This window comes from Marinobacter shengliensis, from assembly GCF_030297115.1.
Classification (GTDB): Bacteria; Pseudomonadota; Gammaproteobacteria; order Pseudomonadales; family Oleiphilaceae; genus Marinobacter; species Marinobacter shengliensis.
This window is the reverse complement of sequence record NZ_AP028062.1, coordinates 1095758-1153428: the sequence shown is the minus strand read 5'-3', so window position 1 is coordinate 1153428 and position 57671 is coordinate 1095758. Positions and strand designations below refer to the sequence as shown.

The 57671-nt window shown below is 58.5% G+C and carries 52 protein-coding genes (2 of these 52 running past the window's edge); 23 read left to right on the top strand and 29 right to left on the bottom strand.

The genetic code is table 11. From position 1 onward, the window contains the following. From lysS to ffh, 12 genes are all read right to left on the bottom strand, one after another. Nucleotides 1–547 carry the beginning of a lysine--tRNA ligase gene (lysS, locus tag QUE75_RS05330; protein ID WP_286254154.1) on the bottom strand. Its footprint begins 989 nt before the window's first position, so only the first 547 of its 1536 coding nucleotides appear in the window; its start codon is at nucleotides 545–547; its stop codon lies beyond the left edge, outside the window. Between the two features lie 51 nt (nucleotides 548–598). Next, nucleotides 599–1694, bottom strand: a protein-coding gene (gene prfB / locus QUE75_RS05325) for a peptide chain release factor 2 (RefSeq protein ID WP_106693510.1) whose coding sequence is annotated in 2 segments (ribosomal slippage) — nucleotides 599–1621 and nucleotides 1623–1694 — 1095 coding nt in all. Because the reading frame shifts where the segments join, the coding sequence is not laid out codon by codon here. Nucleotides 1695–1929: 235 nt separating this feature from the next. Beyond that, nucleotides 1930–3663, bottom strand: coding sequence for a single-stranded-DNA-specific exonuclease RecJ (gene recJ / locus QUE75_RS05320; protein ID WP_286254152.1), 1734 nt, complete (start codon nucleotides 3661–3663; stop codon nucleotides 1930–1932). A gap of 6 nt (nucleotides 3664–3669) precedes the next feature. Further along, the gene (gene thrC, locus QUE75_RS05315) at nucleotides 3670–5070 is read right to left on the bottom strand and encodes a threonine synthase (protein WP_138437774.1); all 1401 of its coding nucleotides are present in this window, start codon (nucleotides 5068–5070) and stop codon (nucleotides 3670–3672) included. Nucleotides 5071–5081: 11 nt separating this feature from the next. Continuing rightward, complete coding sequence (locus QUE75_RS05310; protein WP_106693506.1) at nucleotides 5082–6383, bottom strand: homoserine dehydrogenase; 1302 nt, start codon at nucleotides 6381–6383, stop codon at nucleotides 5082–5084. Nucleotides 6384–6526: 143 nt separating this feature from the next. Next, the gene (locus tag QUE75_RS05305) at nucleotides 6527–7261 is read right to left on the bottom strand and encodes a thioredoxin fold domain-containing protein (RefSeq protein ID WP_106693504.1); all 735 of its coding nucleotides are present in this window, start codon (nucleotides 7259–7261) and stop codon (nucleotides 6527–6529) included. A 90-nt stretch (nucleotides 7262–7351) separates the two neighbouring features. Continuing rightward, a complete protein-coding gene (gene xerD / locus QUE75_RS05300) occupies nucleotides 7352–8257 on the bottom strand; it encodes a site-specific tyrosine recombinase XerD (RefSeq protein WP_286254151.1) in 906 nt (301 codons plus the stop codon). A 98-nt stretch (nucleotides 8258–8355) separates the two neighbouring features. Continuing rightward, nucleotides 8356–8712 carry a 50S ribosomal protein L19 gene (gene rplS, locus QUE75_RS05295; protein WP_022988899.1) on the bottom strand — a complete coding sequence of 119 codons (357 nt, stop codon included), beginning with the start codon at nucleotides 8710–8712 and terminating at the stop codon, nucleotides 8356–8358. Nucleotides 8713–8737: 25 nt separating this feature from the next. Further along, nucleotides 8738–9496 carry a tRNA (guanosine(37)-N1)-methyltransferase TrmD gene (gene trmD / locus QUE75_RS05290; RefSeq protein ID WP_286254150.1) on the bottom strand — a complete coding sequence of 253 codons (759 nt, stop codon included), beginning with the start codon at nucleotides 9494–9496 and terminating at the stop codon, nucleotides 8738–8740. Nucleotides 9497–9499: 3 nt separating this feature from the next. Further along, entirely contained in the window at nucleotides 9500–10027 is a 528-nt protein-coding gene (gene rimM / locus QUE75_RS05285) for a ribosome maturation factor RimM (protein ID WP_106693500.1), read from the bottom strand. Nucleotides 10028–10056: 29 nt separating this feature from the next. Beyond that, complete coding sequence (gene rpsP, locus QUE75_RS05280) at nucleotides 10057–10296, bottom strand: 30S ribosomal protein S16 (RefSeq protein ID WP_058091782.1); 240 nt, start codon at nucleotides 10294–10296, stop codon at nucleotides 10057–10059. 165 nt (nucleotides 10297–10461) lie between these two features. Then, on the bottom strand, nucleotides 10462–11850 hold the full coding sequence (gene ffh, locus QUE75_RS05275) for a signal recognition particle protein (protein WP_072677908.1): 1389 nt from the start codon (nucleotides 11848–11850) through the stop codon (nucleotides 10462–10464). A gap of 159 nt (nucleotides 11851–12009) precedes the next feature. Between ffh and QUE75_RS05270 the strand changes: the two genes are divergently transcribed. The 4 genes from QUE75_RS05270 (at nucleotide 12010) to QUE75_RS05255 (ending at nucleotide 17332) form a co-directional block, all read left to right on the top strand. Beyond that, nucleotides 12010–12816, top strand: a complete 807-nt coding sequence (locus QUE75_RS05270) for a cytochrome C assembly family protein (protein ID WP_072677909.1) — start codon at nucleotides 12010–12012, stop codon at nucleotides 12814–12816. Nucleotides 12817–12891: 75 nt separating this feature from the next. Continuing rightward, the gene (locus QUE75_RS05265; protein ID WP_106693496.1) at nucleotides 12892–14193 is read left to right on the top strand and encodes an HlyC/CorC family transporter; all 1302 of its coding nucleotides are present in this window, start codon (nucleotides 12892–12894) and stop codon (nucleotides 14191–14193) included. A 161-nt stretch (nucleotides 14194–14354) separates the two neighbouring features. Further along, on the top strand, nucleotides 14355–16568 hold the full coding sequence (locus tag QUE75_RS05260) for a DUF1631 domain-containing protein (RefSeq protein ID WP_106693494.1): 2214 nt from the start codon (nucleotides 14355–14357) through the stop codon (nucleotides 16566–16568). Between the two features lie 5 nt (nucleotides 16569–16573). Continuing rightward, nucleotides 16574–17332, top strand: a complete 759-nt coding sequence (locus QUE75_RS05255; protein ID WP_286254148.1) for a TonB family protein — start codon at nucleotides 16574–16576, stop codon at nucleotides 17330–17332. A gap of 6 nt (nucleotides 17333–17338) precedes the next feature. Here QUE75_RS05255 and grxD read toward each other — a convergent pair whose 3' ends face one another. Next, complete coding sequence (gene grxD / locus QUE75_RS05250) at nucleotides 17339–17665, bottom strand: Grx4 family monothiol glutaredoxin (RefSeq protein ID WP_061332302.1); 327 nt, start codon at nucleotides 17663–17665, stop codon at nucleotides 17339–17341. 210 nt (nucleotides 17666–17875) lie between these two features. Here grxD and argF point away from each other — a divergent pair, with 210 nt between their 5' ends. Beyond that, the gene (argF, locus tag QUE75_RS05245) at nucleotides 17876–18790 is read left to right on the top strand and encodes an ornithine carbamoyltransferase (RefSeq protein ID WP_286254146.1); all 915 of its coding nucleotides are present in this window, start codon (nucleotides 17876–17878) and stop codon (nucleotides 18788–18790) included. Between the two features lie 3 nt (nucleotides 18791–18793). Continuing rightward, the gene (locus QUE75_RS05240; RefSeq protein WP_061332304.1) at nucleotides 18794–19867 is read left to right on the top strand and encodes an ABC transporter ATP-binding protein; all 1074 of its coding nucleotides are present in this window, start codon (nucleotides 18794–18796) and stop codon (nucleotides 19865–19867) included. Nucleotides 19868–19876: 9 nt separating this feature from the next. Here QUE75_RS05240 and glpK read toward each other — a convergent pair whose 3' ends face one another. From glpK to QUE75_RS05225, 3 genes are all read right to left on the bottom strand, one after another. Beyond that, nucleotides 19877–21358 (bottom strand): glycerol kinase GlpK, encoded by a 1482-nt coding sequence (glpK, locus tag QUE75_RS05235; protein ID WP_286254143.1) that lies wholly within the window; start codon nucleotides 21356–21358, stop codon nucleotides 19877–19879. Between the two features lie 258 nt (nucleotides 21359–21616). Beyond that, nucleotides 21617–23191, bottom strand: a complete 1575-nt coding sequence (locus QUE75_RS05230; protein ID WP_286254140.1) for an ATP-binding protein — start codon at nucleotides 23189–23191, stop codon at nucleotides 21617–21619. A gap of 58 nt (nucleotides 23192–23249) precedes the next feature. Next, the gene (locus QUE75_RS05225) at nucleotides 23250–23984 is read right to left on the bottom strand and encodes a response regulator (RefSeq protein ID WP_058091771.1); all 735 of its coding nucleotides are present in this window, start codon (nucleotides 23982–23984) and stop codon (nucleotides 23250–23252) included. 241 nt (nucleotides 23985–24225) lie between these two features. Between QUE75_RS05225 and QUE75_RS05220 the strand changes: the two genes are divergently transcribed. Then, nucleotides 24226–24987 (top strand): GNAT family N-acetyltransferase, encoded by a 762-nt coding sequence (locus QUE75_RS05220; RefSeq protein ID WP_061332336.1) that lies wholly within the window; start codon nucleotides 24226–24228, stop codon nucleotides 24985–24987. Nucleotides 24988–25004: 17 nt separating this feature from the next. Next, nucleotides 25005–25820: a lysophospholipid acyltransferase family protein gene (locus tag QUE75_RS05215; protein ID WP_061332307.1), complete on the top strand. Its 816-nt coding sequence runs from the start codon at nucleotides 25005–25007 to the stop codon at nucleotides 25818–25820. Here the strand turns inward: QUE75_RS05215 and QUE75_RS05210 are convergent. The 4 genes from QUE75_RS05210 to QUE75_RS05195 all read right to left on the bottom strand — a co-directional run bounded on the left by QUE75_RS05210 (nucleotide 25780) and on the right by QUE75_RS05195 (nucleotide 30210). Continuing rightward, entirely contained in the window at nucleotides 25780–26256 is a 477-nt protein-coding gene (locus tag QUE75_RS05210; protein WP_058091769.1) for an FKBP-type peptidyl-prolyl cis-trans isomerase, read from the bottom strand. The genes QUE75_RS05215 and QUE75_RS05210 overlap by 41 nt on opposite strands. Further along, nucleotides 26243–28468 carry an acetyl-CoA hydrolase/transferase C-terminal domain-containing protein gene (locus QUE75_RS05205; RefSeq protein WP_286254134.1) on the bottom strand — a complete coding sequence of 742 codons (2226 nt, stop codon included), beginning with the start codon at nucleotides 28466–28468 and terminating at the stop codon, nucleotides 26243–26245. Before QUE75_RS05205 ends, QUE75_RS05210 begins: the two co-directional genes overlap by 14 nt. A gap of 145 nt (nucleotides 28469–28613) precedes the next feature. Next, the gene (locus QUE75_RS05200) at nucleotides 28614–28949 is read right to left on the bottom strand and encodes a hypothetical protein (RefSeq protein WP_106693480.1); all 336 of its coding nucleotides are present in this window, start codon (nucleotides 28947–28949) and stop codon (nucleotides 28614–28616) included. A gap of 223 nt (nucleotides 28950–29172) precedes the next feature. After that, on the bottom strand, nucleotides 29173–30210 hold the full coding sequence (locus QUE75_RS05195; RefSeq protein ID WP_106693479.1) for an NADP(H)-dependent aldo-keto reductase: 1038 nt from the start codon (nucleotides 30208–30210) through the stop codon (nucleotides 29173–29175). Nucleotides 30211–30296: 86 nt separating this feature from the next. On the opposite strand from QUE75_RS05195, the gene QUE75_RS05190 reads away from it, so the two are divergent. The 3 genes from QUE75_RS05190 to QUE75_RS05180 are packed head-to-tail and all read left to right on the top strand — an operon-like array spanning nucleotide 30297 to nucleotide 32806. Continuing rightward, a complete protein-coding gene (locus QUE75_RS05190; protein ID WP_061332311.1) occupies nucleotides 30297–31544 on the top strand; it encodes a glycosyltransferase family 4 protein in 1248 nt (415 codons plus the stop codon). Next, the gene (locus QUE75_RS05185; protein ID WP_061332312.1) at nucleotides 31510–32073 is read left to right on the top strand and encodes a phosphatase PAP2 family protein; all 564 of its coding nucleotides are present in this window, start codon (nucleotides 31510–31512) and stop codon (nucleotides 32071–32073) included. The genes QUE75_RS05190 and QUE75_RS05185 overlap by 35 nt, the downstream gene beginning before the upstream one ends. A 55-nt stretch (nucleotides 32074–32128) precedes the next feature. After that, nucleotides 32129–32806, top strand: a complete 678-nt coding sequence (locus tag QUE75_RS05180) for a hypothetical protein (protein ID WP_286254130.1) — start codon at nucleotides 32129–32131, stop codon at nucleotides 32804–32806. Here QUE75_RS05180 and QUE75_RS05175 read toward each other — a convergent pair. Both QUE75_RS05175 and dinB read right to left on the bottom strand, forming a co-directional pair. After that, on the bottom strand, nucleotides 32779–34191 hold the full coding sequence (locus tag QUE75_RS05175) for a pectin acetylesterase-family hydrolase (RefSeq protein WP_286254128.1): 1413 nt from the start codon (nucleotides 34189–34191) through the stop codon (nucleotides 32779–32781). The two genes, QUE75_RS05180 and QUE75_RS05175, sit on opposite strands and share 28 nt — an antisense overlap. Nucleotides 34192–34355: 164 nt before the next feature. Next, nucleotides 34356–35420 carry a DNA polymerase IV gene (dinB, locus tag QUE75_RS05170; protein WP_058091763.1) on the bottom strand — a complete coding sequence of 355 codons (1065 nt, stop codon included), beginning with the start codon at nucleotides 35418–35420 and terminating at the stop codon, nucleotides 34356–34358. Nucleotides 35421–35535: 115 nt separating this feature from the next. Here dinB and QUE75_RS05165 point away from each other — a divergent pair, with 115 nt between their 5' ends. The 5 genes from QUE75_RS05165 to minE all read left to right on the top strand — a co-directional run bounded on the left by QUE75_RS05165 (nucleotide 35536) and on the right by minE (nucleotide 38096). Continuing rightward, entirely contained in the window at nucleotides 35536–35814 is a 279-nt protein-coding gene (locus QUE75_RS05165) for a DUF1244 domain-containing protein (protein WP_058091762.1), read from the top strand. Next, nucleotides 35814–36176 (top strand): HopJ type III effector protein, encoded by a 363-nt coding sequence (locus QUE75_RS05160; protein ID WP_072677923.1) that lies wholly within the window; start codon nucleotides 35814–35816, stop codon nucleotides 36174–36176. Before QUE75_RS05165 ends, QUE75_RS05160 begins: the two co-directional genes overlap by 1 nt. A gap of 23 nt (nucleotides 36177–36199) precedes the next feature. Next, on the top strand, nucleotides 36200–36964 hold the full coding sequence (gene minC, locus QUE75_RS05155; protein ID WP_106693471.1) for a septum site-determining protein MinC: 765 nt from the start codon (nucleotides 36200–36202) through the stop codon (nucleotides 36962–36964). 64 nt (nucleotides 36965–37028) lie between these two features. Beyond that, nucleotides 37029–37841, top strand: a complete 813-nt coding sequence (gene minD / locus QUE75_RS05150) for a septum site-determining protein MinD (protein ID WP_061332318.1) — start codon at nucleotides 37029–37031, stop codon at nucleotides 37839–37841. A 3-nt stretch (nucleotides 37842–37844) separates the two neighbouring features. Continuing rightward, nucleotides 37845–38096: a cell division topological specificity factor MinE gene (gene minE, locus QUE75_RS05145; RefSeq protein WP_061332319.1), complete on the top strand. Its 252-nt coding sequence runs from the start codon at nucleotides 37845–37847 to the stop codon at nucleotides 38094–38096. 14 nt (nucleotides 38097–38110) lie between these two features. On the opposite strand, the gene QUE75_RS05140 is transcribed toward minE, so the two are convergent. Then, complete coding sequence (locus QUE75_RS05140; protein ID WP_286254120.1) at nucleotides 38111–39118, bottom strand: DUF2804 domain-containing protein; 1008 nt, start codon at nucleotides 39116–39118, stop codon at nucleotides 38111–38113. Between the two features lie 137 nt (nucleotides 39119–39255). On the opposite strand from QUE75_RS05140, the gene QUE75_RS05135 reads away from it, so the two are divergent. The 4 genes from QUE75_RS05135 to QUE75_RS05120 all read left to right on the top strand — a co-directional run bounded on the left by QUE75_RS05135 (nucleotide 39256) and on the right by QUE75_RS05120 (nucleotide 44111). Then, nucleotides 39256–39987, top strand: coding sequence for an START domain-containing protein (locus QUE75_RS05135; RefSeq protein ID WP_286254118.1), 732 nt, complete (start codon nucleotides 39256–39258; stop codon nucleotides 39985–39987). A gap of 104 nt (nucleotides 39988–40091) precedes the next feature. Beyond that, entirely contained in the window at nucleotides 40092–40583 is a 492-nt protein-coding gene (locus QUE75_RS05130; protein ID WP_072677927.1) for a CBS domain-containing protein, read from the top strand. A 24-nt stretch (nucleotides 40584–40607) separates the two neighbouring features. After that, the gene (locus QUE75_RS05125; RefSeq protein ID WP_396631690.1) at nucleotides 40608–41993 is read left to right on the top strand and encodes a PhoH family protein; all 1386 of its coding nucleotides are present in this window, start codon (nucleotides 40608–40610) and stop codon (nucleotides 41991–41993) included. A gap of 177 nt (nucleotides 41994–42170) precedes the next feature. Further along, nucleotides 42171–44111, top strand: a complete 1941-nt coding sequence (locus QUE75_RS05120) for an alpha/beta hydrolase (RefSeq protein ID WP_286254115.1) — start codon at nucleotides 42171–42173, stop codon at nucleotides 44109–44111. 2 nt (nucleotides 44112–44113) lie between these two features. On the opposite strand, the gene QUE75_RS05115 is transcribed toward QUE75_RS05120, so the two are convergent. Beyond that, nucleotides 44114–45118, bottom strand: a complete 1005-nt coding sequence (locus QUE75_RS05115) for an AraC family transcriptional regulator (RefSeq protein ID WP_106693464.1) — start codon at nucleotides 45116–45118, stop codon at nucleotides 44114–44116. A gap of 90 nt (nucleotides 45119–45208) precedes the next feature. Between QUE75_RS05115 and QUE75_RS05110 the strand changes: the two genes are divergently transcribed. The 3 genes from QUE75_RS05110 to QUE75_RS05100 are packed head-to-tail and all read left to right on the top strand — an operon-like array spanning nucleotide 45209 to nucleotide 49669. Continuing rightward, nucleotides 45209–46822 (top strand): FAD-binding dehydrogenase, encoded by a 1614-nt coding sequence (locus QUE75_RS05110; RefSeq protein ID WP_286254112.1) that lies wholly within the window; start codon nucleotides 45209–45211, stop codon nucleotides 46820–46822. A gap of 4 nt (nucleotides 46823–46826) precedes the next feature. Further along, nucleotides 46827–48014 (top strand): L-lactate dehydrogenase, encoded by a 1188-nt coding sequence (locus QUE75_RS05105; protein WP_286254111.1) that lies wholly within the window; start codon nucleotides 46827–46829, stop codon nucleotides 48012–48014. Beyond that, nucleotides 48011–49669: an acetolactate synthase large subunit gene (locus tag QUE75_RS05100; RefSeq protein WP_286254108.1), complete on the top strand. Its 1659-nt coding sequence runs from the start codon at nucleotides 48011–48013 to the stop codon at nucleotides 49667–49669. Before QUE75_RS05105 ends, QUE75_RS05100 begins: the two co-directional genes overlap by 4 nt. Before the next feature lie 75 nt (nucleotides 49670–49744). Here QUE75_RS05100 and QUE75_RS05095 read toward each other — a convergent pair whose 3' ends face one another. From QUE75_RS05095 to QUE75_RS05075, 5 genes are all read right to left on the bottom strand, one after another. Beyond that, nucleotides 49745–51439 (bottom strand): methyl-accepting chemotaxis protein, encoded by a 1695-nt coding sequence (locus QUE75_RS05095; protein ID WP_286254106.1) that lies wholly within the window; start codon nucleotides 51437–51439, stop codon nucleotides 49745–49747. Between the two features lie 147 nt (nucleotides 51440–51586). Next, on the bottom strand, nucleotides 51587–52939 hold the full coding sequence (locus tag QUE75_RS05090; RefSeq protein WP_286254104.1) for a sigma-54-dependent transcriptional regulator: 1353 nt from the start codon (nucleotides 52937–52939) through the stop codon (nucleotides 51587–51589). Then, nucleotides 52936–54750: a sensor histidine kinase gene (locus tag QUE75_RS05085; protein ID WP_286254102.1), complete on the bottom strand. Its 1815-nt coding sequence runs from the start codon at nucleotides 54748–54750 to the stop codon at nucleotides 52936–52938. The genes QUE75_RS05090 and QUE75_RS05085 overlap by 4 nt, the downstream gene beginning before the upstream one ends. A gap of 107 nt (nucleotides 54751–54857) precedes the next feature. Then, nucleotides 54858–57053: a TRAP transporter permease gene (locus QUE75_RS05080; RefSeq protein ID WP_286254100.1), complete on the bottom strand. Its 2196-nt coding sequence runs from the start codon at nucleotides 57051–57053 to the stop codon at nucleotides 54858–54860. A gap of 84 nt (nucleotides 57054–57137) precedes the next feature. Further along, nucleotides 57138–57671 carry the 3' portion of a TAXI family TRAP transporter solute-binding subunit gene (locus QUE75_RS05075; protein ID WP_106693452.1) on the bottom strand. It continues 444 nt past the right edge of the window, so the window shows 534 of its 978 coding nt (coding positions 445–978); its start codon lies off the right edge, out of view; the stop codon is at nucleotides 57138–57140.

Sequence of the window (57671 nt, the reverse complement as noted above, 5' to 3'; positions counted from 1 at the left end):
GCATGGCGTTGATGATCTTCGACCGGGCATGGAACACGCGGCGGCTGTCTTCGTTCACCATCAGGTCCACGTACCGGTGACGGTAGCGGGCTTCGGTGTCGGTCAGGCCCTTGTGCTTCTCCGGCAACGGGCGAAGGGACTTGGTCAGCAGCACGTATTCGTCCATGGTGACGTACAGGTCGCCCTTGCCGGACTTCGACAGGGTACCGCGCACACCCACGATGTCGCCCATATCCCAGTGCTTGGTGTCTTTCTGGACATCCTTGGACGCGTAGATCTGGATGCGGCCAGTCATGTCCTGAACCACCTTGAACGCCTTGCGGTCGAGCATCATGCGGCCGGCAATGGCCACTTTGATACCCAGGGACTCCAGCTCTTCCTTGGATTTGTCACCGTATTTTTCCTGCAGCTCGGCAGCGGTGGCATCGCGACGGAAGTCGTTCGGGAACGGGTTGCCCTGCTCGCGCATGTTTGCCAGTTTGGCGCGGCGCTCGGCAATCAGCTTGTTGTCCTCGGGCTGTGCAGCGTTCTGGGTGTGTTCAGTCATGTTGGCTCACTAAGAAGTCGGGATTGTCCGGGTGTGGGTGAATGACGCTGATTACAGCGCCATCTTCAGACTGGCTTCAATAAACTTGTCGATGTCGCCATCCAACACCGACTGGGTGTTGCTGGTTTCCACCTTGGTGCGCAGGTCCTTGATACGGCTGTCGTCCAGCACGTAGGAACGGATCTGGCTACCCCAGCCGATGTCAGACTTGGAGTCTTCGGCTTTCTGTTTCTCTTCGTTGCGCTTCTGCATTTCCAGCTCAAAGAGCTTGGCCTTGAGCTGCTTCATGGCCTGGTCTTTGTTCTGGTGCTGGCTTCGGCCGGCCTGGCAGGCAACAACGATGCCTGTGGGGTTGTGGGTCAGTCGCACCGCGGATTCGGTCCGGTTAACGTGCTGACCACCGGCACCGGAGGCGCGGTACACGTCGACCCGCAGATCCGCCGGGTTGATTTCGATTTCGAAGCTGTCGTCCACTTCCGGTGACACAAACACGGAAGAGAAGGAGGTGTGGCGACGGTTGCCGGAATCGAACGGGGATTTGCGCACCAGGCGGTGTACGCCGGTTTCGGTACGCAGCCAGCCGTAGGCGTAGTCGCCCTGGATGTGAATGGTGGCACTCTTGATGCCGGCCACTTCACCTTCCTGCAGTTCGACGATTTCGGCTTTGAAACCTCGGCGCTCGGCCCAGCGCAGGTACATGCGCAGTAGCATGTTGGCCCAGTCCTGGGCTTCGGTGCCGCCGGAGCCGGCCTGGATGTCCAGGTAGGCGTTGTTGGCGTCCATTTCACCGGAGAACATGCGGCGGAATTCGAGTTTTTCCAGCTCTCCATCCAGGCTTTCCAGGTCAGCCTGAATTTCCTCAACGGTGCCTTCGTCGTCCTCTTCCACGGCCATATCGAGCAGGCTTTCTGCGTCTGCCAGGCCGTTGGTGAGGTTGTCGATGGTTTTGACGATCAGCTCAAGATCGGAGCGTTCTTTACCCAGGTTCTGGGCCCGCTCGGGATCGTCCCATACGGTGGGGAGTTCGAGTTCCCGTTCTACTTCGACCAGTCGTTCACTGCGCTGATCGTAGTCAAAGATACCCCCTCAGCGCTTCGGTGCGCTCGCGAAGCTCTTTGATCTTCGTCACTATGGGATTAATTTCCATGAAACCTTGTCTCGCTTTGGAAAATGGTGCGATAAAAACAGAGGGCGGATTCTACCGGAATTTGTGGGTTAAATCAGCTATTCATGGCTTGGAGTAAGCACTGTGCGAGGTAGGGCTTTCCGAGAGACGCGGTGAATACATCCCTGTACGCTTGACGAAAACATCCCTGTTTTCGACACTCTCGGAAAGCCCTACCCCGCACAGCGCCCCGGATTGATTCGGGGAGTCAACAGATTCAGCTTAACGGCTCCAGATAATCCACCAACAGCTGAAGATTGGTTCTCCCCCGAAACGTATTCGCATCCGGCTTATAAACCACCCGCGCGCCACTCCGGGTAAAGTCCGGCACTTCCGGGCCGGTATTGAAGGCAATCCCATCAATGATGCCACCGCCATCCACCGGCTGCAGCACCAGCTTCAGATGGTTCTCGCCCACAATGCGCTGGCTCACTACCCGGAATTCGCCGTCAAACACCGGCTCGGGGAAGTGCTGCCCCCAGGGGCCGGCGCGTTTGAGCAGGTAGGCGGTGTCCAGGTTCAACTCTTCCGGGGCCAGGGGTCCGTCGGTGGTGATGGCGGCTTCCAGGTCTTCCGCCTTTAAGGTATCGCGCACGGCCTGGTCGAAGGCGTTGCTGAATCGTTCCAGGTCGTCCCGGACGATGGTCATGCCGGCGGCCATGGCGTGGCCGCCGTATTTTTTCATCAGGCCTGGATTTTTCGCGTCTACCACGGCCAGAGCGTCGCGGATGTGCAGGCCGGGGATAGAGCGGGCGGAGCCTTTCAGGTGTTCGCCGTCGTCATCGGGGGCGAAGGCGATGGTGGGGCGGTGGGTCTGCTCGCGGATTCTGGCGGCCAGGATGCCGATCACGCCCTGGTGCCAGTCCTGGTCGAACAGGGCCAGGCCCCAGGGCAGGCCTTCGATGTCGAGGGACATGGAGGCAAGCAGGTCCTGGGCCTGGGTTTTCATGTCTTTTTCGATGCTGCGGCGTTCGCGGTTGAAGTTGTCCAGTTCCCGGGCCAAGCGCAGGGCTTCGTCGCGGCTGTCGGCGAGCAGGCAGGCGATGCCGATGCTCATGTCGTCCAGCCGGCCGGCGGCGTTCAGGCGCGGGCCAACCACGAAGCCGAGGTCCGTAGCGCTGATTTCGGTGTAGTCGCGGCCAGCCACTTCCAGCAGGGCCAGGATGCCCGGTCGGGCTTCGCCTTTGCGGATGCGGCGGATGCCCTGCTCTACAAAAATCCGGTTGTTGTGGTCCAGCGGTACTACGTCTGCCACGGTACCCAGGGCCACCAGGTCCAGCAGGTTACCCAGGTTGGGCTCCGGGTCTGGCAGCAGGTTGTTGTCCCGCAGGTGTTTGCGCAGGGCGGTGAGCACGTAGAACATCACGCCAACACCGGCAGCGTTCTTGCTCAGGAACGGGCAGCCAGGCTGGTTGGGGTTAACGATGGCATCGGCGTCTGGCAGTTCGTCACCGGCCAGGTGGTGATCGGTGATGACCACCTTGATGCCCAACTCCCGGGCGGCGCGCACGCCTTCGATGGCGGAAATACCGTTATCGACCGTAACGAGCAAGTCGGGTAAATCGCCTTCGTCCTGCAACCGGTGAATGATGCCCGGCGTCAGGCCGTAGCCGTCGGAGAAGCGGCTGGGTACCCGGAAGTCGATCGCAGCCACGCCCAACATGGATAAGCCGAGCATGGCGACGGCAGTACTGGTAGCGCCATCGGCATCGAAATCCCCCAGCACCATCACCCGTTGCTTCTGGGCAACGGCCTCGGCCAGCAGTTCAACCGCGCGATCAATACCGCGAAGCTGCATCGGCGACGCCAGGTGTTTCAGGGTGTATTGGAGCTGATCGTCGGACTGTACACCGCGAGCGGCGTACAGGCGGCGAAGGATGGGCGGCAGGTTTTGTCCCCAGCCCGTCACATCGGACGGCTGGGGGCGACGCAGGATCTTTTTAGGAGTCATGCCGGATCAGGCGTTCTTCCAATGCTTGGCGATAAAGCCCTGCACCTCGGACACGCTGTTATCCAGCACGGTGTAGCGCTCTTCCCGCTCAAACAGATCCGCCATGTGGGCAGGCAGTTGCGGCTTCACAACCAGGCCAGACTCGGAGATGGCGTCCGGGAACTTGGCCGGGTGGGCGGTACCCAGGGTAATCATGGGCACGGCGCTGTCACGGCGGCAGTTGCGGGCGGCGCGCACACCGATGGCGGTATGCGGGTCCAGCAGGTATTCGTTCTGCTCGTAGATGTCCCGGATGGTATCGCAGGTGGCTTTGTCGTCCACCGCATCGCTGTCGAACAGCTTACGGGCATGCTTCCAGCGGTAGTCTTCGATGCTGACCGGACCCTTGGCTGCCCGCTCCAGCAGATCTTTCACCGCCGCACCGTCACGACCGTGCAGGTCAAACAGAAGGCGCTCGAAGTTGCTGGACACCATGATATCCATGCTCGGCGACAGGGTATGCTCCAACTGATGCTGCTCATACTTGTTGCCGCTCATGAAGCGATGCAGTATGTCGTTGCGGTTGGTGGCAATCACCAGTTGGGAAATCGGCAGGCCCATTTTCTTGGCCAGGTAACCGGCAAAAATGTCACCGAAGTTGCCGGTGGGTACCGAGAACGCCATGCTACGATCCGGGCCACCCAGGGCCAGGGACGCCTGGAAGTAGTAAACGATCTGGGCCATGATCCGCGCCCAGTTAATCGAGTTCACCGCCGCCAACTGGGTTTTGCCGCCCAGGAATGACTGGTTGCCGAAGCTTTCTTTCACCATGCGCTGGCAGTCGTCGAAATTGCCCTTGACCGCGATGTTATGGATGTTGTCACCCTGCACCGTAGTCATCTGCCGGCGCTGTACTTCCGATACTCGCTGGTACGGATGCAGGATAAAAATATCCACATGCTCGCAACGGCGGCACCCTTCGATGGCGGCAGAGCCGGTATCACCGGAGGTGGCACCCATGATCACCACGTGCTGCTTGCGTTTCTCGAGGACGTAATCCAGCAGCCGACCCAGCAGCTGCAGGGCAAAGTCCTTGAACGCCAGCGTGGGGCCGCGGAACAGCTCCATCACCCATTCATTGGTGTCCAGCTGAACCAGGGGCGCGACCGCCTGATGACTGAATACGCTGTAGGTTTCGCCCAGCATCTTGCGGAAATCATCCGCTGGAATGGCGTCTTCCACAAACGGGTACATCACTTTGTAAGCCAGCTCTGCATAAGGGAGCCCACGCCAGCTGCGGATTTCTTCCACACTGAAGTGCGGCAGTGATTCCGGCACATACAGGCCGCCGTCTGTGGCCAGACCTGTCAGAAGAACGTCTTCAAAGCCCAGAGCGGGCGCTTCACCCCGTGTACTGATGTATCTCACGTGCGTACCTGTCAGTTAAAGTTTTCAGCGCGGATGCGGACAACCTTGCCATCGATGTCGGCCAGGGCTTCCATTTCCTCGATGGCCAGGTTCATCTGGCGTTCCTGAACGGTGTGGGTCAGGATGATGACCGGGATGCGGCCATCCTTGAATTCGGATTCTTTCTGCATGATCGATTCGATGTTGATGCCATGCTCACTCAGGATCGCGGCAATCTTGGCCAGCACACCCGGATGGTCGAAGGCCTGAATACGCAGGTAGTAAGCCGACTGCACATCTTCCATAGGCAGAACCGACAGGTCTTCCAGAGCCTCCGGGCTGAAGCCCAGATAGGGAACACGCTGCTGACTGCTGCTGGCAACCGCGCGGGCTACGTCAACGATGTCTGCGATCACCGCAGATGCTGTGGCCTCGTCACCGGCACCAGGGCCGTAGTACATGGTCTGCCCTACCGCATCGCCATCTACCAGCACCGCATTGAGCACGCCATCCACCTGGGCAATCAGGTGACTTTGCGGCACCAGCGTTGGGTGGACACGCAATTCAATACCGTCATCACGGCGACGAGCAATCCCCAGGTGCTTTACCCGGTAGCCGAGGAGCTCGGCATGGGAAATGTCGTAAGGCGTAATGCCGGAAATGCCTTCGGTGTAGGCTTTCTCGAACTGCAGCGGAACGCCAAAACCTGACGCTGCGAGGATGGTCAGCTTGTGGGCTGCATCAATGCCTTCCACATCGAAGGTCGGGTCTGCCTCTGCGTAACCCAGGGCCTGGGCCTCTTTCAACACTTCACCAAATTCACGACCTGCGCGCATCTCGGTCAGGATGTAGTTACCTGTGCCGTTGATGATGCCGGCAATGGTGTCGATGCGGTTGGCCGCCAGGCCTTCACGTACCGCCTTGATCACCGGAATGCCACCGGCAACGCCGGCTTCGTAAGCGACAACAACGCCGGCCTTCTCCGCCGCCTCAAAAATCTCGTTGCCGTGCACAGCAATCAGCGCCTTGTTGGCGGTCACCACATGCTTGCCCTGGGCAATAGCAGCCAGCACCAGCTCTTTGGCGGCATCATAACCACCAATCAGTTCAACCACGATATCAATATCAGGATCATTCACCACATCGAAGATGTCGGTACTGAAAGGAACGCTGCCAAGCTCCAGGTCATCCCGGCTATGGCGACTGGCCACCCGGGTAATCCGGATATTGCAGCCCGCACGCCCCGCAATAATCGCGGCATTGCGAGTCAGGACATTGAATGTACCGCCGCCAACGGTTCCCAGTCCGCAAATTCCGACATTAACGTCTTTCAAGCTCTCACCTCTGATCCCGATGGGGTGCTGATGGATTGCAACAAAGGGCAATAGTATACCGATTCGGGGCCCTCTGAATAAGCCCTGAATCCGTTGCAGTTAACACGATAAACGTCGGAGCTGTGCGACAGCTCCGGGGTAAATCACAGAATCCCTAGACCCTCGGCCAGGTTTCGCGCAGGTACGTAGCCCCGGACCATGTTACCGTCTTCGAGAAGAATGGCCGGTGTACCGGTGACCCCTACCTGGCCACCCAGGCGGTACTGTTCCTCGACCGGGTTATCACAGCTTTTCTGGGGCACGGACTTCCCACCCTTGGCTGCGTCCATCGCCTCCTGCTGATCCTCAGCGCACCAGACCGACACGTACTTTGTGAACGAGGGAGTTCCAGGGCCGGAACGAGGGAAACCATAGTAGTTCACGGTGATGCCATAGTCGTTTAACTGCGGCACTTCGTCATGCATTTTCCGGCAGTAGGGGCAATCAATGTCGGTAAACACATCAATGACCGCCTTCTGTTCCCCCTTCGCCGGGTAGGTAATCACACCCTTGCCGGCAAACGCGGCCATCTGCTCTTTCCGTTGCCCGGCCCGCGACGCCTCTGACACGTTAGCTATACCGTTGTCGGTAATCTTCAACAGATCTCCGGTCAGCAGGTATACACCGTCGGCCGTGGTGTAAATGGTGTCGCCATTGTTGCTTTGCACTTCGTAAAGACCAGCCGCCTCCGATTCCCGCACCGAGGTCACTTTCAGACCAGGCACCGCATCCATCAGGCGCTTGGCAATTCGATCCTCGGCGTCGGCAGCACTCGCCCCGGAAACCCAGGTCAGCGACATCACCAGACCCGCCACAACGGCCACAATATTCAGATTCATAGGGTTAACTTACCTTCTGTGTTTGTAATTTCGAAACCTTGTGATGCGACACCGCCACTCAGCAAAAGTTCATCCGGCTAACATACCAGATTAGCCCCGGGGATGGTGTGCCTGGTGCAAATCCTGAAGCCGCTGGCGCGCCACATGAGTGTAGATCTGAGTCGTCGAAAGATCGGAATGCCCCAGCAGCATCTGCACCACCCGCAAATCAGCACCGTGATTAAGCAGATGCGTGGCAAAGGCATGGCGCAGGGTATGCGGAGAAATAGGCTTATGGATGCCTGCGCGAATTGAATAATGCTTGATTCGATGCCAGAAGGTCTGGCGAGTCATGGCCGTGGCCCGATTACCGGGAAACAGGGCGTTACTGCTTTTGCCCTTCAACAACTTGTTGCGGGCCTCTTTCATGTAGCGAACCAACCAGTCCACCGCTTCCTCGCCCAAGGGCACTAGCCGTTCTTTGCCGCCTTTACCACTGATGCGGACAACCCCTTGACGCAGATTAACCTGATCAACCGTCAACCCGGTCAGCTCAGATACCCGCAGTCCGCAACCGTACAGAATTTCCAACATGGCCCGGTCGCGCAGCTCTATTGGCTCCTGCGGGTCCGGCTCTGTGAGCAAGGCATCCACATCATCTTCAGTCAGGGTATCCGGCAGCCGCCGGGGCAACCGCGGGCTGTCGATTCTGAGGGTGGGATCTTCGGCAATCAGGCCCTCACGCAGCAGGAAGCGATAAAAACGACGAATGCCAGACAACCGCCGGGCTGCGGTACTGGTTTTGAGGCCATCCGCAAGCCCTCTCGACATCCAGGCCAGAAGATCGGTGCGCCGGGCATCACGGAGTACTGGGCTACCTGGCTGGGTCTGCAACCAATCGGCCAGCCTGAACAAATCACTGGCATAGGCTTGACGGGTTTTCTCACCCAAGCCATCTTCCAGCCAGATGGCATCAGAAAACCGGGTTATCAACTGCTCATCGTCTGGCCGGGGCAAGATGACACCTCTTCACTGGCTGCCTGTCGGCATTACAGCATAAAAAAAGCAGCCCCTCGAGGCTGCTTTTTTTGTTACTGATCAGCCAGAAGCTTGAATCAGTTAAGCTTTTCCTTGATACGAGCCGCCTTACCAGACAAATCGCGCAGGTAGTAAAGCTTGGCCTGACGCACGTCACCGCGACGCTTCACGCTCACGCTGTCAATCAGCTTGGAGAAGGTCTGGAAAGTACGCTCAACGCCCACGCCGTAAGAGATCTTACGAACAGTGAAGGAAGAGTTCATGCCACGGTTGCGCTTGCCGATAACCACGCCTTCAAACGCCTGCAGACGCTCACGGTTACCTTCAGTTACGCGAACCTGAACAACCACGGTGTCACCCGGCGCGAACGCAGGGATTTCCTTGGTCATCTGTTCTGCTTCAAGTTGACTGATGATGTTGTTCTTGCCGCTCATCGTAATGCTCCTGATACCCAATCTTTCAATGCCCTGATGACTCAGAGACACCCGGTTCGTTAAAAATTTCTTCCAGAAGCTGACGCTCTTCTTCCGTAAGCACCCGCCTTTTCAGCAGGTCGGGGCGTCGCTCCCGGGTTCGCCTCAACGATTCTTTCAATCGCCAACGCCGGATCTGTTCATGGTGACCGCCCAAAAGAACTTCCGGCACCGCCTGACCTTCGTAAACCTCGGGCCGGGTATAGTGCGGACAATCCAGCAAACCGTCAGCGAAGGAATCCTGCTCCGCTGACTGCGCATGACCCAGCGCTCCGGGGATGAGGCGTGTTACCGCATCAATCACAGCCATCGCCGCCAGTTCGCCACCTGAGAGGACAAAATCCCCCAGAGACACTTCCCGGTCGACTTCCGCCGATATCAGGCGCTCATCTACGCCTTCATAACGACCGGCAACGAGAATCAGCTGCTGTTCGGCGGCCAGAGACTCCACCACCGACTGATCCAGCCTTTCACCTTGCGGCGAAAGGTAGACCACACAGGCCTTGCCGGGTGCCGATGCCCTGGCCTCATGGATGGCATCCCTGAGAGGCTGAATTTTCATCAGCATTCCGGGGCCGCCGCCATAGGGCCGGTCATCCACCGTGCGATGTCGGTCGTGGGTATAATCCCGGGGATTCCAGCAGTTGAAGGTCAGTAACCCTTCACGAACTGCCCTGCCGGTAATACCGTAATCCGTCACCGCAGAAAACATTTCCGGGAACAGACTGACCGCGCCAATCCACACCCGTCAGAACTCCGGATCCCAGTCGACCACCATGCGCGAGTTGTCCAGATCTACCCCGTGAACCACCTGATCAGGCAGATAGGGGATAAGCCGTTCGCGCTGGTCAATGGAGCTCGCCGTTGCGCGCACCACCAGGACATCGTTGGAGCCTGTTTCCAGCAGGTGATGCACCTTACCCAGGCACTCACCCTCAACCGTGAACACTTCAAGCCCCTCCAGCTGGTGCCAATAGAATTCCCCTTCAGGCAATTCCGGCAACTGCTCGGTTGGAACCCGGATCTCGGCACCGCCATAGGTACGGGCCAGCTCACGATCATCAACACCTTTAAGCCTGACGACGATCCCCTGCCCTTGGCGGCGACCCTCCTCAAGCTTTACCGGGATACGCTTACCGTCCAGGACCAGGGTCCAGTCACGATAAGCCAGTATCCCTTCCCGGGGATCAGTATAAGAGAAGACTTTAAGCCAACCCTTGACCCCGAACACCGAGGTGATCTGGCCGATCACAGTTTCCTGTGGATGCTGTGTCATGCCTGTCAAACCCCGGTCTTTACGTGCAATTAACCAGCAGTTTTAAGCAGCTGGGCAACGCGATCGCTTGCCTGGGCGCCCTGGCCCAGCCAGAAATCAACGCGCTCACGATTTACACGCAGACGCTCTTCCTGGCCGCGGGCAACCGGGTTAAAGAAACCAACACGCTCAATGAAACGGCCGTCACGGGAGTTACGGCTGTCAGTGACTGTCAGATGGTAGAACGGGCGCTTCTTGGAGCCGCCACGAGCCAAACGGATTGTTACCATTTCGACCAATATCCTGTTCTGTTGTACGAACTTTGTACGATTCTCACCATGCCGACTGGCGGCTGACGAGAAGACCCATACTCGAAAGGGGCGCTATTCTATGCCAAAAAAGCGCCAATGAAAACAGGGAAACGCTCGGTTTCCCCATTTTATATGTAAGGCTTTTTACATACGGCCGAACGGGGGCATGCCACCACCACCGCCGCCGGGCGGCATCATACCACCAAGACCACGCATCATGTTGGCCATTCCGCCTTTCTTGCCAAATTTCTTCATCATCTTCTGCATCTGCTTGTGCTGCTTCAGCAGTCGATTCACATCCTGTATCTGGGTGCCGGAGCCGGCGGCAATGCGGCGTTTGCGGGAGTTGTTGATCACATCCGGGTAACGGCGCTCCTTGGGCGTCATGGAGCAGATGATGGCTTCCATCTGGCCAACCGACTTGTCATTGACCTGCTGCTGCGCCATCTGGGCCATCTGCCCCATGCCAGGCAACTTGTCCAGCAGGCCGCCAATGCCACCCATGTTCTTCATCTGCTGGAGCTGGTCGCGAAAATCCTCCAGATCAAACCCCTTACCCTTCTTGATCTTTTTGGTAAGTTTCTCGGCCTTCTGTTTATCCAGCTTGCGCTCGGCCTCCTCAATAAGGGAAAGCACATCCCCCATACCCAGAATGCGGGAAGCAACACGGTCCGGATAAAACGGCTCCAGAGCATCAGATTTCTCGCCAACACCCAGGAACTTGATCGGCTTGCCAGTAATATGGCGCACGGACAGCGCCGCACCACCCCGGGCATCGCCATCGGTCTTGGTCAGTACCACACCGGTCAGCGGCAGGGCATCGTTGAACGCCTTGGCGGTATTCGCGGCATCCTGACCGGTCATGGCATCAACCACGAACAGGGTTTCTACCGGGCTCACGGCCTTATGCAGCCGCCCGATCTCGCCCATCATCTGCTCGTCTACGTGCAGGCGACCGGCGGTATCGAGAATGACCACATCGATATGCTTGCGCCGCGCCGCCTCTATGGCACCGTTCGCAATATCCACTGGGTCCTGCTCGGTGGTGCTGGGAAAAAACTCGACACCCACCTCACCGGCCAGGGTCTCCAGCTGCCGGATGGCCGCCGGCCGATAAATATCGGCACTGACCACCATCACGGACTTTTTCTGACGCTCTTTAAGGAAACGGGAGAGCTTGGCGACCGTCGTGGTTTTACCGGCACCCTGCAAACCAGCCATCATGATCACCGCCGGCGGCCGGGTAGACAGGTTGAGGGATTCATTCCCCTCGCCCATCACACGCTCCAGCTCCTGCTGGACAACCTTTACAAACACCTGACCCGGCGTGAGGCTGCGCTGGACTTCCTGACCAATAGCCCGCTGCCGGACACCTTCGATGAAATCCTTGACCACCGGCAGCGCGACGTCTGCTTCCAGCAGCGCCATACGAACTTCGCGAAGCGTGTCTTTGATGTTGTCGTCGGTCAGGCGTGCCTGGCCGGAGATCTTGCGCAAGCTACCGGATAGCCGGTCCTGGAGGTTCTCAAACATGTTGCTCTTCCGTACCCCGGAGAAATTGTTCACACAAATCAAGAAGCCAGCCCGGGCTGCTTGATTCCTGTTGCATAATCGCGACATTATACCCAGACTACGGAGCCTCTGAACAACTCCGTGCCCGCTTTCATTACAAGGCAACACATTAAGGATGTCATGGGAACGCTGATTCTCGCGGTTACCGCACTCTTTCTTTACAGCGTTGGAACCGCCCTGCAAGCTCTGCATTTCAGGGGGCGGGTACAGAGTAATCTGGCCATCACCACCCTGATTGGCATCCTGGCACTGATTGGCCATGGCCTGCTGATTGCCCAGACCGTGCACATGGATGGCGGCTTCGATTTGAGCTTCTTCAAAAGTTCCGTGCTCATTTCCTGGCTGATCGTGTTTCTGTTATTGGGGCTGAACCTGACCAAGCCCGTCGCAAGCCTGTTCCTCGGGGCCTACCCAATCGCGGCACTGACGATTGTGATGACACTGATCACCCACACCCCCTCCCGCCTTGTGCCAGACCAGAGCTATGGCATGCTGTCGCACATTGCGCTGTCAGTGACAGCCTACAGCCTGTTCACCCTGGCGGCCATTCAGGCGGTACTGCTGTACTTCCAGAACCGGCAGCTCAAACACAACTACAACAGCTTGCTGGTCCGCAACCTCCCGCCACTGCAAACCATGGAGTCTCTGCTATTTGAAATGGTCTGGGCGGGCGTTGTCCTACTGGTACTGGCCATTGTCACTGGCGCAGTCTTCATCGAAGACCTGTTTGCCCAGGACCTGGCCCACAAAACGCTGTTCTCCATGCTCTCGCTGATGGTGTTTATTGGCCTGCTGGTAGGCCGCTACACCAAAGGATGGCGGGGAATGACCGCCAGCCGCTGGACTCTGGCCGGGTGCGCCTTGCTCATGCTGGCATTCTACGGCAGCAAATTCGTGCTGGAACTGCTGTTCCAGAGAGGCGGCTGATCGCCCGAATCGCTTGACACCACAAACCAACACACCCTATTTTCCACTCTTGTCGTCAATATAAGGGCTTTTCTTTTGAACGAAACATCGCTGACGGCGCTGTTCATTCTTCTTGTCGGCCTGATTATCCTGTCGGGCTTCTTCTCAAGCTCAGAGACGGGAATGATGTCCCTCAACCGGTACCGCCTGAAACACATGGCGAAAACCGGCCATAAAGGCGCACGCCGCGCCCAGAAACTCCTGAACCGGACCGACCAGTTGATTGGCGTTATCCTGATCGGCAACAACTTCGTCAATATCTTTGCCTCGGCCATCGCCACCGTGATCGCCATCCGGATCTGGGGCGATGCCGGCATCGCTATCGCCACCATACTGCTCACCATCGTTATCCTGATCTTTGCCGAAGTTACCCCGAAAACACTGGCGGCCCTGTTCCCGGAGAAAATTGCTTTTCCTGCCAGCTATGTGCTCAGGCCGCTACTGAAGACCCTCTACCCGCTGGTGTGGGCGGTTAACCTGTTCACCACCGGCATTTTGCGTCTGCTCGGCGTATCTTCAGCCCAGGCCACAGAGGACCACCTGAGCCGGGAAGAACTCAGAACAGTTGTTAATGAGGCCGGCGCACTGATACCCGCCAAGCATAAAGACATGCTGGTAGGCATACTGGACCTGGAAAAAGTGACCGTAAACGACATTATGGTGCCCCGCAACGAAGTGGCGGGCATCGACCTGGAAGACGACACCGACACCATCCTGCGCCAGCTCAGAAGCAGCCAGCACACCCGCCTGCCGGTGTACAAGGGAGACATCAACAACATTCAGGGCATTCTGCACCTGCGCAGCGCTGCCAAACTGCTCCAGGAGCCGGAAATCAACAAGGCCATGCTGATGCAACTAAGCCAGGAACCCTATTTCATTCCGGAGAGCACCCCCCTGAACACCCAGCTTCTCAATTTCCAGAAGGGCCGGCGCCGCTTTGGCATCGTGGTGGATGAATACGGAGAGGTTCTGGGCCTGGCCACACTGGAAGACATCCTTGAAGAGATTGTGGGCGAGTTCACCACCGATTACTCCGCCACCTCACAAGACATCATTCCACAGGATAACGGCACCTACATCATCGACGGCGGTACAGCGGTCAGATCCATCAACAAGACCCTGGGTTGGAAACTGCCCACCGACGGTCCGAAAACCCTGAACGGCCTGATCACCGAAACCCTGGAAAACATTCCGGAAACCAACGTCTGCCTCAAAGTGGGTGGCCATCGGGTGGAGGTGCTACAGATCAAGGACAACGTGGTGAAAGCGGCGATTGTGCACCCCAAACGCCTCGGCAAACGGTCTCGGCCGGCCCTGGAACCCCGCCCGGCTCGGTGAACCGGACACGGCCGATGAGGCCGGCTTTTTGAATGACGTCCCAGGTTAGCGTTTATTCATGTTAATCCAACCAAAAATGCGCTAAATTTAACCAATAATTCAGAATAGAAGAAGAGCAAGCTCGGTCATGTATCCGGTTGAGGCGTAAACAGGAGTCGGCCATGAACAAGCAGTCCGGCATACATTACCTCCGCGAACACCGGGAAGCAGCCAGCTCCCGGCCGGTTCCTGCGGAGGTAACCCGTATCCGTGACACGGTTGTCGCGGGACTGGGAGATTTGCTGCAAGGGGCTTTTGACGCTGTCGATGATTCACTCTTCGAACTGGCGAATAATGCCCGTAGTAACAACGAGCAGAACCGGTACTTTGAAGCGATGCGGGAAATCCGCATAAAGCGCAAAGGGGTTGAGCGGCATTTCCAGAACGCCGTTGCCCAGTTCTTTGCCAACCCACCCCACGCCGGACAACTGCAAACGCCGGACGCCACCCAGCAGGCAAGTGCAGACACCCTGTCGCTGGTCGGCAATGATGACCTGGAAGAACAGGTTGCCCTGAATGCCATGATCACCAAGGCCAAGGCGCACTTCCAGGGGCCCCTGATTCAGCTGCAGGCAAGATTCACCGAAGTGTACCCGGACGCCACTGAAGAGGTGCCGGTTAACCCAATGGCACCGGAACACCTGTGCAGCGCGTTCACCGAGGCCATCCAGGCGCTGGAGATCCAGATTCGGGAGCGGCTGATCGTTCTCAAGCAGTTTGATCGCTACGTGGTGTCCAACCTGGGCATGCTGCTGGATGAAGCCAACCGAATACTGATTCAGGCCGGCGTCATCCCCAACTTCCGATTCCACGGCAAGGCTGGCCAACAGCAAAAAGCCTCAGGCAAGCCAGCCCAGGGCGAAGCGCCCAAGACCGTAGGCGGTGAAGCCGCCGCTTACGAGCAGAGACCTGAAGACACCGCCCTGTTTGATCAGATTCGCCAGATGCTGGCGCTGCAGAGGGCCAATTCAGGCCTGCCTCCACGTAGCGCGGACCCGGCCCTGCGGGTAGTCGGAGGACCTGAACTGGCAGATATGCTCAATTCCCTGCCTAGCTACGACAACCTTCAGGACAGCGAAGATCTAAGCACCGGCAAACCGGTGGAACTGGATCTCCGGCAGATCGTGCAGCAATTGCTGGCAAGAGCCGAAGGCCAGGATGGACGCAAGCCAGCACTGAATGAAGTAGACGAAGACCTGATCAACCTGGTCTCCATGCTGTTCGAGTTCATACTGGATGACTACAACCTGTCTGCTCCGGTACAGGTACTGATCAGCCGGCTTCAGATTCCGATATTGAAAGTGGTCATCAAGGACAAAAGCTTTTTCAGCAAGGCTACCCACCCGGCCCGCAAACTGCTCAACTCCCTTGCCCGCGCCGGTATTGGCTGGAGCTCCAGTGATGAAAAAGCCAGAGACAAGCTCTATGGCCAGATTCATAACGTCGTGCAGCGAATTCTCAACGAGTTTGACGGCGATGTCGCCCTGTTTGAAACCCTGAACCAGGAGTTCGAACAGTTCCTGGAGCGCGAAAACCGCAAGGCGTCTCTGGTGGAACAACGTACCCGGGAGTCTGAACGGGGCCGCATCAAGTCCCAGAAGGCCCAGGAAGCGGTCGATCGGCTGATCAAAGAAAAAGTCTCCCGATACCGCCTGCCCGAGCCGGTTCACGATATTCTGATTAATGGCTGGAGCCGGGTCATGTTTCTCGCCTACCTGCGTGACGACACCGAGCACCGCTGGCACGAGACGGCCCGGGTGGTAGACGACCTGATCTGGTGCCTGCATCCCCACGAGGAAGACGAAGAACGAGATCAATGGGTCCGGGTTGTCCCTGCCTTACTCAAGACACTCCGGGCCGGGCTGGAGGAAGTGTCTTACAACGCTTCTCGTCTGGACCAGATGATGGGGCAGCTTAAGCACGAACTGGCGGAAGCCTTCCGCACCAATGCGGCCATCGAGGCACGCCAGGACAGCCCTGAAGAGATCGAAGAAGAAGCGCCCACCGTGCATCAGACCGCCGTTGAGCGCCAGCAGGAACTGGAAGATGCTGCCATTGCGGAGTATGTAGCGAAGCTGGATGACATCGAGATCGGCAACTGGGTCGAGTTCAAGCTGGTCAACGGTACCAGCTTCCGATGTAAACTGTCTGCGGTTATCGAAGAGGCCGATTGTTTCGTGTTCGTCAATCGCATGGGCCTGAAGGTGATCGAGAAAACCAGGGTGGAACTGGCCCACGAAATGCGCCGGGGCCGCCTGACGCTCCTGGAACAGGGCGCCCTGATTGACCGTGCCTTGAATGCCGTCGTGGGCAACCTGCGCACCAAAACCGCCTGATTGCGATGTCAGAGCCAGGCCTTCGACCTCCGTCGATCCCGGCGTCCTATCGGCTGGTTCTGGCCATATCCCTGGCCCTGACAGTGCACACCTTGCTACTGGCCGGACTTCCCTCACCCCTGAGGGAAGCCCGGGAGTTCAGTCATCGCCTGGTGTTTACCCTCCAGTCCCCGGCCTCCGAAACCAGCACCGCATCCAGCCCCAACGCCGCTGAACCACAACTCCCGAGGCATCCGGATTTTACCGTTGAGGCCCCTGAGCAAATAACGACCGACTCAGCAAACCGACCCGTTGCCGAGCCTGGCTCGACCCAAACCGCACAGCCCAGCCCAGAGCCAGCAGCCAGAACCGAATCCAGCCGACCCCGCTCACAACAGCAACCTGCCAGCCCTGAATCGGCGGCCTCCACACCGTCAACCTCAACCACCACAGATGAGCCGGAAGCGATTCAGCGGATAGCCCTGTCGCCGTCAGGGCAGGACCCATACCTGATTCTGCTGGCCACCCATCTGGCAGAACAATTGGAGCGGCAGCGGGTGCCTGCGATTGCGGGCCTGCAGGAGACACTCACCATGGAACTGGAACTCAGGCTTCTCGACAATGGCGCCCTCACCCGGGCACGGGTTGTGGCGTCGACAGGCATTCAGGGGATTGATGATGCAGCGTATCGTGCAGCGCTCGCTGCCAGCCCCTATCCGGAGCCAAAAGGAGAAGAGCGGGACCGCTTCGAGGTAAAGCTGGTGTTCACCCCGAAGCGCCGCTAAAAAAACTCAGGCTTCGGCTTGCTTGACCGCGTCTTTAACCGCCTTGGCCAGCTCACCGCTCTCGGACATTTCCAGAACGATGTCACAACCGCCCACCAGCTCACCACCAATGTAGAGCTGCGGGTAAGTCGGCCAGCTTGAATAAACTTTGAGGGCTTCGCGCAGCTCCTGATTGTCCAGAATGTTCACGAACGCAAACCGCTCACCGCACGCCATCAGAGCCTGAACGGTACGGGCGGAGAAACCGCACTGTGGTGCCTGCGGAGTGCCCTTCATGTAAAGAATGACCGGGTTCTCTTCGAGCTGGCTCTTGATGGTTTCATTGATATCCATGAACTCATACCTCTGGTTGAAATCAGGTTTACCGTTACACGGCACTTAACCGCTATTGTACACGGCGGGTCGATTAGCCACCAAACCGATGTGTTTGACCCAGAGCAACCACCCCACGCCCGGCGTTGTTTTACGGGTTGTGAAGGGCTAGACTTGATGCCCTTTTCAGATGCAAACCGTACAGCAGTTTCCTTGAAACAGGGGCCTTTCATGGCGGCAAGACATTTTCTGACCCTGAACGACATGACAACCAGTGAGCTGGAACAGCTCCTTGATCATGCGTCCAGGCTTCGTAAAGAGTGGCATGCGGGTAAAACCCGGGATTCCCTGAAAAACCGGGTATTGGCGATGATCTTTGAAAAGTCGTCCACCCGCACACGGGTTTCCTTTGAAGCGGGCATGACCCAGCTCGGTGGCACCGCCATGTTCCTGTCACCCCGGGACACCCAGCTTGGCCGGGGCGAGCCCATCGAGGACTCTGCCATCGTGATATCCAGCATGGTGGATGCGGTGATGATCCGGACCTTTGCCCACGAAACCGTTGAGCGCTTTGCCTCGGCTTCCAGCAAGCCGGTGATCAACGCCTTGACCGACGAATTCCACCCGTGCCAACTGCTGGCGGATATGCAAACCTATCGTGAACATCGCGGCAGCATCCGCGGAGCTACCGTTGCCTGGATTGGTGATGGCAACAATATGTGCCACTCCTACATCAACGCGGCGGCCCAGTTCGATTTTCGTCTGAACGTGGCTTGCCCGGAAGGGTATGAACCAGACAGCAACCTGCTGAAAGCCCACAGTGATCGCGTAACCGTGGTGCGCACACCGGAAGACGCTGCAAAGGGTGCCAACCTGCTGGTCACCGATGTCTGGGCCTCCATGGGCCAGGAAGACGAGCAAAAGGCCCGAGAGAGAGCCTTTCAGGACTACCAGATCAACCCGGCACTGATGTCTGTGGCCGCCAAGGATGCCCTGTTCATGCACTGCCTGCCTGCCCACCGTGGCGAGGAGATTTCCGCCGACATGATGGAACACCCGGGTTCAGTGGTGTGGCATGAAGCGGAAAACCGCCTGCACGCCCAGAAGGCCCTACTCGAGTTCCTCATTCTCAATCGCCTGGACTGATCCATGCCTGAATCTTTGCTGCCACCGGCCGACTGGCTGCTGGAAGTCAACAACCTGTCCTGCGGCTATGGCGGCGACTCTGTCGTTAAAGACGTCAGCTTCGCCCTGAGCCACGGCGACATCGGGTGCCTGCTCGGCCCCAGTGGCTGTGGCAAAAGCACCATTCTCAGAGCCCTGGCCGGTTTCTTGCCCTTAAACAGCGGGGAAATCCAGCTCCAGTCCCAGGCAATCAGCCTTCCCGGGCGCACCCTGGCTCCCGAAAAGCGGCGTATCGGCATGGTGTTTCAGGATTACGCGTTGTTCCCGCACCTGACCATCGCCGATAACGTCGGGTTTGGCCTGAGGAACATGAACAAGGCCGAACGCCGCCAGAAAGTTATGGAACTGCTCAACCTGGTTCACCTACAGGACCTGGCAAACAACTACCCCCATGAGCTATCCGGCGGCCAGCAACAGCGGGTTGCCCTGGCCAGGGCATTGGCGCCAGAGCCAACGCTTATTCTGCTCGATGAGCCGTTCTCGAACCTGGATACCGACCTTCGTCGCCGGCTGAGCCTGGATGTACGGGATATCCTGAAAACACTCGGCATCAGCGCTATCCTGGTCACCCATGACCAACAGGAAGCGTTTGCCATGTGCGATCAGGTGGCGGTGCTCAAAGACGGCACCCTGCAGCAATGGGACGTACCCTACAACCTGTATCACGAACCCGCCAACCGCTTCGTAGCCAGCTTTGTTGGCCAGGGCGGCTTCATTCCCGGTACCGCCCTGGGGCCGGACACCATTGAATCCGAACTGGGCGTTATCCACGGCAACCGGGCCTATAAATGGAAGCCGGGCACGTTACTGGACGTTCTGATTCGCCCGGACGACATCGTCTACGATGAGCACTCCGACCTGAAACCCAAAGTGGTGGAGAAAACCTTCGCAGGCACTTCAACCCTGTATCGGTTCCGGTGCTCAGAAGATACCGAATTCGAGGCCCTGTTCCGAAGCCACCTGGACTTCCACATGGGCGAACACGTGCCGGTGCGTGTCGAAGCCGATCACCTGATTGCCTTCGAACGCACCAGTTGAGAGTGCGGGTCAGTTGTTGCAGACCCGCTCGACTGCATCCAGCCAGCCTGCATACAGCGATTCCCGAAGCGCCGGCTTCATATCCGGCCGGAATTGCCGCTCGCACTCCCACATATCGGAAATCTGCTCCAGGCTTTCGAACACCCCGGTCTGTAGTCCTGCCAGATACGCCGCGCCCAGGGCGGTGGTTTCTGTTACCTTTGGCCGATCAACGGTCACGTTCAGAATGTCACAGAGAAACTGCATTACCCAGTCGTTTACCGCCATGCCGCCATCTACCCGGATCGACTCCAGGCGCGCGCCATCGTTGCGAATGGCCCTCACCAGGTCCTTGGTCTGGTAACACACCGACTGCAGTCCAGCGGTGACAATCTCAGCAATACCGGTATCACGAGTAAGTCCCAAGATGGCGCCCCTGGCATTCGGGTCCCAGTGGGGAGCCCCCAACCCGGTGAACGCCGGCACCAGATAAACCGGGTTATCCACACCCACCGTTTCGGCATGGCCTGCCGACTCGCTGGCATGGGTAATCAGGCGCAAACCGTCCCTGAGCCATTGCATGGCGGCGCCAGCAACAAAAATACTGCCTTCGATGGCATAGCATGGTTTACCGTTTAGCCGGTAAGCCATGGTGGTCAGTAACCGGTTTTCCGAACGCAGGGCTTGGTCACCGGTATTAAGCATTAAAAAACAGCCCGTTCCGTAGGTACTCTTCGCCATACCAGGCTCAAAACAGGCCTGGCCGATCAGCGCGGCATGCTGATCACCGGCAATGCCCGCCACCTTGACCGGTGCCCCAAGCCAATCCGCGTGGGTATCGCCATATTCATCGGCACAGTCGAGCACTTCTGGCAACAACGCTTTGGGCACCCGAAAAAGCGCCAGCAGGTCATCGTCCCAGTCCTGGTTATGGATATTGAACAGGGCCGTTCGTGATGCGTTGGTGGCATCGGTGTAATGGGACTGACCATTGGTCAGGTTCCACAACAACCAGGTATCGACGGTACCAAACGCCAGCTCACCGGCTTCAGCTCGCTTGCGGGCACCCTCCACATTGTCCAGCAGCCAGGCAACCTTGGTGGCAGAAAAATAGGGATCAATCAGCAGGCCCGTGCGTTCAACCACCAGGACCTCATGGCCATCCGACTTGAGCTTGGTGCACAACGAAGCGGTACGGCGATCCTGCCAGACAATGGCATGGTGGATCGGCTCGCCGGTCTCACGGTCCCATACAACCGTCGTTTCCCGTTGATTGGTAATCCCGATACCGGCCAGGTCAGACGCCTGGACACCGGCTTTTTCCAAAGCCTCGCGACACACCGCCAGGGTGCTGTCCCATATCTCCACGGCGTCATGTTCAACCCAGCCGTCTCGGGGAAAATACTGGTGAAACTCCTGTTGGGCGACCGCCACCTGCGTACCCCTGGCATCGAAAACGATGGCCCGGGAGCTGGTGGTACCCTGATCAATGGCAAGCAAATAGCGGGACATTCAGATCTCCTTTTTTCAGGAGAGTCTACCAGCCCGAGAACATTCCGAGTGTGAATAACCACCATTGGCGGGAAATTTTGCATAAAAAAAGGGCCGGATAAATCCGGCCCTCAAATGACGAATGAAACAAGGAAAGTTCGTAAGAACTACAACCTCAAAAGTCATCCCTTACGCTGTCAATTCTTACTCCGGGAGCCGCCGTATTCAGTAGTTATTCTGTAGAGCTTTGTTACATCAGGTGAGGTCGTGAGCACTGGCTCACAAAATGGCATCATCCGGCTTACGCCTTGGCCAGACCAGGCTGAATCGCGCGCCTCCAAGCTCGTCACTGCGCCCGACAAATGCCTGGCCGCCATGCCAGTAAAGAATGCGCCGTACGATAGACAACCCCAGGCCATAGCCACCCGAGGTCCTGGTGCGGCTGTCATCCAGCCGGGCAAAGGCGGTGAACACCTTCTCCCAGTCCTGCTCGGGGATCCCCGGGCCGTCGTCTTCCACGTCAACCCGGCAGTTGTCCTCGTCAAGATGGCAGTTCACCAGCACCCGGCCAGCAGCATACCGGCCTGCATTACCCACCAGATTCTGGATAGCCCGGTGGATGTACCTGGGCTCCACATCCGACAGGGCCCAACGCTCGGATTCCTCATCTATACGACACTCAATCCGGATCTCCGGGCGGATCATCTGTTGTTCAGAAACCACTTGCCGAACAAGGTCGGTTACCGAGTCCTCACGCAAGCTGAACACCGGCCCACCCTGCTCCAGGCGGGCGTAGGTCAGTATTTCATCAATCAGCTCATCGAGCTCCTGGATATCACCATCGATACCGTCCAGTTGCTTCTCGAGAACTTCCGGGCTGCTTCCGGATTCGATCATCTGGACACCAAAGCGAATTCGGGCTACCGGGGTGCGCAATTCGTGGGAAACGGCGTGGATCATTTCCCGCTGAACCTGAACCAGCCGCTGTATGTGCTCCGCCATACTGTTAAACGAACAGGCAAGCCGCGACACCAGTGTGCCATCCTCTGACTCCACCCGGGCGCCCATTTCGCCACGGCCAATACGCACCGCCACAGATTCCACCTTCCTGAGATGGCCATCGACAAACCTCATGGCCAGGAACAGTGCGGCCGCCAGCACCGAGCCCACCACGATGCCAAGCAGGACAATCATTGGCCAGGCCCAGGGATTGAACGGTGACGGCATGCGAACAACAACCAGATCACCTTCCTCAAGGCGCAGCAGCACCTGGGTGTTTCGGGTGCCCTGCTCATTGAAAACCACCAGCCCCGTGTTGGCGATGTCTTCAATAACGTCCTGATTGGGCAGCGCCTGCAGGTCCTGTACCGGTTCAACACGCACGCCCAGGGCCTCCGCCAGTTGCGCGGCAACATCGGCCCGCTGCTCAGGGTTCACCGTTTCCAGATGCCATCGAACCACCAGGGCAACTGCCTGGGCCATTTCCCGGTATGGTTGCTCCAGGCGCAGGCTGACGAGGCCACCCTCGAAAGAGCGAACCAGATAACGAAACCCAACATCGGTACGCTGCGCCACCACCTGCCCATACCCCAGCCGCTCGATGGCCACTTTGTCCAGGTCGAACTGCTCCGGCGGGCCAGAGCGCAGATCGAACAGGGACGGCATCCAGTGATACTGCCTTGTGGGCGCGGGCGTCGCCGCCAGCCAGCGCATCAAGGGGTCCGCGAAACGTTCATGCCAGAATTGATGACGAACGGAGTTGATACCGTTGAACAGAAGAACACACAGCAGAATCACCAGCGCGGTGACACCGGCCAGGCGAGCATAGACTGTCAGGAAAAATTTCAGGGACATTGGGCCTACCCTGGTAACACGGCCTGCCCACCAGGGAGGGCAGGCCGCGGAATAACGGTCAGGCTTCCTTTACGAACAGGTAGCCTTTACTGCGCACCGTTTTTATTCGACGAGGGTGAATGGGATCATCTCCGATTTTCGGCCTGATACGGGACACCCGAACATCAATGGAGCGGTCCTGGCCGTCGTACTCGATACCACGCAAGGCGGTAAAGATCTCTTCACGGCTGAGCACCCGACCGGCATTACTGGCCAGCAGCCAAAGCAGGTCAAATTCTGCGCTGGTCAGGTCAATGCTTTCTTCACTGAGCCAGGCCTCCCGCATGGAGCGATCAACCACCAGGTCGTTGAACTGCAAGCGCACAGGCTCCTCACCACCTTCTTCCGGATTACCGGCAGGGGCGGTTTCCATCCGCCGGAGCATGGCCCGGATTCGGGCCAACAGAACCCTTGGCTGCACCGGCTTGCCGATGTAATCATCAGCCCCCATTTCCAGACCAAGCACCTGATCCAGGTCGTCGGTTCTGGCAGTGAGCATGATGATGGGGCCAGAATAGAAGGGCCTGACTCGACGGCAGATCGACAGGCCGTCTTCGCCCGGCAACATGAGATCCAGCACAACAAGATCTGGCTGCTCATTACGGATTCGTTCAACTGCGGCTCCACCGTGAGTTTCCAGGGAGACTGTCAGCCCGTTGTTTTCGAGGTACTCGCGGGTAAGGTCCGCAAGCCGTTCATCGTCCTCTACGATCAGGATTCGCCAACTCTCGTTTGTCTGTTCCACGCCATCCATCTCTGTTTTTTTATTCCGGTTTTTGGGGTCGTCCACCCGACAATACAGGCAACGTACCGTTACAGCAATTATACATGCTATTCAGAAATATACATGGAACGGTCATAGGGTTACAGCCTGTGACACAAATCCGGTTTGTGGCAGATCCCGGCCATTGTCATACAGACGTCACCGGCAGTTCACCTCACTGTCACAGGAGCTTCATAGCCTTGGCTTGTGATTGAAACAAGAGGCCAAGGCCATGACAGCACAAATCGCCCGTTCCCAGCCGCGCCGTGGGCGCCAGCTGAAAACCACCCTGACACGGTGCCCACAACTCATCGAAACCGCCCAGCGACTGCGTTACAGGGTTTTCTCCGAGGAGTATGGCAGTGATCTGGGCGCCACCACGCCGGGTATAGATGCCGATGCCTACGACGCCCTTTGCGACCACCTGATCGTTACCGATGCCGGCACCGGTGAAGTGGTTGCAACCACTCGCATCCTGCACCAGAGCGACGTGCCTTCGGTTGGCGGCTTCTATTCATCAGGCGAGTTCGATCTGAGCAACCTGGGTAAATTGCCGGGCACCCTTGCGGAACTGGGCAGGACCTGCGTTCATCCCGATTACCGCAATGGCGGCACCATCACCCTTTTGTGGGCAGCCCTGGCAGAATACCTGGATAGCCGGAACGTGGACTATCTGATTGGCTGCGCCAGTATCAGCATGGCCGATGGCGGCATGAAAGCCTGGCGGATAGCACGGCACCTGCAGAATGAATACCTTGCCGCGCCTGCATTCCGGGTAACCCCACTCCGGGCCCTGCCACACCTGACCCGCGCCGAACACGAACACAGCGATGACGTGCCAGCCCTGATTCGCGCCTACATGCGCCTTGGCGCAAGGGTCTGTGGAGAACCCTGCTGGGACCCGGACTTCCGCTGCGCGGACCTGCTGGTGGTTCTGGAAGTCAGCAAACTGACCGCCAGGTATAGCCGGCATTTCATGGGGCGCACTGCCTGAAGGCAAAGGAGCAGCAGATGGGGTGGATACGATTACTAATCCGGCTTACCGGGTTCCTGGTGTTTCTGGCAGGCACCTGCGCCCTGGCCATCACCCTGAAACTGGTCGACCTGTTCCGGCGACAACCTGTCGACCGTTCACCCTGGGCCGCTTTCTGCTTCCGTCGGGCCTGCCAGTGCCTCGGGTTCCGTATCCGGGTGCACGGCCAGCCCACGGAAGCCCACGCACTCTACGTTGCCAACCACATCAGCTGGTCTGACATTCCCATATTGGGGTGCATAACGCCGTTGAGGTTCCTGTCCAAGGCTGAGGTGGGCAACTGGCCAATTATCGGCTGGCTCGCAAGGCAAGCCGGCACCTTGTTCATCCAGCGCGGAAGCGGCCAGGCCAGGCGAATAAAATCGGAGATCAGCCGATGCCTGAATACCGGCGAGTCTGTCCTGGTGTTTCCGGAAGGCACCACCAGCTCGGGACTGGCAGTGCTGCCGATCCACGGTTTTTTGCTGGCCGCCGCCCGCGACGCCAACACACCTATCCAGCCAATAACCATCGGTTACCGCAGAGCACATCGTCCGGATCCGATCGCCCCGTTCATCGGTGACGACAGTTTCCATACCCACCTGATCCGGCTGCTCAGGCAACCGCCGACCCAGGTGGATGTGGTGATTCACCCGGCCATAGACCCGGCCCGCTCGGAATCGAGTAACGCCCTGACCGCTTTAATCCATCAGCAGATCAGTGCCGGTTTGAAGCATATTCACGCAGGCGAATTCGAGGCCACGCCCACCGGCCTCAGAACAGCGGGCGCCCCTGGGCTACCTCGTCTTCCGTAGCCTCTCTGCGACCGACGATCTCCAGGTCAAAATACAGGGTAAAGCCAGCCAGCGGATGGTTGGCATCTACCTTCACCAGGTTGCCATCGATGGACACCACCTGCACCACCTGGGCCTGGTCGCCGGAGTTGGTCTGGAACTTCATACCAACCTGCAGGTTCTCCACACCTTCAAAAAGCGAGCGGGGCACCTTGCGGACCAGGTCTTCGCGGTAGTCTCCGTAGGCCATTTCAGGGGGGATAGTGACTTCGAGACAATCGCCCACCCGGCGGTCTTTCACCGCTTCCTGGATGCCCGCTATGATTTCCGGGGTGCCGTACAGGAAATGCAGTGGCTCACTGCCTTCCGAGGTATCCACCAGCTCACCTATACGGTTCTTGAGCACGTAATGGACAGTGAATACTTCGGGCTTTAGTTGCGGCTTATCGGCTTGCATCAGCTTGTTTTGTTTCCTGTTTCTTTACGGGTTCGAGTTTTTGCAGGCCATGGATTACCAGCTTCCGGTCCAGCTTTTCCCGGAATCCTGACGGCTTTTTCAAACCCATTCGATCAAGCAGGGCGTCATAGCGCCCTTCTTCGTCGTCCGCCTTAAGGGCCTGCCAGATGGTCGCCAGTTTACCACGGGGAGTAGCCGTTGCGGCTTTCAGCCCCTTAAGGGCTTTCCCTAACTTCAATTCCTCGTCGGTGAAATCCTTGCCAAACGGGAAGGCCGGGAACCAGTCGCCTCCCCCCCCGGCCTTCAGGGCCCGGGCGACTTTCTCAGGGGTATTCTGGCGCCAGTGTGCTGGAAGTTTGAAGTCCGCTTTTACCTTGCCCGCTTTCTTGGCCTGCGCCAGCAATGACTCCTGGAATCGGGAGTCGGCAATCCGGATCAGCCTGAGGAACACTTGTTCATCGGACTGCCCGCGAAGGTCCGCGATGCCGTATTCGGTAATCACGATATCCCTCAGGTGTCTTGGGATGGTGCAGTGGGCATAGTTGAATACAATGTTCGAGACGGTCTTACCACCGGAGACCCGCGTGGCCCTCAGGGCCAGGATGGAGCGAGCCCCCGGCAACTCATGGGCCATGGCCACAAAGTTGTACTGGCCGCCAACACCACTCACCACACGGCCATCCGCCAGCCCGTCCGACACCGCCGAACCGTTGAGGGTGTACATCATCGCCGAATTGATAAACCGTCCATGGACCCGCTGTGCCACCTTGAGCTTCTGATCACCAAAGCGATGGTCATACAGGTGGTTGATAAAATTAACGCTGGTCATGCAGATCTTGTCGCGCTGGTCGTCTGAAAGCTCTCTCAGGGCCTGATAGAACTTCTCCGGGCCAACGTAGAAACCACCGTGCATGGCAATCCCACCAGCCAGCCTGTCACCCAGCGCCAATGCCTCGAGCGCCTTGCGGGTGTCGGCATTGGATAGATCTGCCTCAACCGACACCTCCTCATTGAGTCGTATCCTTCCGCCCTTGAACTCAACATGGTCGCGCAGCACCCCGTGCCGGACCAGCCAGTTCACATCCCGCGCCCGCAATGGTGAGGCAATCAGGCCTGCGTTGTGCAAAACGTCCAGGGCCTCCAGGCTCGGGGTCTCGGTCAGTTCACCCCGGTTGATCAGGTTCTGCAATTCCGGATGATTGTAGACTTCGCGCTTGAGAATACCTTCCTGAAGCAGGTAGACAAAACCGTCCACCATCATTTCGCTGCACCCATACAGTCCCTGTTCAAAAGGTTCTGTACCACCATACTCCTGCACCACCGGAAACTGATCCTGCACCTGCAGGTGATCGAACACGGCTTTCCAGGCGTCATTATGTTTGTGTCTGATGATGGCGCTGTGCACCAGGGCGGCGCCAAGAGACCCGATCCCCACCTGCAGGGTGCCGCCATCCTTCAGCAAGCTGCTAGCGTAAAACCCGATCAGGTGGTCCGCCGGGCTCACCGCCATCTGGGGCGCGGAGAATAACGGATAGTCGGAGGCCCGGTGAGACAGGATCACGTCAAACTGGCTGGCTTCAACCTCGGCGTGATGCCCGAACCACGGCAGGTGGTGATTGAGCTCTGCCACCATGGCCACCGGAGTGCCAGCGGCTTCCCGTTCCCGAAGCAGCGGCAGGATGTCCAGGGTCAAATCCGGATTACAACTGAAGCTTAGGTGTCCTGGCTGACCATGATCTTCAGCAGGCGACATCAACTGGCCCAACACATTGACCCCCTGCGCCATCAGATCCCGGACGGCGTGGGTATAGTTGGTGCAAACGTAGTGGCGCTGTTGGCTCTGATTGTTGAGATAACTGCCAGCCTTGAAGAAGAATTCCGAGACAGTCACGTTGTCTGGCAACCGGTTCCGATTGACGTCTCGCGCGTAATCCAGCTCAGGAATGTTGCCATAAAGGCGCTTGGTAAAAGGCCCCAGAAAACGCTTCTCCAGCGACGATGCGCCCTCGGGAGCCAGCAACGACAACGCAGTGACTATATGCAGCTGGATTTCCGGATCATCCTTGGCGCGCTGGTAAAGGGCATTCGCAAAGCGAACTGGCTTACCAAGACCGAGAGGCAACCCCAGCGTAATGCGCTTGCCTACCCGTTCGATTACCCGGTCCACGCACGCATTCGCGTCGTCGTAATAGACTCCGTTCTGTTCTGCCATCACCAGCTCTCCACTGTTTGAGAATCGCAACGGGGTCGATGATCACACGACAGAATGAAGCTGACAATGCGTCAGGTCATGAGATTGGCTGATTGGTGGGAGTAACGTGGCAAGATACGGGTAAAACAGGGGCCTTGAAGGTGGTTCAGAAGCGCCAGCGCAGGTTAAGGGCCGCACCCTCGTTCAACAGACCAATGCCATGATCAGGCTGCGCGGGGTCAGATGCGTAGACCTTCTGCTGCGCGCGGCGGCTCAATCCGATACTCAACAAACGCGAACCAATAGCCGCAAAGGCATCCATGTGGTCGTCTTCATAGTCTCCAGACATCCATTCCTGAAGCTCGTAGATTTCCTCGGCCGATACCATGTCATCACGCTCAGCCATCATACGATCGGCCAGAATAGGCTCAGCGGCTTCGGCGCGCACTACGAACGCGACGAAGTTGAGGGCCAGCAGGGCGATAAACAGACGAATGATCATGATGACAACAAGCACCCGGAAAAATGATTTCGGAACATTAACGCTTCAGTACCAAAGTCTAATGATTGTCCCTGAAAATGGTGTGACTTTGTACACAAATGCGCCAGTAGCTCGACGCAAACTGGTCACTTTTTTGTCAACAAATGATCACTTATATTGCAATCTGTAACCGCCCTGCCCCGAGAAACCGGAAACAGGGCAACCTCACCGTAGGCTAACCCACTCAGGGACAGGGGTAGGTAAACTCATCATGAATAGCCTCCACCGCCGCCACCAGGTCGGGGCTTAGCCGGATATCTGCAGACCCGACATTTTCCTTCAACTGGTCCATGGTGGTTGCACCGATAATGTTACTGGTCACAAACTCGCGGCTATTCACCCAGGCCAGCGCCAACTGCGCCGGGGTCAGCCCATGGTGGTGGGCCAGCTCCACGTAGGCACGGGTTGCATCAGCAGCCCGCTCCCCGGTGTATCGGCTGAAGCGTTCGTAAAGCGTCAAGCGGGCCTTTTCTGGCCATTTTCCGCCCAGATACTTACCTGTCAGCATACCGAACGCAAGGGGTGAATAGGCCAACAAGCCGGTGCTTTCCCGGTGGGCAAACTCCGCCAGGCCCAGCTCGAAAGACCGATTCAGGAGGCTGTAGGGGTTCTGGATGGAAGCCACCCTGGGCCACTGTTTCTCGCGAGCGAGGCGCAGATATTCCATGGTCCCCCACGGCGTTTCATTGGACAGGCCAACGTGGCGCACCTTGCCCTCTTTGACCAGCTCATCGAGGGCGCCCAGAGTTTCCTCGATGGGGGTCGAGGTTTCGTCCGGGTTACGCTGATACCCCAGCTTGCCGAAGAAATTTGCACTGCGGTCTGGCCAGTGCACCTGGTAAAGGTCGATGTAATCGGTTTGCAGGCGCGCCAGACTGCTCTCACAGGCTTCGCGAATATGCTCCCGGGTCAGTCTCGGGCCGCCGCGCAGATAACTCAAACCATTGCCCGGTCCGGCCACCTTGGTGGCAATCACCAGATCCTCCCGGCGCCCTCTTCGGGCAAGCCAGTTGCCCAGATAGGTCTCGGTCAGGCCCTGAGTTTCCGCCCGTGGCGGCACCGGGTACATCTCGGCCACGTCGATGAAGTTGATACCCGCCCCGATGGCGTATTCCAGTTGTTCAAACGCTTCCTGCTCGGTGTTCTGCTCCCCCCAGGTCATGGTTCCCAGGCAGATCAGACTGACATCGATGTCGGTTTGTCCAAGTTTTCGCGTTTGCATGAGATCTCCTCGTGCACATAGAAGACGTAAAGGGAATGTCACAAAGTTGTCGCATGGCTGTCATGCCGGATTTCCATAGTAGAAGCATGACAGCGACATATTCAGGACGCACCGTGACCAACCCCAAGCTGACTGACCGGCGCCCGCAACACATTACCATTGTTTCGGAGACGTTTCCGCCGGAAATCAACGGCGTGGCCAACACCTTGAAGCACCTGTGCCAGGGGTTGATGCAACGGGGGCACAAGATCACGGTGGTGAGGCCAAAGCAGGCCCATGAGCAGAAAGGGTTGTTTGAAAGCACCGGTGACGGCCTCTTTACCCGTGAGCTGGTGGTCACCGGCCTGCCCCTGCCCGGATACAGCGATCTGCAGTTTGGCGTGTCGCGCCCGGCCACCCTGAAAAAACTCTGGCAAAGCCAACGACCAGACGCCATCTACGTTGCCACCCAGGGACCGCTGGGCGTAGCGGCGGTATCCGCCGCCCGAAATCTTGGCATCCCGGTGTCGTCCGGCTTTCACACCAATTTCCATAGCTACTCCCGTTACTACGGTGCCGGCGGTCTGGAACGATTACTCTGCGCCTATGGCCGCTGGTTCCACAACCGGACCGCCATCACTCTGGTACCAACCCGCAAAATGCAAGCGGTTACGCAAGCCATGGGCATCCACCCGACTGGCCTGTGGAGCCGCGGCGTGGACTGCCATCGCTTCACTCCCCACAAGCGTGACCACGACCTGCGCGCCCGCTGGGGGCTGACCAACAGTGACCGGGCAGTACTCTACGTGGGCCGACTGGCCGCCGAGAAGAACCTGCGCATGGCGGTCGCCTGTTTTGAACGGATCCGGGGCCTCCATCCCAATGCCCGCTTCATTCTTGTGGGAGACGGCCCAATGCGCAAACAACTGGCGGAACGCCACCCGGAATACATTTTCTGCGGCACCCAGCGCGGAGAGGATCTGGCCAGGCACTATGCTTCGGGCGACCTGTTCCTGTTTCCAAGCAAAACCGACACCTTTGGCAACGTGGTCCTTGAAGCCATGGCCAGCGGGCTCGGAGTGGTCGCCTTTGACGACGCGGCAGCCGCTGAACACCTTCGCCACGAAGAAAATGGTCTGAAAGCAGAGCTGTCGGAGGACGAAGCCTTTATCAACCACGCACTGCGACTGGCTGACCAACCCACCCTTCTGAGCCGGGTTCGCGCCCAGGCCCGCCTGGATGCGCTGGATCTGAGCTGGAACAGCCAGATTGAACAATTTGAACACTTGGTACTCAACCAACCGGCACAGGCCCGATACCATGGCATCAACAAACAAGGCATCTCGCTTCTTTGACCTGGCAGACCAGCGCGAGTATGCGCTGTGCCAGGCCATCAACCGTGCAGTCAGGTTCCGGCCTGTACTGAGCTATTTCCGGGTCGTCAGCCGACTTGGCGACGGCTGGTTCTGGTATGCACTGATCCTCGCCCTGCCGCTGCTGGCTCCGGAACAGGGGTTGGGGCTGGCGGTGCTGATGGCCTTTACCGGACTCACCTGCACCCTCACCTACAAAGGCCTGAAACACAAACTTATCCGGGAGCGCCCGTTTATCTCGTTTCCGGCCATCAATTGCGGCACACCACCGCTGGATCGATACAGCTTCCCTTCCGGGCACACCCTGCATGCAGCCTGTTTCCAGGCCATGCTGTTCGTCGCCATGCCAGTGGCCGCCTGGTATGTTCTGCCCTTCACCCTATCGGTAGCCGCCTCCCGGGTGGTTCTGGGCCTGCACTACCCGAGCGATGTTGCCGCAGGGGCTGTCATCGGCGCAGGCATGGGCTGGGTGTCAGTCCTGATGTTCGGAGCGACTTTCGCCACGCTTTAGTGTCCCTGAGAATCTGGTCTAAACTGGTTCCGAAGCCTTATTGCCGGAGCCCGTCATGAAGCACGGAAAACCCTTCATCATTGCCGTGGCCACCGCAGCAGCACTGGTGTTACTCTGGCCTGGACCGGCCGACACACCGCCAGGGCAGGTCGACGACGGTGCCCCCAATGATCCCCTTTCACACGCCCCTGCCGACACGCCAGTACCGATCGATCTGACCCCCGAGCAACAGGCATTGCTGGAAGACCCCAGAATCATTCAGTTCGCCCAACGACTCGATTTCGAGGAAGAGCTGCAACGCTTTTTCCAGGAAGCAGCCGAACTGGACGCCCAGCAACGACAGAACCGGGCCGACCAACTGGAACAGCAGCTGGCCCGCTACGAGCAGGAAACCCAGGTCAGCGCGCCAGAAGCGCTCATGGTGAGGCTCGCCCTGCTACAGCTGCTGGAGCAGGACGAAGCGGCCGCCAAGGCGGCGGCCACAGAACTGATCGAACGCTATCAGGCCCGGTCTGAGGCGCGCCTTGAGGCCTGGCGGTCGGCCCCCAAACCCGAGTTTGATCGCTACAAGGTCCGGGAGAAAGCGATTGTTGAAGAGGTCATGGCCCTGGACCGAATACCCGGAGGGCTGACCCGAGACCAGTATCTGCGTCAACGCCTGCTAGAAGCGCGGATCGAGACTATGGGCCAGCCCGAACCAGACCCTCAGAGCAACTGGTCCAGCGACCAGTAGAGCAGATTGAACGGTTTGTTGTAATCCGCCACCGTGTCGGTCTCTGAAGCCTGCATAACCGAACCGCTGCCGTTCATCACGTTGTTCACGAAGTGGTCCAGTTCCAGGCCCAGTTCCTGAATATCCGAATTGGCGAACTCGATGATTGAGGTGCAGTGGCTTTCATTCACATCCCGGAACATGGGCAGGTAGTAACCAAAGTTATCCAGCCCGGCCAGGGTATTTTTCAGGCGTTCGGTATCCTGCGCCCATTTCTGGTGAAGCAGGGTCTCCTTGGTAGCCTGATCCGGCGCCTGTTCGATGTCATCGAAGAAACGTTCGTAGGAATAGGATGAGTAGTTCAGGTCGCGCCAGAAATGAGTATGCCCCATGCGGTCCTGAGGTAATGCGCTGGCCAGGGCGGGATACAGCGACCCCAGGTCATTCAGGTTCAATCCGGGCAAACCAGACTTCAGATAGGCCAGAGGCCCATTGACCTGATCCAGCCCCCACACCTGCCGGATCAAACCCTGCAGCAAGACCGAGGGGTACTGTTGTGGATCTGCCCCTACCGGCGCATTGAATGCCGGCCCGGAGTCGTTGATCAGAAAACTGCGGGTGGGCGCCATGTCCCGGCGGGCCGGATAATAGTTTGTCAAGCCACCGATGCCACCTGCGCTGCAGCCAGTTGTCAGCATCTGCCCGGGCCGCTGAAGATTGTCTTTCAACCAGGAAATCACCGCCCGGCTATTACGCAGCCCGTTGTGGTGCCAGACCAATGGTTCAGCCTCACCCTCCGGGTCCTGGTACACCGCTACCCGGTCACCGGAGTAGATGTCGCCAGTGCAGTAAGGCACGTAGACCATATTCCAGTTCTGGGTTTTCACCCGGCTCCAGGGGTGCAGGCGCACTACAAACGGGCTGACCAGGCTTGCGCCGGGGTTCAACAACGACAGGTAGTCGTCCGGTATACCATCGGGGTTCCGGGCACCACGAATGCCAGTCTGACCGCTGCAACTTTCATAGTCCCAGCAGGCACCGCCGCCTTCAAAATAAACCACCGTATTGGAGGTGTTGGGCACCCGGTTTACAAAGAACTTGTATTCGGAACCGTTGCCACATACCGCCCCGGTTTCCGGAGCCAGTGGAACCGTCTGCCACTGGTAGTAGGCACCGGGCGAAAAGCCGTCGTTGTACCCGGGCGGATTTGCCAGCAGGGGGTATTCTCCCTGGCGTTGGTCAGAGGTAACCGGATTATCCGCTCCGGGAGGCGCAACCAGATTGCCGAGGGTTCGCCAGAACCCGTAGTCGCCAAGTTCCGCAGCGGCGGGGGCGGCAAAGGCTAATAATAACAACCCGGCCAGCGCGCTATGGCGACACCGGGACCACCTGTCAGGCTTGTTCATATTTTGCTCTCCTGCACTTGTTATTTTAATGGGCGGGCTTGGCCCGCAACGATTACAGCAGGAAATCGTCAACCTAAAACTAGATATGACACAATGTCACGTCAAAGAGAGCGCAAGACCGATTTACACTAAAAAAGGCGGGGATATAGCCACTTGGGAAAAGATCAGTCGAACAGCCTCAGCTGGGTAACCGGTGCCTCATCGTTGCGAAAACGCACACCCACCCCCAACAAACGGACCGGGCGATCGGCCCGGGTAACCAGTTCATCCAGCAGGGGCTGGTAATCGGCAACCTCGGGTTCGGCCACCGACTCCCGTACCCGCTCCAGGGTATGGGTTGAAAAATCACTGTAGCGGATTTTCACAAACAGCTTGTGGATGGGTTTCTGCCGCCCCTTCCTGGCGAGTCTCAGATTGAGATCCGCCACCAGGGCGGGCATCACGGTTTCACAGGCGGTCTTGTCCGGCAGATCCTGGGAAAACGTCCGCTCCACGCTGACCGATTTCGCCACCCGCGAAACGATTACCGGCCGCTCATCCCGGCCTGCGGCCATTTCAAACAACCGGTAGCCCTGCTTGCCGAATTTCTCAATCAGGGTGTCCACCCCCAGCAACTGCATGTCACCGCAGGTTTTCACGCCCATGGAATGCAGCTTTGCGGCCGTCACCTGGCCCACACCAAACAGTTTTTCCACCGGCAGGGATTCGACAAATTCCGGCACCTGCTCCGGCGTGATCACAAACAGGCCGTCGGGCTTGCGCCAGTCACTGGCAATCTTGGCCAGAAACTTGTTCGGGGCCACGCCGGCGGAGATGGTAATCCCCACTTCCTGCCGGACCCGCTCTCGCAAATGCCGGGCCATCAGGGTGGCGCTGCCCCGGTGTTCGGTTATGTCAGACACATCCAGAAAAGCTTCATCCAGTGAGAGAGGCTCAACCAGATCGGTCATTTCCCGGAGAATGGCCATGACTTGCTGAGACGCCGCCCGGTATCGCGCCATATCCGGTGGCACGGTCACCAGCCCCGGGCACAGCCTGCGGGCTTCACTGCCGGGCATGGCCGAACGCACACCAAAGGCCCTTGCCCGGTAGTTGCAAGTCGTCACCACGCCCCGGCCCTCGGCGCCGCCAACCGCCAGGGGCACGTCCCTCAGCGTTGGGTCGTCGCGCATCTCGACCGCCGCATAGAAGCAGTCGCAATCCACATGAATGATCTTGCGCTGGGGCATGGTCCGTGGGCTCGCGTAAACAATCTGTACATTTATACAGCCTTGTATCTTAAGCTAACATGCAGAGAATGTCAGGAACCCTAACATCAAACCGGAACGTCATCTGCGAGGCCCCATGACCAACCCCATACCCGAGTCTGACCGCACTGAGATCGAAGCCGCTGCTTTCAGGCGCCTGGTGGAGCATTTGCGCCAGAATACCGACGTGCAGAACATTGACCTGATGAACCTGGCGGGCTTCTGTCGCAACTGCCTGTCCAAATGGTACCGGGCAGAAGCACAGGAAAGGGGCTTTGAGCTATCCGATCCGGACGCCCGGGAAGAAATCTACGGCATGCCTTATGAGCAGTGGAAAGAAAAATATCAGATTGGTCCGAAGCAGGATCACAAATAATGAACATCAATGAGACAGTGCGCATCCACCTGGCTTCCCTCGACGCGGGCCACGCCAATTTTGATGACACCCTGGCGCTGATCGACCAGCATTTCGAGTTTCAGCCCACGGGCTTCAACAATGGCCCGCTGAGAAACGATGCCGGTGAAAATGCCGGTTCCTGCCGGGTGTTCGCACTGGGCCAGTACTGCAACCTGAGCGAGGCGGATACCCTGAACCTGTTTGCCCAACACTATCAGCAGGTGCTGGGCGACCCAACCGGCGACAGCCATGGCAACATCCGCCAGTTCATCAGCACAGGCTGGTCTGGCATCCGGTTTGATCAGCAGCCACTGCGAGCCCGCAACGAACCCAACCAGTAAGCCACCAGGGAAGACACTGATTCATGAGCGATACCGCCGCCTCCGGGCTAAAACAGAGTTTCCAGCTGAAAAGTGCCTCTGTTTCGCTGACAGCCCTGGAACTTTATTACTTCGACAACGACGAGTTCGAAGCCAATCTCCGGGACAAGATCAGCCAGGCTCCGGGATTTTTCAAAGATATACCCCTGGTGATCAGCCTGGAGAAATACGAAGGGCTGGACAGTGAGCTGGACTTCTTCAAGATGATTGGTACCTGCCGCCGCCATAACATCCATGTGATCGGCGTTCGTGCCGGCAACGACGACCAGCGCCGCCTGGCACGCGGAGCCTCACTGGCGCTGTTTCCCGGCAGTAGCCTGCGCGAACAGGCGCCGGCCCGGGCGCAACCTGATGAGGCCACCAAGTCGGAAGCCGAGACCTCCAGCCCCGCTGACGTTCCCACCAGCGAACCGGCGCCGGCCAAGATCATCAGCCAGACCGTTCGCTCTGGCCAACAGGTCTATGCGCCGGAAGGGGACCTGATCATTCTGGCCCCGGTTCAGGCCGGTGCCGAAGTGCTCGCCGCGGGCAATATCCACGTGTACGGACCACTCAGGGGGCGCGCGCTGGCAGGCATCCACGGAGCTGAAACCGCCCGGGTATTCTGCCAGTCACTTGAAGCAGAGCTTGTGTCCATCGCCGGACACTATAAAATCTCCGAAGATCTTCAGGACAATGGCTGGAAAAGCGCTGTGCAGATCCAGCTCAGGGACGACCTGCTGGTGGTGACGCCACTGGACAAGGCCTGATGTTGTGACAGCCAATAACAACGTTGAAGACATGACGAATCCACTGCGAAACAGGAATTGAACCTTGGCTAGAATCATTGTCGTTACCTCAGGAAAGGGCGGCGTTGGCAAGACCACCACCAGCGCCTCAATCAGTACCGGCCTTGCCAAGCGCGGCCACAAGACCGTCGTAATCGACTTCGATGTGGGCCTGCGCAACCTGGACCTGATCATGAATTGTGAGCGCCGCGTGGTCTATGACTTCGTCAACGTGATCCAGGGCGAAGCCACACTCAACCAGGCGCTGATCAAAGACAAGCGGGTAGACACGCTGTTTATTCTGCCCGCCTCCCAGACCCGTGAGAAAGAAGCACTGACCAAAGACGGTGTGGAAAAGGTCATCAACGAACTGTCGGAAACCTTCGATTACATCGTCTGCGATTCCCCGGCGGGCATTGAACATGGCGCTCTGATGGCCCTGTACTATGCCGATGAGGCCATTGTGGTCACCAACCCTGAAGTTTCCTCCGTACGGGATTCCGATCGCATTCTGGGCATCCTCCAGAGCAAGTCGCGGCGCGCCGAGATGGGACAGGACCCGGTCAAGGAACACCTGCTGCTGACCCGCTACAACCCTGACCGGGTAGAACGCGGCGAGATGCTGTCGGTGACCGATGTCGAGGAAATTCTGGCGATACCGCTGTTGGGCGTGATCCCGGAGAGCCAGGTGGTACTAAACGCCTCCAACCAGGGCCTGCCAGTGATTCTGGAAGACCAGAGCGATGCCGGCCAGGCCTACGACGACGCCGTTGCCAGGCTTCTGGGAGAGGAGCGGGAACACCGCTTCATGACCTCCCAGAAAAAAGGTTTCTTCTCACGGATGTTCAAAGGGGGCTAAGGGATGAGTTTTCTGGATTATTTCCGAAGCAAGAAGACCAATACTGCGAGCGTTGCCAAAGAACGGTTGCAGATTATCGTGGCCCACGAACGGGGCCAGCGTGACATGCCGGATTACTTGCCACAGCTCCAGAAGGAGCTGTTGGACGTAATTCGCAAATATGTCCAGATCAGTGACGATATGGTTCAGGTGGACGTGGACCGTAACGAAAGTTGCTCGGTACTGGAACTGAACGTCACCCTGCCGGAAAAGTAATCGCTGCGCCCGCCTTACCAGCGGGCATAGTGGTCTTCCATCAGTCCCCGCAGCCCGTCTACGGGGACTGACTGGCCCGCCTCATCTCTGACCGTTCCCCGGAACGTGCCCACAAACTGCCGGAAATTGGAGGCAAGCACGCCAGCGTTCAGGCGTTCCTTGCGCGTGCCTGCAGGCTCAAAGCTCAGGTCCACCAGGCCATCCTCGGTGGTAACCCGCCAATCGGCACCCGGCCGATACCGGTCAAATTCGAAGCGGGCGGTGCCCAGCTTCACACACCGGCCATCCAGCCACAGGGCGTTCTCGGTCATCCCGGTTTCATTCACACCGGCCGCCAGATTAAGCCCCACAGACACCCCTCGCTCCGTTACCCCGGCCAGACAGGCCCAATTCCAGGCAGTTTCCCGGCGCATGAAGCCACAACTCCAATCGATAGAGCCGCGGGTTTGCTCATCACAGCGCCATACCTGCTGGCCCCAACGCACCTCCCCCTCAACCGGAACCCCGGCCGATTTGCGGGTAAAAACCCAGCCATTGTAGCCCGCCGGGCAGACCAGCCTCAGGGGTTGATCGGTGTCTTGCAACTCCAGGTCCACCTGAATGTTACCCGGGGCCGTCACCCGGATGTTGCGGCCTCCGGTGGCCGGCTCTATGGCCAACGACACGCCACCTTTGCGGAACCGGGCATGACCATGTTCAGGATAGGGTTCAATATCGGTGTGCCGGGCCAGCGGCTGCATGAACGACTGCTCAAACATTTGACCGCTTTCAAAATCAAACAGATAGAAAAAACCGTTGCCCACCAGTTTCAGGTCCACAATCGCCATGCCGAACACCCAGCCCGGCGCCATGGCACTGACAAACTGGAACTGGTTGAACCGCCAACGGCGAGCCAATCGGGACCGCGGCCGGTCCATGACCGTCCGCAGGTCAAAATCCATGTAGTTAATGGTCTCAACCGGCTGTTCCAGCACCCCTGGTGCAATTCTGCCCTTGGCATCAATCAGGTTCTTCTTGTTCATAATTACCGTCAGATCAGGCCATTCATAAGTTGTAGCGCAACAGTACGCTACCTGGTTCACAATCCCTTATTCCTGCCGAAAAGCAGAAACCGGCTCCATGTTAGACTCAGCACACCTTCATCACGGAAGTGTAGCTTATGACAATAACCAGAGCCCATGGCTTCAAAGGCATGGTGGCAGGCGTACTGAGTACACTCATGTTTCTGACCCTGCCGAGCCTGGCCAGTGACCACCCGCCTCTCCCGCCAGAGGATGCCCGGGAGTGGACCCTGCGCAAGGAAGTCGACAACGTTCGTATTTACACCATGGACCAAAGCAATTCCGGCTTTCAGGCCTTCAAGGCCGTGGCCGATCTGGACGTTCCCCTGGAAAACCTGATGGCAGTGATGATCAATCCCGAATCCTGCAAGGAATGGGTCCATAACTGTACCGAATCCTATGCCTTTGGCCAGGGCGACTTCCACGATCGCTACGCTTACTCCGTTAACGATATGCCCTGGCCGGTGACCGATCGGGATTACGTGTTGCGCATACGCACCCGGGGCAACGGCGACACCGGTGAAGTGGTGATGGACCTGAATGCCGTGCCGGGTATGCGGGCGGAATTCAACAGCCGGGTTCGGGTTGATCGCTCAGACACCCTTTACCGTTTCACCCCGAACGGCGACAAAACCCGTATGGTCTGGGTTCAGCACACGGAACCCAACGGAGCCCTCCCCGGTTGGCTGGTGAATAATCTGCTGGTCGACATTCCAGTGAAGTCCCTGCAAGCGCTGGAGGCCGTGGCCAAAGAAGACAAGTATCAGGGCTACCAACTTGAATGGGGCGAAAACGGCAATCTCCAGGCGGTCGTCCCCGCTGACCGCTGACCAACCGAGACCAAGGGTTGATCAAGACACAGAGACAGGGGTGACGGACAGCCAAGGAACGGCTAAGCTTCATCAAAAGGACTGTAAATGGAAGAAGCCCACCAATGAGCGTTCTCGCCCATGAGATCATGACCCCGACCGTTAAAGCCGTACCGCACCACTGGACCATGGACCGGCTGGCGCGTTTTCTGACGGACAACGAAATCACCGGCAGCCCGGTAACAGACGACAACGGCGATATTATCGGCATCGCGACGCTCAAGGACATCACCGAATTCCGTTGGAATGCGACTCGCTCCGAGGGCCAGCCCAGCCTGACCCCGGAAGAGCAGGAAGAAGCCCGTCGACTGCGCATGGTCATCTTCGAGGAAATGGGCAAGGTGCCGGTTGAAGTGCGCGATATCATGACACCCATCGTATTGTCGGTTGACGAAGATACCCCGGTGCGAGACATTGCCAATATCATGATGCGCGAACACCTGCACCGTATTTTTGTCACCAGGGATTCAAAAATTACCGGTATCATAACCACTTACGATATGCTGAAGCTGATTTCCCAGAAGGAACTGACGCAACGCTGCGCCGAGAACGACTGAGCCACCAGAGAGGTAGCCCTACCTATGCCAAGAGCACCGCAAGCTCGCCGAAAAATGTACGTCCTCGACACCAACGTCCTGATACACGACCCGAACGCCCTCCTGAACTTTGAAGAACACGACGTCATCATCCCGATGACGGTCCTCGAAGAACTCGACAGCCTCAAATCCGGCAAGCAGACCGTCGCCGCCGATTGCCGCCAGGCCATTCGCAACATCGACAAATTGTTGGGCGATGCCAGCCCGAAAGTGATTGAAAAAGGGGTACCGATTGTTCGCGGTAAAAAGGCAGAGCCTTTGGGCACCCTGTCGATCATCATGAGCACCGAGGGCATCGGCACTCATTCCCTGCCGGAGCACCTGAACGACAACAAGATCATCAATACCCTGGCCGCCCTTCAGGCCCGGCATAAATCCCGCGACATCATCCTGGTCAGCAAAGACATCAACATGCGCCTGAAAGCCCGGGGTTTTGGCGTAGAGGCTCAGGACTACCACAACGACCAGTTGCTGGACGACATCGATCTGTTACCCAAAGGCTACAAGGAGTTCCAGAACTCCTTTTGGGATAACATCGCCAAGGTAGAAACGGTACAGCGTGAAGGGGTCACCGAACACCTGCTCAAACGCGAGGGCGAACTGGCCAGACTGAACATCAACGAGTTCGTGATTGATGAGCACGGTTTTGTCGGCCAGGTGGTGGACATCTCCGACGACCAGCTGGTGATCAAAGATCTGCACCAACACGACCTGATGAACGAGGAAGTCTGGGGGCTGGTGCCACGGGATATCTACCAGGCCATGGCTCTGCACCTGCTGCTGGACCCAGACATCCACCTGGTCAACCTGACCGGCTCCGCCGGCTCTGGCAAAACCATCCTGGCCCTGGCCGCCTGTATTGAAATGACCGTGGCCAGCAAGCTTTACAAGCGGATCATCGCCACCCGGTCCACCCAGGGGCTGGACGAAGACATCGGCTTTCTGCCGGGCACCGAGGCAGAGAAAATGGAGCCCTGGCTGGGCGCCATCGTGGACAACCTGGAAGCCCTGCACGAAGACGATGAGAACATGACTGCCAGCGTCGACTACATCCTCAGCAAGGTACCGCTGCACTTCAAATCCATGAACTACATCCGCGGCCGCAGCTTCCAGCACAGCCTGATCATTATTGACGAGTCGCAGAACCTGACGCCGCACCAGATCAAGACCATCATCACCCGCGCTGGTAACGGCTCCAAGGTGATTTGCCTGGGCAACCTGGCGCAGATTGATACGCCTTACCTGAGCCCGCTAAGCTCCGGCCTGACCTACATGACCGAGCGCTTCAAGGGCTTCCGCCACGGCAGCCACATCCACCTGCAGGGTGTACCGAGGTCGGTGCTGGCGGAGTTCGCCGAAGCTAACCTCTAGCCCCATCGCCGGCTCCGTCTGCCGGCCAAATCTGACACTTGTCGCAGAGGGCCTTTTGGCCCTCTCGCCATTTTTAGCCGGCAGACTGGCCATCGTGCCGCCCCTCTTTCCGCCTTATTGTGAACTCTGTCACATTCCGACACCTGTCGTTACAACAACTCACAATAAGGCAAACCGATGAACCATCTGACCAAGTTCGCAATCACCGGCTTGAGCGCTGCCCTTCTGACTGCCTGTGGCGGCGGTGGTGGCAACGACGCCGCACCGGAAACCAACAATCCCGGTGTACAGGCCAGCACGCCACAAGCCAGCCAACCGCAACCGACCGCCAGAGCCATCAGCCGCCCCATGCCGGCCAGCACCAGCGCGCTCGAGCCCGCCTCGTGCAACCAGGGAACCGACCTGGCTGGCGGCCGGAGCTATCGGGTAGAAATGCCATCCCGCGTGGACGGTGCCGCCATCGTGTTCGAGGTATTCGAACCCTCGTTGTTCGACTGCGATACCAAGCACCCGCTGATACTGCAGGGCCATGGCTTCAGTGGTTCACGCACCACAACCGCAGGTGATGATCCGCTGGCACCGATCAAGCCACTGATTGATGCGGGCTACGCCGTGATCAGTATTGATCAACGCGGCCACGGCGAAAGCGGCGGAACGGTTCGGGTGATGGACCCGGACTTTGAAGGCGAAGACCTGGTGCAGATTGTCGACTGGGCCGAAACCCACCTGGACTACCTGAAGTACCGAGACAACAACCTGCTGCTGGGTGGCGTGGGTGGCAGTTACGGCGGTGGCTTCCAGTATCTGCTGTATAACGTGGACCCGGATCAACGCATGGACGCCATGGTGCCCCAGATCACCTGGCACGATCTCACCTACAGCCTGAACCAGGGTGGCGTCACCAAGAACTACTGGGCGGCGTTCCTGTCCCTGGCCGGTGATGCCGGCACCGGCGGCGCCATGGACCCGTTTATTCGGAGCACGCTGATTGATGGCATTGTCGGCAATCGGTTCCCCGAGGCCGCTTTGGACTTCTTCCACTACCACAGCCCCAGCTACTTCTCGGACAACGAGCGCGGGCTGGAGCTGTTCGACAGCGGCAACAGCCAGGAGTACCTGCTTGACCCGATCACCGGCCGGCTGCCCATCACCAGCGATGGCCGCTATATCATCAAGACACCCCAGAGCACGCCCTACCCGGTGGATGTGCTGATGTTCCAGGGCATGCGCGACAGCCTGTTCCCGTTTAACGAAGCCTATGAAAACTACCTGTCGATGAAGAAAGCCGGTGGCGACGTGCGCCTCCTGACCTACCCGTTCAGCCATCACTATCTGGCACCCAACGTGGGGCTGATTCAGGAAACCCTGGCCAGCTTTGATTTCTATTTGGACGCAGTGCCCGAACTGCCTGCCGCCGGCCTGAACGCCCTGGCCAGCTGTGGTGATATCGAGATCAACCGGGCGACCGTGGCTTGGTTCAACGAAAAGCTGCTGGGTAAAGGCAACGCTGACAATGTGATCACCACCGGCCAGCAGATCTGCTACACCCTGTCACCCGGAGATGCGGTATCAGCACCTGAGGTGACCGTAGGCGGTCAGGTCTTCCCGATTGCCCGTGACATTCTCGGAGCGTCATTACCGGTTTCCGCGCTGATCGGCCCGGCCGGCGTGTTGCCCACCATCGTTCCCCTGACCACCATGCCGGAGGATGGCGTGGTTGCCGGCATCCCCACCGTCGATCTCAATGTCAGTCTTGGCTTGGATACTCTGGATAATGCCTGCCTTGAAAGTTCTGATCCGATTCTGAGCCTGGGCACCTGCGACGCCATCCTGTTTGTCGGGGTTGGCGTGATCAAGAACGGATTTGGTGCACCGGAACTGATTGACGAGCAGGTCCAGCCAATTCGCGGCCTGGGCAGCCACCAGGTTCAGCTCACGGGCATTGCAGAGCGGCTGAGCGAGGGTGACCGCCTGGTACTGATGATTTACGGCCAGCACCCGACGTTTGTGGGTGCCTTCTCCCGCGACCTGGTGGTTTCGACGGTCCAGGTTTCCGGCGAAGTGGCACTGCCGATCCTGACCTCCGACGGTCAAGAGCGGCTCGCATCAATCCGATAGAACTAAGGTAGCTCCCGGCGCCAGCGCGCCGGGGGCATTCCGGTCCAACGGTGAAAGGCCCGGTAGAACGTGCTCGGCTCGGCGAAGCCGAGGGATAGTGCAATATCCGCCAGGGACTGGCGGGATTCTCGCACGGCCGCCAGGGCAAGTTCCTGGCGCACCTCATCCAGCAAGCTGTTAAACGTGTAACCCTGAGTCTCCAGCCTGCGCGCCAGCGTCCGCTCACTGATACCCAGCGCTCCCGCTGCCTCTGCCCGACGGGGTAACGTGGGTCCGACACGGGCCACCAGCCATTGCCGCAGATCCTCTGCCGACACTGCGCCCTTTTCCAAAGCCGCCAATCGCCCGGCATTGTATTGCTCGTGTACCTGAGCCAGGGCCGGGTCTGCCTGTGGCAGGGGCTTGTCCAGCACCTCATGACTCACCAGCAGCCCGCTGAATGCCTGCTCAAAATCCACCGGGCAGCCAAACACCTCCCGATAACCGCGAACCGGCCCCAGCCGGGCCTGGCTGAACTGCACCCGCACCGGCCGCACCGCCGATCCCGCTATCCAGTCTGTCAGGCTGACCACCGCCGACAATACGGCCTCAATCTGGTGGGGACTGAACGCCAGCCGGCCCTGCCTTGGATGGTAGACAATCCAGGTACCCCGGCTACCGGGCAACATCTGGAAGCGCCCACCGTCGGAGATAAGACGCTGATACTTCTGCACCAGGGTAATGGCTTCACGCAGCGTCGCCGCACTCTGCATGGCGAAACTGACAGCATCAATGCTGGCCGGGCGCACGCCCGTGCCCACTTTCAGGCCAAAGCCTGGATCGTGGGTACAGCGTTCGGCGGCGTGCCAGAGCCGGGTAATGAAATCGATGGGCCAGCGCTCCCAGGCCAGTGCCTGTGCTGGCAAGCCTGCAGTTTCGAGCAACACGGTGTCGCCAACCCCCAGACGGCGGGCGGCATCGATCACGGTGTTGACCCACCCCATGGAAACGGTGGCTTCTAAAGTCAATTATTCTGGCCTCTGAAGTCAATTCAGATCCGATCATAGCGTTATATGGTCTGTAACAACAAAACCAAAAACACATTTTGGACATGCACCATGGCAAAACCTGATTGCTCAGACATCCTGATTGCCGGCGGCGGCCTGGCGGGCATGGTTACCGCCCTCGAAGCCCTGCGGGCGGGCAAGACTGTTACCATCGTTGACCGGGACACCCCCGAACGCTTTGGCGGCCTCGCGTTGTGGGCCTTTGGCGGCATGGCGCTGATCGACACCCCGCTACAGCGGCGTATGGGAATTGCCGACTCCCCGGAACTGGCCCTTCAGGACTGGCTGCGCTTTGGTGAACTGGACCCCAATGATGAATGGCCCATGCAGTGGGCCCGCTACTACGTTGAACATTCCCGCTCCGAGGTGCACGACTGGCTCGCCAACGAGGGCATTAAATTCATGCCGGCGGTGAACTGGGTAGAACGTGGCCGGTTTGGCGATGGCAATAGTGTGCCCCGCTACCACGTCACCTGGGGCACCTCCCGGGAATTGGTGCGCTGCATGGTTAACGCCCTGCATGAGGAAAATGCCAGCGGCCGCCTCACCATTCATCACCGCCACCGGATCACCGGGCTGGACCATCAGGCGGGCGAGGTCTGTGGCGCCATTGCCATCAACGAAGAAACCGGCGAAGAGGTCCTGTTTGAGGCCGCCAATGTGGTGCTGGCCATGGGCGGCATCAACGGCAGCCACGCCGAATGCCGGGCCAACTGGCCCAAACATCGCCCGCAACCTGCCACCATGCTTAACGGTGCCCACCCGTTTGCCGATGGCAAACTGCATCACTGGGCCAAAGATCACCTGGGCGCGCGCATCACTCACGCCGGCGAAATGTGGAACTATGCAGCGGGCTTCCCCCACCCCTATCCGCATTTCCCGGGCCACGGCCTGTCTACCATTCCATGTAAATCCGCACTCTGGCTGAACCACCGGGGCGAGCGCATCGGGCCGGAGCCCCTGGTGACCGGCTTCGATACCCACTGGCTTTGCCAGCGCGTGGCCGAACAGGAAAAACCCTGGACCTGGCACCTGCTGAACCGGCGTATCGCCCTGAAAGAATTTGCCATCTCCGGTGCCGAACACAACGCCCGCATCCGGGACAAGCAATTCCCCCTGTTCCTGAAAGAACTGCTGCTGGGCAACAAACCACTGGTGAATCAGATGCAGAACGAAAGCCGGCACTTCCTGGTGGATGACACCCTGGAAGGGCTGGGGAAGAAAATGAACGCCCTGACCTGCTCTCTGGACATTGACGCTGCCACTCTGAAAGCCACCGCCGATGCCTTCGATGCCAATTTCAGCAAAGGCAGCCAGCTGAACAACGACCCGCAAATCCGCATGATACGCCACGCCCGCCAATGGGGCCCGGACCGGCTGCGCACCTGCAAACCGGCACCACTGCAGAAGCCTGGGGCCGGCCCCTTCATCGCCATTCACATGCAACTGACCACCCGCAAGAGCCTGGGCGGCCTGCGCACCGATCTGCAAAGCCGGGTGCTGGATGCCGGCGGCCAGCCCGTCCGAGGCCTTTACTGCGTGGGCGAAGCGGCCGGTTTTGGTGGTGGAGGCAGCAACGGCAAGCGATCACTGGAAGGCACCTTCCTGCCCGGTTGCATTCTGACTGCCCGGGCGGCCGCCCGTTCCATCACCCACGGAGGCTGACACCATGCCCTTGAGTTATCCGGCCACTGCCGCCGACTACCAGATCCTCGCCCGCCGTAAACTGCCCCGTTTCCTCGCAGACTATCTGGACGGCGGTGCCACCGAAGAGCAAACCCTGCGGGCCAATGTCAGCGGCTGGCAAGAGATCGCCCTACGCCAGCGTGTTCTGATTGATGTCGACAACGTAGACACCCGCGCCCAGCTGGCCGGCCAATCCTGCAGCATGCCAGTTGCCCTGGCGCCCCTGGGGCTGGCCGGCATGATGGCTCAGCGCGGCGAAGCCCAGGCGGTAAAAGCCGCCAATGCCGCCGACGTGCCGTTCACCCTCTCTACCGTTGGCATCTGCCCACTGGAAGAAGTGAAAGCCGCCGCCAGTGCACCCTTCTGGTTCCAGTTGTACATGATTCGTGACCGGGAGTACGTAGACACCCTGCTGAAAAAAGCCTGGAATGCCGGCTGCCAGACCCTGATTTTCACCATCGACCTGCCCCTGCCCGGCCCCAGACACCGGGACACCCGCAACGGTCTGGACAGCAGCGGTGCCCGTTCCGTCGCCCTCAAGGCACAGCAACTGCTGTCGCGGCCGGGATGGCTTTGGCAAGTGGCCATAAAAGGCAAACCGCTGACCTTCGGCAACCTCAGCGACGCGGTGCCCGAGGCCAGCAATCTGGATTCCTTCAAACAGTGGGTGGATACCCAGTTCGACGCCTCCGTTACCTGGCAGGCCATCGAATGGCTGCGGGAACGCTGGCCCGGCAAGCTGATCCTCAAAGGCATCCTGGAGGTGGACGATGCCAAGGCAGCCGTCAACGTAGGTGCCGATGGCATCGTGGTCTCCAACCACGGCGGTCGCCAGCTCGACGGTGTAGCCGCCACCGCCAGCAAACTCCCTGATATTGTTGCCGCCGTTGGTAAAGACACCGAGATCCTGGTGGATGGCGGCATCCGCAACGGCGTGGACGTTTTCCGCGCCCTCGCCCTGGGGGCCAACGGCGTGATGGTTGGCCGGCCCTGGGCCTGGGCCCTGGCGGCGGAAGGCCAGGCCGGATTAACCCGACTCCTGAACACCTGGCAGCAGGAACTGAAACTGGCCATGACCCTGACCGGCGTCACCCGAATTGCCGACATCAGCGCGGCCCACCTGGACCTGCCAAACACACACACATTGACCCAAGCTGGAGAACAACAATGACTAACGGCGCTCAGGCACTCATGAAAACCCTGGTGGATTCGGGTATTGAAGTCTGCTTTACCAACCCCGGCACCAGCGAAATGCATTTTGTCGCCGCTCTGGACAGCGAACCCAAAATGCGAGCGGTACTGGCACTGTTTGAAGGCGTGGCCACCGGTGCCGCCGACGGCTACGCCCGGATGGCCGACAAACCCGCCGCCACCCTGCTGCACCTGGGCTGCGGCCTGGGCAATGGCCTGGCCAACCTGCACAACGCCCGCAAAGGCAAGGTGCCAGTGGTCAACATTGTTGGCGACCATGCCACCTACCATGTGAAATACGACGCCCAGTTGCAGTCTGACATCGAAACCGTGGCCCGCAACATCTCCCCCAATTTTGTGCGCACGTCACAAAGTACAGAAGCCCTTTGCCAGGACGCCGCCGAAGCCATTACTGCGGCCCGGGGTTTGCCGGGCCAGGTCGCCACGCTGATTCTGCCGGCAGACGTGTCCTGGGGCGAAGGCGGCAAACCTTGTGCCGCACCCACTCAACCGCAAGCGCCTGCCGCTGAAGATAACGCTGTTAAGGCGGCCGCCGAGGCCATTGGCAGCGGCAAGAAAACCGCTCTGCTGCTGGGTGGCCGAGCGCTGCGTGAGCCCGCCCTGCTGGAAGCAGCCCGCATTGCCGCCCACAAGGGTGTCACCCTGTTTGCTGAAACCTTCCCGACCCGTATCGAACGGGGCGCCGGCCTGCCGCCGGTGGAGCGGATTGCCTACCTGGCAGAACTCGCTACCCTGCAGCTTTCCGAGTTCGACCATCTGATTCTGGTGGATGCCAAGGCGCCGGTATCCTTCTTCGCCTACCCAGGCAAACAGAGTTACCTGGTGCCCGACAACTGCACCGCGCACACCCTGAGCACTCCGGAACAGGATGCCACCGCCAGCCTCAAGAAGCTGGCCGATACCCTGGGTGCCAGCAGCGCCCAACCAAAGCTGCAGGCGCCTGGACGCCCCGGCCTGCCCAAAGGCAAACTCACCGCCGAAAAAGTTTGCCGGGCGGTGGGCGAACTGATGCCCGAGAACAGCATCATTGTGGACGAATCCATCACCTCCGGCCTGATGCTCAATGCCATGACCGCCGGCTCGCCAAGGCACGACATGATCACGCTGACAGGTGGCGCCATCGGACAAGGCATGCCGAACGCGGTCGGTGCGGCCATCGCCTGCCCCGACCGCCATGTTTACGCGCTGATCGGTGACGGCACCGCCATGTACACCAACCAGGCCCTGTGGACCATGGCCCGGGAAAACCTGAACGTGACCACCATTATCTTCAACAACGCCTCCTACTCCATCCTGAACGTGGAGCTGGAACGGGTTGGCGCAGAAGAAGCCGGGGCCAAGGCAAAGTCTCAACTCGACATCAGTGGCCCGGTGACCAACTACGCGCTGCTGGCCCAGAGCATGGGCGTTCACGGCACCCGGGTGACCACCGCCGAAGAACTGATCAAAGCCATGGAATACGCCAAACACAACCCCGGCCCGCACCTGATCGAAGCGGTAGTGCCGGAATCCCTGAATGGCGTGAAAAGAAAGGTTCTGCCCTGGCTGCTGAAATCGCTGCCGAGCCTGCCAAGACCTCTGACCAAGGCGCTTAAGAAAAAGATTGCGCCCTGAGGGGCTAGATGAAAGGGCGCAGCCACCGAGAATGGCTGCGCCCGGCTAAAACCTCACGCAATACCCTGATCTGTACTACACCCGGTAGCGGCTGACCTCGGCCGTCAATTCACCCGCCAACGATTTCAGGCGCTGGGTGGCATCCCCCGCCCGGCGAGTCCCCTGGGCCGTTTGCTCGGAGATCGCCACGATCTCATGAACATTCTGGTTGATGGTTTCCGACACACTGGTCTGCTCTTCCGCAGCACTGGCGATCTGGGTATTCATATCGGTGATGGTGTTCACTGCCTGAGAGATACGCTGCAGGGCTTCGTTCACCTGCCGGGTCTCCTCAACGGTAGCTTCACTGCGATCACTGATGGCCGCAATCAGCTTCACCGCCTCCTGTGCACCTCGCTGGAGTTGCTCGATGGTTTTCTGGATTTCCTGGGTGCTTTGCTGCGTGCGGCTGGCCAAGGTGCGCACTTCGTCAGCCACCACGGCAAAGCCACGTCCTGCTTCGCCGGCCCGGGCGGCCTCAATGGCGGCGTTAAGCGCCAGCAGGTTGGTCTGGTCAGCAATCTCACGGATCACCTCCAGCACACTGTCAATCTGCCGGGAATCCGAACCCAGCTTTTCAATCACCTGCACACCTTCTTCGACTTGTTGTGACAACCCACCGATCACCTCGATCGCCTGGTGCACCAGCCCCTGCGCGTCTGTCACCTGCACCATGGCATGTCCGGCGGAATCCGAGGCTTCACTGGCGTTACTGGCTACCTCCTGGGCAGCTGCGGTCATTTCATTCATGGCCGTGGCCACCTGATCGCTCTCAGACTTCTGCCGGTCTACGCCCTGCTCGGCCTCCACCATCACGTCGTTAAGTTCTTCGGTGGCGCCGTTAAGTGTCTCAGACGATTGCCGCACCTGCTTTACCAGGCCGTGCACCTGATCGGCAAAACTGTTGAACGCTGTCGCCAACTGACTCAGCTCATCTTTTCCACTCACCTCCAGGCGCCGGGTCAGGTCACCGTCGCCACTGGCAATACCGGTCATGGCACCGACAGCGGATTTGAGCGGTCGTATAATACCGCGCACCACAATCAGGGCCAGGAATACGATGATGGCGAGCGCCACAAGTGAGGTAGTCACAGAGCCGATTATGGCCGCTGCCAGCGATTCGCCAACCCGCCCTTCCATGCTGGCCACCTGGCTCTCAAGACCATCAATCCAGAAACCGGTACCGATCATAATCCCCCATTCCGGCAGCATCTCTGCGTATCCCAGTTTGGGAGCCACCGCTCCGGTATCCGGGTGTTGCCAACCATAAGGAACATAGCCTCCGCCCCGCTGGGCAACACGCACCAGCTCACGAATCAGGTAGGTACCGTTAGGGTCCTGAAACCCCCATAGATTCCGGCCTTCCAATGACGCATTGACGCCATGCATCACGTTCACACCGTTGGTGTTATACGCGAACAGGTAGCCCTCGCTGCCGGAGTCATCGAAACGCAGCTGCCGCAGAATATCCCAGGCTTGTCGCTGAACCTCGGGATCATTTGCCGAGCCGGGTTGTTCATAGAGATGCTTTATGGAGGTCTTTGCTAACTCGAGATAGTTCCTGAGTTCCTGGCGTTTGCTGGCCTCCATGTCTTCCGAGAAGCTGGCAACTGCTTGCTCACCGATCGAGCGGGCCTGATTCAGGTTATAGGTGGTCAGCAGTGCGGTCAGAACTATAACCGGCACCAGTGCCAGCAACAGCACCCGCACCTGGATGGTGAGGTTATTCATGAGATATGTCTTCCGTAGTTAGGATGGCTGTGGGAGAGGTCCACTGAAAAAGATTAGCAATCCTACAGAGAAACACACGACAGATTTATTGAGGAAACCTCGTAGTTTGTAAAACAGGCGCAACCGAAGCGTTATCTTTTGTAACCGTCAATCCTTGAACTCCGCCTTGTCCAAACCATGCTTCTTCATCTTGTCATAAAGCGTTTTCCGGGCAATACCGAGTTGGACCATGGTGTCCTTGATACTGCCATGGCAGGCGTTAAGGGCACTGACAATGGCAGAGCGTTCGAAGCTATCCATCATCTCCGACAATGTCTGCCGGCCAGCAATGCTGGGCCCGCTCGCGGAATCGCCTTCTTCCAGTGCCGCCGGGCCAAGCAGTACGTAACGTTCCGCCAGGTTTCGCAGTTCACGAACGTTTCCGGGCCAGGAATGCTCCATTAGCCGGGCGGCTTGTCGGGCCTCCAGGGGCACGCTTTCGCGGTCATAACGGGCGGCGGCGATCAACGCAAAATGGTGGAACAGCTTGGGGATGTCTTCCTTGCGTTCCCGCAACGCAGGAATATCCACTTTAACCACGTTCAGGCGGTAATAAAGATCTGAGCGGAAATCGCCTTTGTCACTGAGTTCTTTCAGGTCGGCCTTGGTGGCAGCAATAATCCTAATATCCACGTCCACAACCTGATTACTGCCCAGGCGCTCAACCCGCTGTTCCTCCAGCACCCGCAACAGCTTTACCTGCAAGGGCATCGGCATGCTTTCAAGTTCATCCAGGAACAATGTTCCCCGATGAGCATGTTCAATTTTACCGATGCGGCGTTTGTCAGCCCCGGTAAAGGCCCCCGCCTCGTGACCAAAGAGTTCGCTTTCGATGAGATGCTCTGGCACAGCACCGCAGTTGATCGCCACGAAGTTATGACCGCTGCGAGGACTGTTTTCGTGAATGTAGCGTGCCAGGGCATCTTTACCCGAACCCGTCTCACCATGCAGCAGGACGTTTGCCGAGATATCCAGCACCGGGTCTATGGTGGCCATCACCCGCTGCATGGCGGGCGAATCGCCCAGTATCCTGGGGCCCGGCCGGGCCAGGTGTCGCAACTGGGCTTTGAGTCGACGGTTTTCCAGCGCAAGATGGCGTTTTTCCAGAGCATGTCGCAGCAGCTCAATTAACTCCTCGTGGTCGAAGGGCTTCTCAATAAAGTCGTAAGCCCCTCGCTGCATCGCCGATACAGCCGTACTGATATCACCTTGACCGGTCAGCAGGATCACCGGAATATCCTCGTCCGTGGCCCGGACACGCTCCAACAGCTCCAAACCATCCATGCCGGGCATGTTGTAATCACACAGGACAATACCTTCAAAGCTGGGATGGATCTGTTTCAGGGCTGAAGCACCATCGGCGAAACAGACCACCGGGATATCTTCCAGCGCCAGGGTCTGCTCCATCAGCGGCCGGATATCCGGGTCGTCATCCACGAAAAGGACGGAAGCTGTTGTCATTCGTCTGCCCTACGCTGTTTCAGTTTCAGTACAAATTCAGCACCGGGGCCATCGTCACGGTTAAGGCCAATAAGACTTCCCCCAAGCGCCTCGACAATCTGGCGCGAGATAGACAACCCCAATCCCAGGCCCTGCTTGACCGAGCGGGTAGTAAAGAAAGGCTCGAACACTTGTTCTGTGTTGCCGGGAAGGCCGTGACCGTTGTCGCGTACCCGGCAATGCCAGTATTCACCATCGTCTACAATCTTAATATCGATCCACGGCTGGTCTCTATCTTCCAGTGCCTGGACTGCGTTCGCAATCAGGTTAACCATCACCTGCTCAATGCGGATGAGGTCACCATGACACATCACAGGATATTCGGGCCGGCACCAGTGTATTTCGATGCCGGAACTGCTGTGCTGGGCACGAATGATCTTAAGAGCACCATCGACAGCCAACCGCAGATCAACCACCGATGGCGGTCCCTCAGACTTACGGGCAAAAACCTTGAATTGCCGGATCAACTCCGCCATTTTGTCGCACAGGGAGACAATTTCCCCAAGGTTGGCATCAACCATATCGGTTGAGCCCCTCTTAAGGAACATCCGGCTGTTGCGAGCGTATCCCTGGATGGCCGTCAGTGGTTGATTGATTTCATGGTTCAGTCCGGCAGACATCTGCCCAAGTACCGCCAGTTTTGCCGCCTGAATCAGCTCGTGTTGGGTTTCGCGCAACTCCGTCTGGGCTCTCTCCCGTTCCTGGATTTCACCCAGGAGTTGATCGTTGGAGCGCTTCAGGTCGGCTGTTCGCTGGGCAACCCGACGCTCAAGCTGCTCTCCCCGCAAGGCCAGTTCCCGCTCACGCCGATATCGCTCTCTCAGGTACAGCCAGGTAAGGAAGCCCGCGAGGAACAGTGCCAGTCCGCCGGCCAGGAACCCGGCCCGGGCCCAGAGTACGGGCCGGGTTGCGGTCAGTACCATCAGGCTCCAGTCCAGCCGCGGTAAGTCGGCCTGCACCGCCAGGTAGTTTTCAGCCTTTCCACTCTCACCCAACCGGACACGCAACGAATGCTCCGCCAGCCCCCAGGGCTGTCCGATGACCGAAAAATCGATTGGCGGCAATGCTCGCTCGGGGTAACGCTGATGGACCCTGTCAGCTCTTTCGCCATCGTTCACGGTGCCGAAGTCCCTGTAAAGCCACTGGCTGCGGCTGGACAGAAAACTGATGCCATCCCCATCCAGCACGACCATCTCGGCCTGCTGAGGTGACTCTGGGCGATGCCACTGTGATTCCAGTTCATGTACCAGAACCTTGATGGCCACAACGCCCAACATGTTACCCCTCTGATCACGCACGGAATGGGTAAAGTAGAGGCCACGCTCGAGGGACCGGGAGCCCAGGGCAAAATAAGCGACGGCTTGCCCGGTTCGTACCGCTTCTGAAAAATAGGGCCTGAAGGCGTAATTGTTGCCGACGAAGGTGTCCGGCTGGCCAAAATTGTTGGCTGCAATGGTCAAACCGGACAGGTCCATCAGATAGATGTCGGAACCTCCAACAATGGTTGCCATCCGCTGCATTTGTTCATTCGCCCTGAGCACCGTAATCGAATCATCTGGTTGCTTAAGCGCATCCGCCAGCAGAGGGTGCTCAGCAATCAATGCCGGAACCGGAAGGTACCGGTTCAGCTCATTGGCCACCAGTTGCCGGTATCGAAAGGCCTCCTGCAAGGCCTCACTCTCCAGTTGCCGGTAGCCATACCAGCCACCGAGCATCCACGAAGAAAGCAGAGTGATAACCAGAAGGGCAACGACGCTGAACCGCTGGGGCATGAGACTTTGTTCCGAGAAGCTTAGAGGGGCTCAGGTCAAGCCTAGCGCCCCCGGTCTGGCAGGACAACCCGCTTTGCAGCAGGCTGCCCGGCCAGGCACGGGCCAGGTCAGGCGGCGGCCAGAGCCGGTGCCACTCTGCGCTGGATAAAGATCGCCAGGAGTGCCAGCCCGATACCCGCGAGATCAGTCCATAAACCGCCCTCGATGGTGAGCAAGGCCGCAACCACCAGCAAAATCCGCACCGGAACCGGCGCTGTGGAGCGGGCGAACCAGCCCAGCACACCTGCCGACAACAGATACACGCCAAAGGTTGCCGTCATTAACGCTCGAGCAATCTCGAACCAGCCGCCGTCCATCAACAAGGCACTGTTGTAGAAGAACATAAACGGCACAATAAACGCGGCAATCCCGATACGGAAGGAGGCTACGGAAGTAGACATAGCATTGGCGCCGGAGATACCCGCTGCCGCATAGGATGCCAGGGCCACCGGCGGTGTAATCGCCGAGACAACGGCAAAGTAGAACACAAAGAAGTGTGCCGTGAGCGGTTCAATGCCCAACTGCACCAACCCGGGCGCGACAACCGAAGCAGCAACCGCGTAAGCCGCGGTGGTTGGCATGCCCATGCCCAGCAGGATGGAAATGAACATGGCAAACACAAGCGCCAGCAGGTTGCTGTGTGCCGCCACATCCAGAAGTAACACCGAGAAACGGGCGCCAACACCGGTCAGTGAGATCACTCCCACAATCACACCGGCCGCTGCACAGACCACAATGATCTGGATCGACATGTAGGCCGCTATCTCGAACGCGTGCAGAATCTGGCGCAACCCCATCTTGTTGGGCGAAATCCAGCTCACCACCGCCGCCGAAATAGTGGCCAGTGTGCCGGCACGAATCACCGAGTAGCCCTGAAACAGCGCCACGATAAGGATGATGATGGGTACAAACAGATAGACCTGGCGCAGCATCAGCCGAAGGTCCGGCAGTTCGTCCGCACGCATACCCCGCATCCCCAGTTTCTTGGCCTCGAAATCAACCATGAAGTACACCGAGGCGAAATAGAGAATCGCGGGAATCACCGCGGCAATGGCAATCTCCGTATAGGGGATGCCAGTGATCTCGGCCATGATGAACGCGCCGGCGCCCATAATCGGTGGCATGATCTGCCCGCCCGTGGATGCCGCCGCCTCGACTGCGCCAGCCGATTTTTTGCTGTAGCCAACTCGCTTCATTAACGGGATGGTCAGGGAACCGGTAGACACCACGTTGCCGGCACTGGTGCCGTTGATCATACCCATCAGACCGGAAGCGAAGATGGACACCTTGGCAGGGCCACCCCGGGAACGGCCGGCCGCCGCGAACGCGAAATTGACGAAATAGTCACCCACTTTCGAAGCCTGCAGAAACGCGGCGAAGATGATGAACAGAATGATGTAGGTTGAGGACACCGCCGTGGTGGGCCCCAGAATACCTGCATCGGTGTATACCTGGCTGAAGAACCGTTGAACCGAAAGGCCCGGATAGCCAAGGAATCCCGGCAGGTACGGGCCCGCAAACACATAAGCCAGAAACACCAGGGCAATGACCACCAGGGCCATGCCGGCTACCCGGCGGGTAAGTTCCATAATCAGCGCTGTGCCTGCCACTGCCGCAAAGGAAATTCCCACGGGGGCGAAGGCCGTGCCGGTGGTCATACGCATGGACGTGTTGAAAACCACCAACAGATACGCTGCAACGGCCACCGAGCAGATGATCAAGACCAAGTCTGGCACACTGAACCGAGCACGATCACGTTGATGGAACCAGCTCATCACAATGCCCACGCCAGAGGCAGCCAGCAGAGGCCAACCAAAGTGCCAGGTTTCCAGCTCGGCGGGAATCCGCATGGCGCCGTCCAGAATCATCTGATGGAATACATAGATCTGATACAACGCGTAGATAGCGGGAATCAGGGCAACAGCCGCAAACCAGGTGGTCCAGCGATGCCGAACACCGCCTTCATCACCGGACGCGAACCGCGCACCGGCAAACAGGACAAAGCCCAGTACCAGTGCTCCGGCCACGTGCACAATTCGGAACGACCAGGTTTCCATGGGCGCCACGTTCAGTATGTAGAGGTGAAAAGCAGAATAGGCAATGGCCAGCATCACCACGAACTTCATCAAAACACCGGTGAACAGTCGGCGGTTGGCCTCTACGGGTTCGTCATCCACATTGTGGGCCAGGATGTGGTCGTCATTGACCGTCAGGTTTTCTGCAAGCGGTGTTTCGCCACCACTCTGGAATGGTTTTTTGTTCATGATAAGTCCTGCCTGTCCGGGAGGCGGTAAATCGGTAACGAGCGGTTGCCAGTGAGCTGCAAAGTGGCCCACCGGCAACAACCATCAGTGTTTGATAGCCGCGTCGTCGATGGGGTAGCCGTTCTCGTTAAACCAGCGGGCCGCACCCGGGTGCCATGGCAGCGCCTGGTTCTGGGTATAGTTTTCGGGGACAGAATGAAGGGCAGCCCGATGGATTGACACCATCTCGGCATTGTTTTCCATGGTCAGTTTGGTGACTTCGTATACGAAACTTTCAGGCATATCGCAGTTCACCATGGCGAAGTTCCACATCGACACGACACGGGAAGGCTCGTCCAGTGACTGATAGGTGCTGGCCGGAATAATGAATTCCGACACCGGAAAACTGTCTGTGATCGTTTTTGCTTCGTCATCATTCATGCCAATGACGTTCACATCAGTCTGCACCTCTAACTGACTGACCGCCGGAATGGGAATACCTGCGGCGAAAGCCACCACATCAATCAACCCGTCCTGAAGCTGCCCCCCAAGATCGGACCAACTTCCATTGCGACGTTTAAAATCAACACCCAGGGCTTCCATCATGCGTGGAAAATAGGTATCCGAAGTGGAGCCAGC

Bases quoted from the DNA above. Each gene is read 5' to 3' on its own strand.
- QUE75_RS05175 (WP_286254128.1), bottom strand. From the start codon at position 34,191: ATGAACAAGCCTGACAGGTGGTCCCGGTGTCGCCATAGCGCGCTGGCC.
- QUE75_RS05225 (WP_058091771.1), bottom strand. From the start codon at position 23,984: ATGGATGGCGTGGAACAGACAAACGAGAGTTGGCGAATCCTGATCGTA.
- rimM (WP_106693500.1), bottom strand. From the start codon at position 10,027: ATGACACAGCATCCACAGGAAACTGTGATCGGCCAGATCACCTCGGTG.
- minC (WP_106693471.1), top strand. From the start codon at position 36,200: ATGAGCGATACCGCCGCCTCCGGGCTAAAACAGAGTTTCCAGCTGAAA.
- ffh (WP_072677908.1), bottom strand. From the start codon at position 11,850: ATGTTTGAGAACCTCCAGGACCGGCTATCCGGTAGCTTGCGCAAGATC.
- QUE75_RS05160 (WP_072677923.1), top strand. From the start codon at position 35,814: ATGAACATCAATGAGACAGTGCGCATCCACCTGGCTTCCCTCGACGCG.
- QUE75_RS05270 (WP_072677909.1), top strand. From the start codon at position 12,010: ATGGGAACGCTGATTCTCGCGGTTACCGCACTCTTTCTTTACAGCGTT.
- QUE75_RS05230 (WP_286254140.1), bottom strand. From the start codon at position 23,191: ATGTCCCTGAAATTTTTCCTGACAGTCTATGCTCGCCTGGCCGGTGTC.
- dinB (WP_058091763.1), bottom strand. From the start codon at position 35,420: ATGCCCCAGCGCAAGATCATTCATGTGGATTGCGACTGCTTCTATGCG.
- QUE75_RS05125 (WP_396631690.1), top strand. From the start codon at position 40,608: ATGCCAAGAGCACCGCAAGCTCGCCGAAAAATGTACGTCCTCGACACC.
- QUE75_RS05085 (WP_286254102.1), bottom strand. From the start codon at position 54,750: ATGCCCCAGCGGTTCAGCGTCGTTGCCCTTCTGGTTATCACTCTGCTT.
- QUE75_RS05200 (WP_106693480.1), bottom strand. From the start codon at position 28,949: ATGATCATTCGTCTGTTTATCGCCCTGCTGGCCCTCAACTTCGTCGCG.
- QUE75_RS05185 (WP_061332312.1), top strand. From the start codon at position 31,510: ATGGCATCAACAAACAAGGCATCTCGCTTCTTTGACCTGGCAGACCAG.
- QUE75_RS05090 (WP_286254104.1), bottom strand. From the start codon at position 52,939: ATGACAACAGCTTCCGTCCTTTTCGTGGATGACGACCCGGATATCCGG.
- QUE75_RS05190 (WP_061332311.1), top strand. From the start codon at position 30,297: ATGACAGCGACATATTCAGGACGCACCGTGACCAACCCCAAGCTGACT.
- QUE75_RS05260 (WP_106693494.1), top strand. From the start codon at position 14,355: ATGAACAAGCAGTCCGGCATACATTACCTCCGCGAACACCGGGAAGCA.
- QUE75_RS05255 (WP_286254148.1), top strand. From the start codon at position 16,574: ATGTCAGAGCCAGGCCTTCGACCTCCGTCGATCCCGGCGTCCTATCGG.
- rplS (WP_022988899.1), bottom strand. From the start codon at position 8,712: ATGAGCGGCAAGAACAACATCATCAGTCAACTTGAAGCAGAACAGATG.
- QUE75_RS05130 (WP_072677927.1), top strand. From the start codon at position 40,092: ATGAGCGTTCTCGCCCATGAGATCATGACCCCGACCGTTAAAGCCGTA.
- QUE75_RS05095 (WP_286254106.1), bottom strand. From the start codon at position 51,439: ATGAATAACCTCACCATCCAGGTGCGGGTGCTGTTGCTGGCACTGGTG.
- QUE75_RS05305 (WP_106693504.1), bottom strand. From the start codon at position 7,261: ATGAATCTGAATATTGTGGCCGTTGTGGCGGGTCTGGTGATGTCGCTG.
- QUE75_RS05165 (WP_058091762.1), top strand. From the start codon at position 35,536: ATGACCAACCCCATACCCGAGTCTGACCGCACTGAGATCGAAGCCGCT.
- QUE75_RS05100 (WP_286254108.1), top strand. From the start codon at position 48,011: ATGACTAACGGCGCTCAGGCACTCATGAAAACCCTGGTGGATTCGGGT.
- QUE75_RS05110 (WP_286254112.1), top strand. From the start codon at position 45,209: ATGGCAAAACCTGATTGCTCAGACATCCTGATTGCCGGCGGCGGCCTG.
- QUE75_RS05120 (WP_286254115.1), top strand. From the start codon at position 42,171: ATGAACCATCTGACCAAGTTCGCAATCACCGGCTTGAGCGCTGCCCTT.
- QUE75_RS05195 (WP_106693479.1), bottom strand. From the start codon at position 30,210: ATGCAAACGCGAAAACTTGGACAAACCGACATCGATGTCAGTCTGATC.
- minE (WP_061332319.1), top strand. From the start codon at position 37,845: ATGAGTTTTCTGGATTATTTCCGAAGCAAGAAGACCAATACTGCGAGC.
- glpK (WP_286254143.1), bottom strand. From the start codon at position 21,358: ATGTCCCGCTATTTGCTTGCCATTGATCAGGGTACCACCAGCTCCCGG.
- QUE75_RS05220 (WP_061332336.1), top strand. From the start codon at position 24,226: ATGACAGCACAAATCGCCCGTTCCCAGCCGCGCCGTGGGCGCCAGCTG.
- QUE75_RS05210 (WP_058091769.1), bottom strand. From the start codon at position 26,256: ATGCAAGCCGATAAGCCGCAACTAAAGCCCGAAGTATTCACTGTCCAT.
- QUE75_RS05105 (WP_286254111.1), top strand. From the start codon at position 46,827: ATGCCCTTGAGTTATCCGGCCACTGCCGCCGACTACCAGATCCTCGCC.
- QUE75_RS05240 (WP_061332304.1), top strand. From the start codon at position 18,794: ATGCCTGAATCTTTGCTGCCACCGGCCGACTGGCTGCTGGAAGTCAAC.
- grxD (WP_061332302.1), bottom strand. From the start codon at position 17,665: ATGGATATCAATGAAACCATCAAGAGCCAGCTCGAAGAGAACCCGGTC.
- QUE75_RS05140 (WP_286254120.1), bottom strand. From the start codon at position 39,118: ATGAACAAGAAGAACCTGATTGATGCCAAGGGCAGAATTGCACCAGGG.
- recJ (WP_286254152.1), bottom strand. From the start codon at position 3,663: ATGACTCCTAAAAAGATCCTGCGTCGCCCCCAGCCGTCCGATGTGACG.
- QUE75_RS05135 (WP_286254118.1), top strand. From the start codon at position 39,256: ATGACAATAACCAGAGCCCATGGCTTCAAAGGCATGGTGGCAGGCGTA.
- argF (WP_286254146.1), top strand. From the start codon at position 17,876: ATGGCGGCAAGACATTTTCTGACCCTGAACGACATGACAACCAGTGAG.
- QUE75_RS05180 (WP_286254130.1), top strand. From the start codon at position 32,129: ATGAAGCACGGAAAACCCTTCATCATTGCCGTGGCCACCGCAGCAGCA.
- QUE75_RS05080 (WP_286254100.1), bottom strand. From the start codon at position 57,053: ATGAACAAAAAACCATTCCAGAGTGGTGGCGAAACACCGCTTGCAGAA.
- rpsP (WP_058091782.1), bottom strand. From the start codon at position 10,296: ATGGTAACAATCCGTTTGGCTCGTGGCGGCTCCAAGAAGCGCCCGTTC.
- QUE75_RS05205 (WP_286254134.1), bottom strand. From the start codon at position 28,468: ATGGCAGAACAGAACGGAGTCTATTACGACGACGCGAATGCGTGCGTG.
- QUE75_RS05215 (WP_061332307.1), top strand. From the start codon at position 25,005: ATGGGGTGGATACGATTACTAATCCGGCTTACCGGGTTCCTGGTGTTT.